The organism is Paenibacillus sp. GCM10027626, from assembly GCF_042676285.1.
Lineage (GTDB): Bacteria > Bacillota > Bacilli > Paenibacillales > Paenibacillaceae > Paenibacillus_Z.
This window is the reverse complement of record NZ_JBHTHC010000010.1, coordinates 115,344-173,014: the sequence shown is the minus strand read 5'-3', so window position 1 is coordinate 173,014 and position 57,671 is coordinate 115,344. Positions and strand designations below refer to the sequence as shown.

Annotated in this window: 43 protein-coding genes (2 of these 43 cut by a window edge); 34 read left to right on the top strand and 9 right to left on the bottom strand. The window is 50.0% G+C overall.

The annotated features are described in order from the left end of the window. The 5 genes from ACFQ0N_RS20475 to ACFQ0N_RS20455 form a co-directional block, all read left to right on the top strand. On the top strand, positions 1-1,599 hold the 3' portion of the coding sequence (locus ACFQ0N_RS20475; RefSeq protein ID WP_379329599.1) for an extracellular solute-binding protein. It extends 114 nt beyond the left edge of the window; 1,599 of the gene's 1,713 nt are visible here — the last part of the coding sequence; its start codon lies off the left edge, out of view; its stop codon occupies positions 1,597-1,599. 74 nt (positions 1,600-1,673) lie between these two features. Beyond that, positions 1,674-2,576, top strand: a complete 903-nt coding sequence (locus ACFQ0N_RS20470; protein ID WP_379329597.1) for an ABC transporter permease — start codon at positions 1,674-1,676, stop codon at positions 2,574-2,576. 13 nt (positions 2,577-2,589) lie between these two features. Continuing rightward, positions 2,590-3,471 carry a carbohydrate ABC transporter permease gene (locus ACFQ0N_RS20465; protein WP_379329595.1) on the top strand — a complete coding sequence of 294 codons (882 nt, stop codon included), beginning with the start codon at positions 2,590-2,592 and terminating at the stop codon, positions 3,469-3,471. A gap of 93 nt (positions 3,472-3,564) precedes the next feature. Beyond that, entirely contained in the window at positions 3,565-6,033 is a 2,469-nt protein-coding gene (locus ACFQ0N_RS20460) for a glycosyl hydrolase family 28-related protein (RefSeq protein WP_379329593.1), read from the top strand. 32 nt (positions 6,034-6,065) lie between these two features. Beyond that, positions 6,066-6,911: a glycoside hydrolase family 43 protein gene (locus tag ACFQ0N_RS20455; RefSeq protein WP_379329591.1), complete on the top strand. Its 846-nt coding sequence runs from the start codon at positions 6,066-6,068 to the stop codon at positions 6,909-6,911. Between the two features lie 106 nt (positions 6,912-7,017). Here ACFQ0N_RS20455 and ACFQ0N_RS20450 read toward each other — a convergent pair whose 3' ends face one another. Then, positions 7,018-7,746, bottom strand: coding sequence for a cupin domain-containing protein (locus tag ACFQ0N_RS20450; protein ID WP_379329589.1), 729 nt, complete (start codon positions 7,744-7,746; stop codon positions 7,018-7,020). A 307-nt stretch (positions 7,747-8,053) separates the two neighbouring features. On the opposite strand from ACFQ0N_RS20450, the gene ACFQ0N_RS20445 reads away from it, so the two are divergent. The 3 genes from ACFQ0N_RS20445 (at position 8,054) to ACFQ0N_RS20435 (ending at position 13,146) form a co-directional block, all read left to right on the top strand. Continuing rightward, positions 8,054-9,133, top strand: coding sequence for an ankyrin repeat domain-containing protein (locus ACFQ0N_RS20445; RefSeq protein WP_379329587.1), 1,080 nt, complete (start codon positions 8,054-8,056; stop codon positions 9,131-9,133). 196 nt (positions 9,134-9,329) lie between these two features. Next, entirely contained in the window at positions 9,330-10,928 is a 1,599-nt protein-coding gene (locus ACFQ0N_RS20440) for a stalk domain-containing protein (protein ID WP_379329585.1), read from the top strand. A gap of 178 nt (positions 10,929-11,106) precedes the next feature. After that, entirely contained in the window at positions 11,107-13,146 is a 2,040-nt protein-coding gene (locus tag ACFQ0N_RS20435) for a hypothetical protein (protein ID WP_379329583.1), read from the top strand. Positions 13,147-13,416: 270 nt separating this feature from the next. On the opposite strand, the gene ACFQ0N_RS20430 is transcribed toward ACFQ0N_RS20435, so the two are convergent. The 5 genes from ACFQ0N_RS20430 to ACFQ0N_RS20410 all read right to left on the bottom strand — a co-directional run bounded on the left by ACFQ0N_RS20430 (position 13,417) and on the right by ACFQ0N_RS20410 (position 18,334). Continuing rightward, on the bottom strand, positions 13,417-14,256 hold the full coding sequence (locus ACFQ0N_RS20430; RefSeq protein ID WP_379329581.1) for a carbohydrate ABC transporter permease: 840 nt from the start codon (positions 14,254-14,256) through the stop codon (positions 13,417-13,419). Then, complete coding sequence (locus ACFQ0N_RS20425) at positions 14,243-15,121, bottom strand: carbohydrate ABC transporter permease (RefSeq protein ID WP_379329579.1); 879 nt, start codon at positions 15,119-15,121, stop codon at positions 14,243-14,245. Before ACFQ0N_RS20425 ends, ACFQ0N_RS20430 begins: the two co-directional genes overlap by 14 nt. A 70-nt stretch (positions 15,122-15,191) precedes the next feature. Continuing rightward, entirely contained in the window at positions 15,192-16,511 is a 1,320-nt protein-coding gene (locus ACFQ0N_RS20420; protein ID WP_379329577.1) for an ABC transporter substrate-binding protein, read from the bottom strand. Positions 16,512-16,548: 37 nt separating this feature from the next. Continuing rightward, positions 16,549-17,397 carry a creatininase family protein gene (locus ACFQ0N_RS20415; RefSeq protein WP_379329575.1) on the bottom strand — a complete coding sequence of 283 codons (849 nt, stop codon included), beginning with the start codon at positions 17,395-17,397 and terminating at the stop codon, positions 16,549-16,551. 295 nt (positions 17,398-17,692) lie between these two features. Next, positions 17,693-18,334, bottom strand: coding sequence for a GntR family transcriptional regulator (locus tag ACFQ0N_RS20410; protein WP_379329573.1), 642 nt, complete (start codon positions 18,332-18,334; stop codon positions 17,693-17,695). Positions 18,335-18,519: 185 nt separating this feature from the next. Between ACFQ0N_RS20410 and ACFQ0N_RS20405 the strand changes: the two genes are divergently transcribed. The 8 genes from ACFQ0N_RS20405 to ACFQ0N_RS20370 all read left to right on the top strand — a co-directional run bounded on the left by ACFQ0N_RS20405 (position 18,520) and on the right by ACFQ0N_RS20370 (position 24,792). Further along, positions 18,520-19,686, top strand: a complete 1,167-nt coding sequence (locus ACFQ0N_RS20405) for a mandelate racemase/muconate lactonizing enzyme family protein (RefSeq protein ID WP_379329571.1) — start codon at positions 18,520-18,522, stop codon at positions 19,684-19,686. A 31-nt stretch (positions 19,687-19,717) separates the two neighbouring features. Next, positions 19,718-20,536 carry a transporter substrate-binding domain-containing protein gene (locus tag ACFQ0N_RS20400; protein ID WP_379329569.1) on the top strand — a complete coding sequence of 273 codons (819 nt, stop codon included), beginning with the start codon at positions 19,718-19,720 and terminating at the stop codon, positions 20,534-20,536. A 65-nt stretch (positions 20,537-20,601) separates the two neighbouring features. After that, positions 20,602-21,267 (top strand): amino acid ABC transporter permease, encoded by a 666-nt coding sequence (locus tag ACFQ0N_RS20395; protein ID WP_379329567.1) that lies wholly within the window; start codon positions 20,602-20,604, stop codon positions 21,265-21,267. Between the two features lie 10 nt (positions 21,268-21,277). Then, on the top strand, positions 21,278-21,925 hold the full coding sequence (locus tag ACFQ0N_RS20390; protein WP_379329566.1) for an amino acid ABC transporter permease: 648 nt from the start codon (positions 21,278-21,280) through the stop codon (positions 21,923-21,925). After that, the gene (locus ACFQ0N_RS20385; protein WP_379329564.1) at positions 21,922-22,653 is read left to right on the top strand and encodes an amino acid ABC transporter ATP-binding protein; all 732 of its coding nucleotides are present in this window, start codon (positions 21,922-21,924) and stop codon (positions 22,651-22,653) included. Before ACFQ0N_RS20390 ends, ACFQ0N_RS20385 begins: the two co-directional genes overlap by 4 nt. A gap of 13 nt (positions 22,654-22,666) precedes the next feature. Further along, positions 22,667-23,416, top strand: coding sequence for an HAD family hydrolase (locus ACFQ0N_RS20380; protein ID WP_379329562.1), 750 nt, complete (start codon positions 22,667-22,669; stop codon positions 23,414-23,416). Positions 23,417-23,743: 327 nt separating this feature from the next. Then, positions 23,744-23,866 (top strand): hypothetical protein, encoded by a 123-nt coding sequence (locus ACFQ0N_RS20375; protein WP_379329560.1) that lies wholly within the window; start codon positions 23,744-23,746, stop codon positions 23,864-23,866. 92 nt (positions 23,867-23,958) lie between these two features. Then, positions 23,959-24,792 carry a D-alanyl-D-alanine carboxypeptidase family protein gene (locus ACFQ0N_RS20370; protein ID WP_379329558.1) on the top strand — a complete coding sequence of 278 codons (834 nt, stop codon included), beginning with the start codon at positions 23,959-23,961 and terminating at the stop codon, positions 24,790-24,792. Here the strand turns inward: ACFQ0N_RS20370 and bioB are convergent. Then, positions 24,779-25,774, bottom strand: coding sequence for a biotin synthase BioB (gene bioB, locus ACFQ0N_RS20365; RefSeq protein ID WP_379329556.1), 996 nt, complete (start codon positions 25,772-25,774; stop codon positions 24,779-24,781). The genes ACFQ0N_RS20370 and bioB overlap by 14 nt on opposite strands. A gap of 698 nt (positions 25,775-26,472) precedes the next feature. Between bioB and ACFQ0N_RS20360 the strand changes: the two genes are divergently transcribed. From ACFQ0N_RS20360 to ACFQ0N_RS20325, 8 genes are all read left to right on the top strand, one after another. Continuing rightward, positions 26,473-27,348, top strand: coding sequence for a MurR/RpiR family transcriptional regulator (locus tag ACFQ0N_RS20360; RefSeq protein ID WP_379329554.1), 876 nt, complete (start codon positions 26,473-26,475; stop codon positions 27,346-27,348). Positions 27,349-27,361: 13 nt separating this feature from the next. Beyond that, entirely contained in the window at positions 27,362-28,039 is a 678-nt protein-coding gene (locus tag ACFQ0N_RS20355; protein WP_379329552.1) for an N-acetylmannosamine-6-phosphate 2-epimerase, read from the top strand. Positions 28,040-28,064: 25 nt separating this feature from the next. Beyond that, entirely contained in the window at positions 28,065-29,039 is a 975-nt protein-coding gene (locus ACFQ0N_RS20350; RefSeq protein ID WP_379329550.1) for an N-acetylglucosamine kinase, read from the top strand. Next, positions 29,036-29,782: a sugar isomerase domain-containing protein gene (locus ACFQ0N_RS20345; RefSeq protein WP_379329548.1), complete on the top strand. Its 747-nt coding sequence runs from the start codon at positions 29,036-29,038 to the stop codon at positions 29,780-29,782. Before ACFQ0N_RS20350 ends, ACFQ0N_RS20345 begins: the two co-directional genes overlap by 4 nt. 33 nt (positions 29,783-29,815) lie before the next feature. Further along, a complete protein-coding gene (locus tag ACFQ0N_RS20340; RefSeq protein WP_379329546.1) occupies positions 29,816-31,186 on the top strand; it encodes an ABC transporter substrate-binding protein in 1,371 nt (456 codons plus the stop codon). Positions 31,187-31,288: 102 nt separating this feature from the next. Beyond that, positions 31,289-32,206, top strand: a complete 918-nt coding sequence (locus ACFQ0N_RS20335) for a carbohydrate ABC transporter permease (protein ID WP_379329544.1) — start codon at positions 31,289-31,291, stop codon at positions 32,204-32,206. A 15-nt stretch (positions 32,207-32,221) separates the two neighbouring features. Continuing rightward, positions 32,222-33,058 carry a carbohydrate ABC transporter permease gene (locus ACFQ0N_RS20330; RefSeq protein ID WP_379329542.1) on the top strand — a complete coding sequence of 279 codons (837 nt, stop codon included), beginning with the start codon at positions 32,222-32,224 and terminating at the stop codon, positions 33,056-33,058. Positions 33,059-33,070: 12 nt separating this feature from the next. Beyond that, positions 33,071-37,150: an S-layer homology domain-containing protein gene (locus tag ACFQ0N_RS20325; protein WP_379329540.1), complete on the top strand. Its 4,080-nt coding sequence runs from the start codon at positions 33,071-33,073 to the stop codon at positions 37,148-37,150. A gap of 910 nt (positions 37,151-38,060) precedes the next feature. Here ACFQ0N_RS20325 and ACFQ0N_RS20320 read toward each other — a convergent pair. Continuing rightward, complete coding sequence (locus ACFQ0N_RS20320) at positions 38,061-40,199, bottom strand: dockerin type I domain-containing protein (protein WP_379329538.1); 2,139 nt, start codon at positions 40,197-40,199, stop codon at positions 38,061-38,063. Between the two features lie 838 nt (positions 40,200-41,037). Here ACFQ0N_RS20320 and ACFQ0N_RS20315 point away from each other — a divergent pair. From ACFQ0N_RS20315 to ACFQ0N_RS20270, 10 genes are all read left to right on the top strand, one after another. Next, positions 41,038-42,381: an N-acyl-D-glucosamine 2-epimerase gene (locus ACFQ0N_RS20315; protein ID WP_379329536.1), complete on the top strand. Its 1,344-nt coding sequence runs from the start codon at positions 41,038-41,040 to the stop codon at positions 42,379-42,381. A gap of 39 nt (positions 42,382-42,420) precedes the next feature. After that, positions 42,421-43,809: an ABC transporter substrate-binding protein gene (locus ACFQ0N_RS20310; protein WP_379329534.1), complete on the top strand. Its 1,389-nt coding sequence runs from the start codon at positions 42,421-42,423 to the stop codon at positions 43,807-43,809. 106 nt (positions 43,810-43,915) lie between these two features. Beyond that, entirely contained in the window at positions 43,916-46,792 is a 2,877-nt protein-coding gene (locus ACFQ0N_RS20305) for an extracellular solute-binding protein (RefSeq protein WP_379329532.1), read from the top strand. Positions 46,793-46,853: 61 nt separating this feature from the next. Then, positions 46,854-47,762: a carbohydrate ABC transporter permease gene (locus ACFQ0N_RS20300; RefSeq protein WP_379329530.1), complete on the top strand. Its 909-nt coding sequence runs from the start codon at positions 46,854-46,856 to the stop codon at positions 47,760-47,762. A 2-nt stretch (positions 47,763-47,764) separates the two neighbouring features. Beyond that, positions 47,765-48,640: a carbohydrate ABC transporter permease gene (locus ACFQ0N_RS20295; protein ID WP_379329528.1), complete on the top strand. Its 876-nt coding sequence runs from the start codon at positions 47,765-47,767 to the stop codon at positions 48,638-48,640. 28 nt (positions 48,641-48,668) lie between these two features. Next, positions 48,669-50,720 (top strand): YIP1 family protein, encoded by a 2,052-nt coding sequence (locus tag ACFQ0N_RS20290; RefSeq protein WP_379329789.1) that lies wholly within the window; start codon positions 48,669-48,671, stop codon positions 50,718-50,720. A gap of 4 nt (positions 50,721-50,724) precedes the next feature. Then, entirely contained in the window at positions 50,725-53,295 is a 2,571-nt protein-coding gene (locus tag ACFQ0N_RS20285; RefSeq protein WP_379329526.1) for a DUF5696 domain-containing protein, read from the top strand. Positions 53,296-53,303: 8 nt separating this feature from the next. Then, entirely contained in the window at positions 53,304-54,206 is a 903-nt protein-coding gene (locus ACFQ0N_RS20280) for a carbohydrate ABC transporter permease (RefSeq protein WP_379329524.1), read from the top strand. A 16-nt stretch (positions 54,207-54,222) separates the two neighbouring features. Continuing rightward, on the top strand, positions 54,223-55,206 hold the full coding sequence (locus tag ACFQ0N_RS20275) for a carbohydrate ABC transporter permease (protein ID WP_379329522.1): 984 nt from the start codon (positions 54,223-54,225) through the stop codon (positions 55,204-55,206). 34 nt (positions 55,207-55,240) lie between these two features. Then, positions 55,241-57,238: a 3-keto-alpha-glucoside-1,2-lyase-like domain-containing protein gene (locus tag ACFQ0N_RS20270; protein WP_379329520.1), complete on the top strand. Its 1,998-nt coding sequence runs from the start codon at positions 55,241-55,243 to the stop codon at positions 57,236-57,238. 195 nt (positions 57,239-57,433) lie between these two features. On the opposite strand, the gene ACFQ0N_RS20265 is transcribed toward ACFQ0N_RS20270, so the two are convergent. Continuing rightward, positions 57,434-57,671 carry the final stretch of a helix-turn-helix domain-containing protein gene (locus ACFQ0N_RS20265; RefSeq protein ID WP_379329518.1) on the bottom strand. 599 nt of this gene lie beyond the right edge of the window, so only the last 238 of its 837 coding nucleotides appear in the window; its start codon lies beyond the right edge, outside the window — the gene reads right to left on this strand; it ends in the stop codon at positions 57,434-57,436.

Genomic DNA, 57,671 nt, shown 5'->3' with positions numbered 1-57,671 from the left:
AAGGATAAGGGAACGAATACTGCACAAGAAGGCGGTTCCGGAACAGAGACGACAGATGGAGCCGCAAAATATGATCCGCCAATTGAAATCGCTTTGGTTGGCGGCACCGACGATTCGACTGAAGGCGTGCTGGCCAAGCTGGAAGGCGAAACCTTCGAAAATAACCGCTGGAGCAAGCTGTATGAAGACAAGCTGGGCATTCGCTTCAAATACGACTGGATTGCCAAAGGTCCGGAACAGTTCAAACAAAAAATGAATGTCTCGCTGGCCTCCGGAGATGTGCCGGACTTTATCCAGGTGGATGCGACTGAGCTGAAGCAGCTGCAGGAAGCGGATCTTATTATGGATGTTAGCGAGCTCTATGAGAAGTATGCTTCTCCGTTAACGAAGGAAGTACTGAAGCAGGATGGCGACGCACCGTTCAGCGCTGCAACAATTGACGGGAAGCTGATGGCGGTTCCGAACATTCGCTCCTCGACGGATATGGCGCAATTTGTATGGGTGCGCACCGACTGGCTGCAAAAGCTGAACCTGCCGGAGCCGAAAACGATGCAGGATGTGCTGGCGATTGCGGAAGCGTTTGCGACGCAGGACCCGGACGGCAACAATAAGGCGGACACGGTCGGCCTGCTGCTGCAGAAGGATCTGTTCGGCGGCTTTGCCGGACTGGAGGGCTTCTTCAACGGCTATCATGCTTATCCGACGATTTGGGTAGAGGATGAAAACGGCAAGCTGGTGCACGGCAGCACGCGTCCTGAGGCGAAGACGGCACTGGCCGAGCTGCAGCAAATGTTCAAAAAAGGCTTGTTCGACAAGGAGTTCGGCGTCAAGGATGCAGGCAAAACGGCCGAGGCCGCTTCGTCTGGGAAGGCGGGACTGTCCTTCGGTCAACAGTGGCTGAGCGCCTGGCCGTTCCAATCCAATCATGACAACGATCCGAATGCGGTGTGGAAGGGTTATCCGCTGATGTCGATCGACGACAAGCCGGCGCGTCCGGAAATCAGCCTGGGGACGTATCAATACTGGGCGATCCGCAAAGACGTGGAGCATCCGGAAGCGTTGCTGAAAATGTTCAATCTGTACATCGAAACGAACTGGGGCGAGACAGCCGCGTTTGACAAATATTATTTGCCGGGCGACGCTGAAGGCACCTGGAAGCTGTCTCCGGTAACGCCTGAGCCGCCAAATAAAAACTTGGCTTCTTATTTGTCCATTGCCGATGCGCTGAAAAATAAAAAAACAGCAGAGCTTACCGGTGAAGCAAAAACGATATATAACAATATTGAGAAATATGAGCAGGGCGATGAGAAGCTTTGGTCGTGGGAAGCAGGCTACGGCCTGGATGGCGTCTATAGTGTGATGAAGGATTACGCTGACACAGACCGCTTCATGATGAATAAGTTTGTCGGTGCGCCGACACCGACGGCAGTCGAGAAAAGTGTGACGCTGTCGAAGCTGACGACGGAGACGTTTACCCGGATTATTTTGGGAGAGCTGCCGGTCGACGCATTCGACAAATTTGTGGAGGACTGGAATAAGCTTGGCGGGGAGAAAATCACGCAAGAAGTCAACGAATGGTATGAAGCAAATAAGAAATAAACGGCTTCAACAATTAAGGGGCGGGATGTCGGGGTCCCTCCCCGCTTTACGTGTAAGAATGGAGGAGTTGCGTGATGTTTACACCCAAGTTTATGCGAAATTTGCCGCTCCATCTCATGATACTGCCGGGATTGCTGCTCATTCTTGTTTTTTCGTACATTCCAATGGCTGGCTTATACATCGCATTTCAAAAATTTATTCCCGCCAAAGGCTTCTTTGGTGACCAGAAGTGGATCGGGCTGGACAATTTTCGCTACCTGCTGGATTTGCCGGGCGTATTCGGCGTGCTGTGGAATACGATTTTTATAGCAGGCATGAAGATGGCGGCTGGCATTATTGTGCCGATTACGGTTGCTCTTCTGCTTAATGAGCTGCGGCATACGTTGATTAAACGAAGTGTACAAACCTTAATTTATTTGCCGCATTTTTTATCCTGGATCATTCTGGGCGGTGTGCTGATCGATATTTTGTCGCCGGCCTCGGGGCTGGTCAATCAGTTTTTGGGACTGTTCGGTGTCAAGCCGATCTTTTTCCTGGGCAGCAATGACTGGTTTCCGTACACGATGGTCATTTCCGATGTATGGAAGGAATTCGGCTTTGCGACGATTGTTTATTTGGCGGCGCTGACCGGCATCGACCAGCAGCAATATGAAGCGGCCATTATTGACGGCGCGGGCCGCTGGAAGCAGACCTGGCATGTAACTCTACCCGGCATGCGGATGATTATTGTATTGATGGCTGTGCTCAGCCTCGGCAATGTGCTGAATGCCGGCTTCGATCAAATTGTAAATTTGTACAGTGCGCAAGTGTACGCAAGCGGTGATATAATCGATACGCTCGTGTACAGACTGGGACTGCAGCAAGCGCAGTATGGCGTTGCTACTGCGGTGGGCCTGTTTAAGTCTATCGTCTCCTTCCTGTTTATCTCGGTTGCTTATTTCGCGGCGTACAAACTGGCGGATTACCGCATTTTTTAGGAGGGATTGACAGATGGTTGGACAGACGGCAGGAGCCAAATGGTTTGCACGGATCAATGCGCTATTTTTGATCGGGTTGGCGCTCTTATGTGTAGCTCCGCTCATTCATATTGCAGCTGTGTCCTTTAGCTCCAGCTCGGCGGTAATGGCGGGGTGGGTTAAATTTTGGCCGGTAGAGTTCACTTTACAATCGTATAAATTCGTCTTGACGCGCGGGGAAATATGGAGCTCCATGGGAGTTACGGTGCAGCGCGTAATACTGGGAAGCGCCCTTAACCTGTTAATTACGTTATTGGTTGCCTATCCCCTTTCCAAGGAATCGACATTGTTCAAGGCGCGAACGAGCTATGCGTGGATCTTCTTTTTCACGATGCTGTTTTCCGGCGGGCTGATTCCATGGTATATGGTCATTCGGCAAGCAGGCTTGCTGGATTCAATCTGGGCGCTTGTGCTGCCCGGAGCGGTGCCGGTGTTCAACATCGTGCTGCTGCTCAATTTCTTTCGGCAGCTGCCCAAAGAGATGGAAGAAGCGGCTTTTATGGATGGAGCGGGTCATTGGACGATACTGTGGCGCATATTCGTGCCCGTCTCCATGCCAGCGATGGCCACGATTACGCTGTTTGCGCTTGTATGGCATTGGAACAGCTGGTTCGACGGCCTGATTCTAATGAACCGCCCCGAGCATTATCCGCTGCAAAGCTATTTGCAGACGGTTATTATGCAGCGCGATATGACATTTATCCAGCATTTGACGCGAGCAGAGCTGATGACCGTATCTGATCGGACGATCAAAGCGGCACAAATTTTAATTGCGACTTTGCCGATTGTGCTGATTTACCCGTTCTTGCAAAAGTTTTTTGTGAAGGGAATCGTCATCGGCAGCGTGAAAGGTTAATTTCATCATTAGCAGTCCCTCTCATTCCATTAACTGCTGCAATGCAGCTGCTTGAGAGGGACAGCTCCATCATTGTAATCAGGAGGAGAAGCAATGCGAAAATTCACAGTTCGTTTCATGGTGCTGGCTTTGGCAGGGATATTAATCGGGGGTTCCGGGGCCAGCTATGGAGCAGAAGCACAATTATCGAAGGTGAAGACGGCATTATCTGCAACTTTAGCATCTAATGCTGCAGCTACGGCAGAGTTGGTTAGTGAAGGGTTTGAGGCTGGTAATCTGCAGCAGTCTATTTTCACGCTGGGGGCGCCCTATGGCAGTCTTACACAATCGGCAGGCGAGGTGTTAACAGGCAATTATTCCGTAAAAGGTTCAAGTGCGCATGCTGCTGACCAGCAGTGGGCGGAATTTTTGAAGATTGATGCAGGCAAGCTGAAGCTGACACCGGGCCAGGAGTATACGATCAGTTTTAAATACCGGATAATTGAGCCGGCTCCGGCGAATGAGTTTTTTTATTTGTATGGCAAGCTGGCAGGCAGCAATGAAGCGGTTGGCTTTAATTTTGGCAATTCGGGTGATTTGCTATGGTGGACGGAGCAGCTGAATTCAGATCGCTTGGAAATTACCGGAGAGCACGATGTTAAGCAGGCGCGCATGAGCTTTAAGGCTTCGGGCAGCGGCGATTATGCATGGATATTTGGCATTCATAACGGCGGCACGATCATTGTAGATGATGTGTTGCTTGAAGAGGGAGCATTTGAGCCGGCAGTGAAGCTGCCGGAATCGTCTGAGACGGAAGGTTTTGAAAGCGGTGGCATAGAGAAGACCGTATGGAAGCTCGGGGCCGGCGGAACAGTGACGAAACAGGCGGCAGAGCGAATTAACGGGCAATATGCGGTGAAAGGAACAGCGAGCGCGAAAGAGGAATGGCGCGAATTTTTGTTCAATGATCCTGACAAGCTGAAGCTTGCCGCCGATACGATATACACCGTAACCTTCAAATACAAGGTCATGCAACCGGCACCAGGAAATCAGTTCTTCTACGTATACGCCAGCTCTGCCGCCGATGGCAAATCGTCGGGCATTAATTTTGGCAGCGGCAATAAGGTGTTGTGGCGCAGTGATAATGTGGCAGCTGACAATGTACAAATTATCGATCGGGACGGCTTCAAAATGGCCCGGATGACGTTTCGGACCGGATCGGCTGCTGATACCAAGCTCGTCTGGGGAATCCGCAAGGGCGGCACTATCGTCATTGATGATGTATCCCTTGTGAAAGGGAATGTGGCAATTACCTCGGCTGAGCAAAACCGGCAAGGTTATATCAATGTTGTCGACTTCGGAGCTGTACCGAATGACAATATGGACGATACTGAGGCATTCAAGCGGGCGATAGCAACAGGAAAGAGCATCTATGTGCCGGCAGGCACCTATCATGTAAATGAAACGCTGCAAATTCAGAATCAAAATCTGATTGGATCGGGCATGTTTGTCAGTACGATCGTGTCCCGTGCAAAAAATGTTAAAGCACCCATTATAAAAGCGGGACGTACAACTTCGATTTCTGACCTCAATTTGCAGTTTGATAGCAGCTTGATTACCGATCAGGAAGGCGAAGGGGAGCGAGTAGCGATTTACACAGGGCAGCAATGGTCCTTGCAGCGCGGCTCGACGATTCGCAATGTTCGAATTGAAAATGTAGGTACGGCAATTTACTGCCCGGACGGTCAAGGGGCAGAGTCCTTCTCTGTAACTTATGATACACTTGAGATTGAGAATTACTCGTACCGCGGCTTTGACTTCCGCTCGAAGCTGCGTACAGGAAATGTCTACCGGAATATTTATATCCTCTCTAATCGTCCGAATGTTGATATCCCGTTTGCGTTAACGGGTGAGGAAAGTGAAGCCGTAATTGACCAGCTCAATGTGGAGCATTCGAAGGTGAATACAGCCATTCACTTGGAAGGTGTATACGGACTGTCAGCCTCAACTATCCATATTGAAGGCGTAACTTTGCGGAAACCTGATACGGGCTATATTACCTTCAATAACAGTGCCGGTTCGATCGGCAGCTTGTCCGTTTACTTCTCACCGATCGAACAACAAGGTGTAAGTATCGTACGTCTGGGCGACAGCCTTTATAAGAGCGGTATCGACAGCTTCCAGCCTGAGAATGCCGGTTACTTGCGAATCGGGACGTTGAATGTCAAAGGCTTGAATGATCCGAATGTCCAGCTTCATGGGGCCAAAAGCGGCGGTTTGAACAGGCCGGATGCAGCAGGCTTTGTCTTCTTCGATCGTCCTGCCAATGCTAGAGGGGACTTTGCTTTACAGCTTGATCACTATATGTGGTACACATTCCAGAACGACAAAGATGTTTATGAGCAGCTTCCTGCAGATCCGCACAACAAAATTGCGCTGCAAAAGCTGGGCGTGCTGCCGTTGTCCGGACCAACCGCCAAACGACCGACAAATCGCATGATCGCTTATGTGACCACATATTATGATACGGATTTGATGAAGCTTTTGATCTGGGATGGAACCTCCTGGAGGACGATACAGTAGGGAAAAGATGACAGGATAGGAGAGAGAAGCGAATGCGTTTAGCAGATATTCATATTCGCGATCCGTTCGTACTGGTAGAGGAGAAATGCAAAACGTATTATATGTACGGTACGATTGGCAAAACCGCGTGGGAAGGACGACCGGAAGGCTTTCATGCTTTTGTAAGCCATGACCTGGAGCAGTGGGACGGACCGTTCAATGTGTTTCAGCCTGCTCCTGATTTTTGGTCGGATCATCATTATTGGGCACCTGAAGTTCATGAGTATAAAGGACGCTATTACATGTTTGCCAGCTTTAAAGCAGACGGTGTCGCTCGCGCTACGCAAATATTGGCGGCGGATCATCCGCTGGGCCCATTCGAGCCGCATGGAGAGGAGCCTATTACACCGACAGGCTGGGAATGCCTGGACGGCACACTGTATGTAGAGTCTAATGAGCAAGGGGATCGCCCTTGGATCGTCTTTTGCCGGGAGTGGCTCGAGGTGAAGGATGGGCAAATATGGGCAATGCCGCTGTCCGCTGATTTGCGGGAGGCGGCTGGCGATCCGCTGCTGCTGTTTTCCGCTTCTGAAGCAGCTTGGGTGCGCCCGGCAAGGGAGAAGGATGAGTTCGTAACCGACGGGCCCTTCCTCTATCGCGACGAAGCGGGGCGTTTGCTGATGCTGTGGTCAAGTGCAGGTGCACAGGGCTATGCGATGGGACGCGCTTGCTCGGCAAGCGGTACGATAGAAGGACCGTGGGTGCAGGAGGAGCAGCCGATGTTCGCCAGCGATGGCGGACATGGCATGATTTTCCGCTCTTTAACTGGCATGAATTATGTTTCCTTGCATGCTCCAAATGTACATCCGAATGAGAGACCGATATTTATCGCCATTTAATCTTGCTAAACAAAACCGTCTCCAGCTTGTGGTTAGCTGAGAGACGGTTTTGATTTAGGCGGACCTGAGCGATTCCGGATGGACCCGACGAGGACGGCCAACGGATTTAAAAGCCTCTGAAAGGCCAATAGTAATTTATATTTCCGATAATGGGAGGTCTCTTCGGATATGAGAAGGAATAATCTCTGTTGCTTCTATAAGGCGACAGGTTCGGATATGCGTAAGGTGAAGCGACATCCGCTTCCGGTGCAGCAGGCTCAACAGCTGCGGCGGGAGCTGTATACTCCCGAGAGGCACTATGCTTGCAGCCGCTAGGCGGGCCGATTACAACAGTGGATGTAATTGGCGCGAGCGTTTCCTTTACCATAGCCTCGTCAAGACAGTACGTGTGAGCCAATATACTAGCCGGTGTCAGGCGCAGCATGTCGGATGCCGCGATAAATTCTGGAACCTGAGCGTCAAAGATGGCGAGTAAATGGGTATCATCAGCGGTAGCGATTTCGTAATGCCACCATCCTTGAGGAACGTTGGCGACCTGTCCGGGCGTGATCGGAAAGTTCAGCAGTTCTTTTGTAAAAGGATTAATAATGGAGACGGTAGCCGCTCCGGAGATGCAGTAAACGAGCTCAGAAGCATTTTGGTGAATATGCGGTTCGATGACGTTGCCGATGCTTAAGTAGATATCCAGCAATGAGTAATTGCCCAGAGTGTTCAGCTGATTGACGGAAAGCGAGTTGATGTAATTGCGGTTGTCCTTTTTGAAAAACGGGTTATGACTCAAATCATATGAAAATTGTACGGATGGCGAGGTAAAGTCCATATAGGAGACTGACAAATGCATTCCTTCCCTTCGATGTTGATTGGGCATATTCCTATCTGCAGCATATGAAATTAGTCCAGTGAAGGTTCGGAAATAATTGATAATGATTCTCATCATCCGTATAATGAGGGCATCACATACTTTTCAGGAGGAGGGGCATGTAAGTGTGCTGCCTGCGGCGAGTAGCAGGCTTATTAAATTAGTGCTCGGAGCCTCCCGATCAATACGAATGTAACGAGGACTAGTCGCAAAGACAGGCTGGAATTGCCGGCCCCTTTATGTCATTCTGTTAAGAAGGACAGTTAGACGCGGAGGGGTTTAAATGATCAAGCTGAAGGACATCGGGAGGTTTGAGGAACTTCCGGAAATTGCAATGCATATCTACACTGGAGATATTCCGGCTTTGCAGGCTGCTATTGCAGGAGGCTGGGATATTGAAGCGGACATTGCGTTAAGCAAAAATATTTCGTTAAGCCCGCTTGATTTGGCGCTTATAGCAGAGCGGCTGGAGGTTGTAAAGCTGCTGGTCGAGCATGGCGTCGATTTGAATGCCCCGAACAATCCGGCCTTTCTCGTAGCAGTGCGCTATTGCAAGGAACCGATCGTTCGCTATGTTGCAGCGCATGGCGCCAGGCTGGACGGATACAATCAGGTCCGTTCAGGCGCTTATTCCCAGGCCTATTACGGCAATAAAAGCAATATCCCGCTCATTCATGAGCTGGGATTGGATATTAAGCTCTATGGCGGAGCTGTACTGCGCCAGGCTGTATCCGACCATAATATGAAGCTGACCGCCTATTTACTCGATCAAGGCGCTGATATTAATTACAACGAAGCAAATATGGTTTATCCGTATCAGGCGACGCCGCTAACCGTAGCAGCCCGTATGGGATTCATGGCCATGGTCAAATATTTGGTTGAGCGCGGCGCAGACGTTACGAAAGCGGAAAAGGGCGGAGAGCGGCCGTATTCGATAGCGGTAAGCGGGAAGCATACCGAGATGGCTGCCTATTTGAAATCGTTGGAGCCGCCGCAATTTCACGATCTGGCCAACAGACAGCTCGAGCTGCAGAAATATAAATTAAGCGAGGAACTGATTAGCTTTCTGAGCGGAGACGAGCTGCGTCTTAAACTGCCGGCTAATGATTATGAGATCAATCATATCGATTTTTTCACTCTGACCGATACGATCGAGATGAAGGCAGGCCGGCAAAAGCTGCTGCGCCTGTCAGCCGTGATCGATAATTACTCCCATTTGCATCTTGTGTGGAATCCGAAGAAAAAAGGGGCGATCGGCTGCTATGACGAGGAGCACAAAGAGTATGCGGATATGTGCAGCTTTTCGGAGTTTCTTGCCCAGCCCGAGCTATACCTCATCCGTTTCATAGAGGGCGAGTTGTAAACTCAAGCCCCCGTTTCCCCTGCAGGCTTTGCTTGTTGTCAGGGATACGGGGGCTTGTTGCGTCTCCCGATAAATCTATTTTCCAGCACTTCCCATTCTATTACTTTTGTACTATAATCATAGATTAAAGGGAGGGCATTATAAGTCTAGCAGCATAATCGCGGTATAGAAAAGAGCATAAAGGAGATTGTTTGGATTGCGCAAATATTTGGTAACGGTATGTTTTTTAGCGGTTTTTCTTGTTTTTTCGACAACGGTATCGGCAGCAGAATCGTTTTACAAAGTTTATGTGGACGGCAACCTGGCTACTTCCAGCGCGCTAACGAAGAATGGTTCAACGATCGTGCCATTCCGCAGCATCCTCTCTAAGCTTAATTTCAATGTCAAGTACAATGCAGCTAAACAGTCCATCGAGGCGTACAACAGCGATGTAACTATTAAATTAAACATCGGCTCGAAACGCGCTATTATGAATGGAGCGGTAGTACAGCTACCTGTAGCTCCGCAGGTAATAGGCGGCAGCACTTATATTCCGTTGCGTTTTATTAGCGAGTCGATGAATTATCGCATTGAGCTGGATAAAGCGGCGCAAACGATTTATATTGACTCCAGGCTTGTATCAAAGCAAGATACGCAGACGCCGCCGGCTACTACGGAGCTTCCAGGAACTTCGGCGCCTCCGGTTTCAGCTTCTCAGGATGAGACGGAGACGCAAACACCGTCGTCGGCCGAATTGACCACTAAAAAAATTACCGAGATGAACGACGGCAAAGTATTCGTGGTCTTGACCGATGAAATGCAAGGCAGCGCAGTCAGTCTTGGACAAGGCTTGTTTCTTACGAACTATCATGTAGTGGAAGAGGCGAAGTCGGCTGAAATCGTAGATATTAAAGGGAAAAAGTATGCACTCGCCGGTTTGGTGGATTACGATAAAAAGAAGGATCTGGCAATCGTAAAAACGAAGACGAAGATGTCTGGACTGGCAGCAGTTGCAATCGGTGACCCCGGCAAACTTGCTAAAGGAGAGCGGGTTGTTGCCATCGGCACTCCGCTTGGCCAGCAAAATACAGTATCTGAAGGCGTGATCAGCAATCTGATCACCAAAGACGGCGTTCGTCTACTGCAAATCAGCGTGCCGATTGATCATGGCAGCTCGGGCGGCGGTTTGTTCAATACACAAGGCGAATTGGTCGGCATTACGACATCCGGCATTGAATCGCAGGCTAATTTGAATTTCGCTGTGTCGGTCAGCGAGGCGGCAGCGATGATCGGCAAGGTGGCCAATCGTGATTTCGCGGATATAAGCACTACGTCCTTCCCGGGAGCCGCACAGACGTCCAAGCCGCAACCTAAGCCGTCAACCCCGCCGGCCAAAAATACAAATGGCCCACAAATGGTGCTTGATGCATTGAACGGCGCGGTCGGATATATTCCGACTGTAGAAGGCGACATTTATTTAAGCGATTGGGAGCTTATTCCCGGAGATGCGCAATACAAGCCGTTAATTTATACTTTGGTGGATAAGAGAAATTACATGACTTATCTGGAGGGCTATCCGTCCAACCGGTCGATTGTGAAGGAATGGGCCGAAATGATTGGCGAAGTGACGAGCAAAAATGTGCCCGGTGAAGCGATTAATATCGCCGTATTTTTTGAAGATGTATTTACTTCCTATCCAAGCTCATTTGAGGCGTCCGAAATCACCAAGGTGAAGGGCGGCTATGAGGTATCGCATATTTTCATTTCGGTCAGAATCGATGCCAAAGGTAAAGTGACGACAATTATTACGGATTAATATCCGCGCTGCACTCAGCAGACATAGGAACCCGCTCATGGAAACGTCCAGGAGAAGGGTTCTTATTTTTTTGAGAAACAATTGATTGTTGACAATAATACAATCCTTGAACTATGATGACTGTACGGTGAGCATACCGAATATAGTTCAATTCATTGTTGAGAGGGATGTTCTGTATATGAAGAATTCAGATGCCTTTGATCCGATCGTGCCGTTTTTGTTTTTCCAGCATAAGTATGCGGAGATGATTGAAGCGATCCGGCTGCTGCATCGCGAAGCGGGTTTGCGGCGGTTTATTTTGATCTTTCCTTACTCGAACGGGGAAGCGAAGGGGGAAAGGGGACTTGACGCATTCGAGCGATTCGGCGATTTGCTCTCCAAGGTGAGAGCGGAGCTCGCTGCTGATGAAATCGAGATCGGCTGGTGGTGTGCGCCGACGATGTCGATTGCGCCGTTGCTTGCATCGGGGGAACAGCCGCAGCGAATGATCGGCATCGATGGCGAAGCCTCATACGCGGCAAATTGTCCGCTCGATGAACGATTTGCCAGCTCGCTGGCTCTGTTTATGCAGACTGTTGTGCGGCGCGGGGCACCGCCATATATTTTTCTGGAGGATGATTACCGGATGAGCCATCAGGGAGCGGTCAAGGTAGGCTGCTTCTGTCCTGCGCATATGGAACTGTTCGCCGAGCGGATTGGCCGGCAAATTACACGAGAAGAGCTGGCCGTTATCTTTCGCACCGAGAGCGCCCAAGCTGTACAGTATCGCAAAGAATGGGCTGCTATGATGAAGGACACACTGATCGGTTTGGCCAGCCGTCTGCGGCGCGTAGTGGATGAGGTGGCGCCATCGACCCGTTTGGCTCTTTGTCAGCCAGGCGCAAGCGATCTTGACGGGGACATTACGGAAGCGGTTGCCAAAGCGCTTGCCGGCGGCAACAGGCCGCTGGTACGGTTATTTGGCAGCGATTACAGCAGCGACCGCGCTGACCGTCTGGCCGATATAACCTTTCATATGCTGCATTCCAAGCAGACGCTGCCAGGCGACTTTGAGCTGATTCATGAAACAGATCCCTTCCCGCATTCGCGTTTCTTCTTCTCGGCAACGAAATTGCGCGCACTCCTGTCATTAGCTCTGTTTTATGGCCTGGAGGGCTCCCTGTCCTATGTTACCCAATATACGGACGGGCCGACAGAGGATGACGGGTATTATCGGATGGTAGGCAGCAGCCGATCATATTTCGCCGAGCTGCGCCGTTCGGTTGCCGGATACACGCTGGCAGGCCCGCGCGTCCTGTACCGTCCGCTGGCACATGTGCATACGCCATTTGTCGGCACCGGCGTTGCGAATTCAGTGGAACCGGCCTGGGCGTCCGTGCTTGGAAAGCTGGGCATCCCGTATACAGCTGCTTCCGGGTCGGATGTCGTACTCGTCAGCGGTACAGAAATGCGCGATTTGGCGGATGAGGAGATGGCCGCATTATTCCGCGGCGGCGTGCTGCTTGATGGAACGGCGGCAGCGATTGCTTGCCAGCGGGGCTTTGGCGAAGCGCTCGGCTTGAAAGCTGTACCGTTCGAGCCCGCTGATAGTGAGCGGATTTTTAGCGAGCATATGACGCCATTGAATGACTGGATGGAGCATACAGAAGGAACAGGGATGTACGTGTTCAATTTGGCGCTTGCTGTGCAGCAAGCAAGCTTGTACCTTTTGGAAGCAGTGGATGATAAAGCTCAAGTATTATCCGAATTCCGGGATGATCTCGGTGAAAGAGTGGCAGCTGCGTCCATTTTATTCGAAAACAGATTTGGAGGCCGGGTTGCTGTACTTGCTTATGATTTGCAGCAAAATCTGTCGGCCTCCATATTTAATTACAAGCGCAGGGCGCAGCTCAGAGGACTGATCGAATGGTTAGGGCGCAACCCTTTGCCGGTCTATGCGGCTAAAGCGCCGAATATTATGCTCACTGCGCAAGTGAATCCTGTATCAGGGGATATGCTGGCAGCTGTCTATAATATGAGCCTTGACCCGCTTGAGGAGGTTCAATTGGTAGTCGACAAACGAAGAGACAAGCCGGTTATCTCTTATTTGCGGCATGATGGGCAATGGGAGCAACTCCCGGATATAGAGAAGCACGAACAGGATGGCAAGGTGGGGCTGCATATCCGCAAAACCTGCCTGACGCTGCAGCCGCTTATTTTGCACTTTACAGATCATTGACGTCATGTCTCTGACGAGGCGGCCGATTTAATTAGGGAGGCGAGCTTTGGTTTCCAAATCGCCTAAGACCTTGAGGCATGCGGACATACGATCCGTTATTTGTACGAAAGCCGGCTCATTCGGAGGCTTCGTGGACACACGATCCGTTATTTGCTGGTTTTGCCAGGTTTTCGCGGTGTTTTGAGGCAAATAAAGGATCTACGGTCCGCGAGTCGGCCGCATTAGCTGTTTTGTTCACAGATAACGGATCCACGGTCCGCGTGCCAAAGATTATTTTACTGCACCGGCCGTCAAGCTGCTAATAAAATATTTTTGCAAAAATAGAAACAGCAAGATGAGCGGCATGCTGGACACAATGGATGCAGCCATCATATCGTTCCATTCGATTTTATAGAAACCGTTCAACTGGGCAATTCCGACAGGGAGCGTTTTCATATTTTCGGACGTTGTCAAGATAAACGCGAACATATACTCATTCCAGCCTACCAAAAAGGCATAGATCGCTGTGGCCGACAATCCCGGCAGAGATAAAGGAAGAATGATTTGCACGAAAGTTCGCAATCTGCTGCAGCCGTCTATCATCGCAGCGCTATCAAGTTCTTTGGGGATGCTCTGGAAATAGCCCATCATCATCCAGGTGCAAAATGGAATTGTAAACGAAATATACACGACGATCAAGCCGAAGTGGGTATCGATCAAACCGAATGTTTTTAAAACTTTGTAAAAAGGGATCAAAAGCATGATGGAAGGGAACATTTGCGTCATTAATAAAAATGTGAGAAAAGAACCTTTGCCGCGAAAGTGAAAACGAGAAGTTCCGTATCCGGCAAGCGCGGAAAAAAACAATGATATAACGGTAGCTACGATGACAATGTACACGCTGTTTACGAAATAATTTCCGAAAGGGTAGTCCTTCCAAATTTTCACAAACGAGTTCAGCGTTATCGTATCCGGTATCCACGTTAAAGGTGGCGATACAACGGACTCCGACGGTTTAAGGGACGTGGAAACCATCCAAAGGGCTGGGATCAGCACGATCAACGACGATACGATCAATATAATGTAACTGCACAGGTTAAGGATCAGCCTTTTACTTCTAGTCGTTATCATTGTTGAGCATCCTCCTGTAAACGTAGCCTATTAGAGAGCAGACAAGCAGGACAATAACCGCCATTGCCGCAGCATGACCGAATTCGAAATATTCGAATGCCGATTTGTAAATATCGATACTGACGATATTTGTTTCGTTGGCCGGTCCTCCCTGCGTCAAGAGCCAAATCATGGTGAAATGCTTGAACCACCAAACCGTATCCAATATTAGAGATACGAGTAAAACAGGAAGCAGGCAGGGGAGTGTGATGTATCGAAAGGTTTGTATTTTGGTACATCCGTCAATGGTAGACGCTTCATAGAGGTCTTCTGGGATCGTTTGCAGACCGGCCAGCACCATAAGCATCAGCATCGGGAACCCCTTCCAAATACAGACGATAACTACAGCCCAGAAAGCGACAGACAAATGACTCAGCCAGGAAACGGGGGCCGAAATCAAATGGAGTTTGAACAAGTAATGATTGATCAGCCCGTACATCGGATTAAAAAGCCATTTCCACAGTAAGCCGACAACGACCTCGGGAAATAACCAGGGCAGAATAAGAATCGCCCGGAATAACGTTTGCCCGGGGAGCTTTCTGTTTAATAAAATGGCCAATCCCAACCCGATAATGAAATGCCCTCCGACCGTCAAAACCGTAAATTTCAACGTAAGGAATATACGATTTAAAAATCCCCAATCGCCAAAAATGTCCAAATAGTGCCTGAACCCGACAAAATCCCATTGATTAATCAAATTCGTGTTAAAAAAACCGATGTATACCCCATAGAGCAGAGGGTAGGTGACCAGTAACATTAAAGTAATGACCGAGGGCAAAATAAACATATAGCCGCTAAATGGCGTTTTCCCGAACAACTGCTTCATTCATTGCACCCCTAGTATGGCTTGGAGGGGACTTTCCGTCTCCCCCAAACGCCGAATTCATTTGTGTTGTTTATTTTTGTTTGGCAATCAGTTCGTTGGCCCGATTCACCGCTTTGCCTACGGCATCATCCGTTGTTGCCGATTTGCTGATCATCAATTGATAAGCCTCGGTAACAATGTCGTTAAATTGGGAATAGGCGTCAAAAGCGGGTGCAGGGAAAGCGTAATCAATCGCTTTGACGAAACCTGCGAAATCCGGGCTTGAAAGCTGCTGATCCTTCCCGACCTCGATTTTGGTTGGCAGGCGGCCGCTTATCGCATTAAATTTCAAAGAGTTTTCCTTGTTCACAAGAAATTTCAAAAAGTCGGCCATTTCGTTTTTATGCTTGCTGCTTTTGGAGATCGAATAGCCGAATAAACCGAAGGTTGCGGAATGATTTTCCTTTTTGGGCAGCGGTGCGCTGTAGAGCTTGCCTTTGAGATCCGGATTCTGTGAGGTAATGGTGCCGATCGCGTTCGGACCGCTTATCATCATTGCAATTTTATTATTGGCCATCATCGTGGCAACTTCAGGGAACCCGGTTTCCAGAACTCCCGGCGGGACAACTCCGTACTTATTATTAAGATCCGCGAAAAATTGAAAAGCTTCTTTTGCTTGAGGCTTATCCAGTTCCGTTAACCATTTTCCGTTCTGGTCTTGTTTAATTTCCTCTACTCCGAAGGTGCGCAGAAACGGGATGAACCTCGCGGCACCTGATGAATTCCGTGTACCGATCATGCCAAAGCCCCATTGGTCGACAGTTCCGTCGCCATTCGTATCTTTCGTAAGCTTTTGGGCGACTTTAAGAAAATCGTCCCATGTTTCCGGGGCTTGCAAGCCTTCTTTTTCAAACCAATCGCCTCTGTATATTAAAGCTTGGGGGGTAGCGAACCACGGGAGGAACTGCAACTGTCCGTCAATACTTGCTTCGTTGATCATATTCGGATAAAACTCCGCCAGATAATCCTTGTTGAGCAGTCCGGTAAGGTCCGTTGTAATGTCCATTTTGTTTGCGTTTCTCATAAATTCGGGAGTGTTGAAGAAGGCATCCGGCATATCTCCCCCTGTTGCAAGCGCTGTCACTTTCTTGTAGAGATCGTTATAGGGAACAGCGATAAATTCGATCTTGATATTGGGATGTTGGGCCACGTACGCATCAGCCAGCGCTTTTTCAGCCGGTCCTTCCGGTTTCTCCGTTTGCTCAACAGATAAAATTTGCAGCTTTATCGGATTGTTGGCCGCTTGTGGTGTATCTTGTGAATTCGTGCTCGTACTGCACCCGCTTGATGCCAACAACAGGAATGCCAGACTTGCAGACATAACGGGAAGCTTCAGGATGTTCACTTTCATATACATTCCCCCTTGAGAGATTGTTACTTTTGGAGTGCTAGAAATGAAGCAAATAATCCAGGTCCAACTCGGGTTTATTGGGATGATTGTCGTGACGGGGACGTATTTCTCGGGCTTTGAACTCTTTTACGAGCCTTGCCAATCGCTCAATAGTAACATCGTACAAAATTTTCCCTTTATCCTTAGTTGAAGCGCTTGCGGTTCCGGATACGCCGGATTTGGAAAAGGTGGTCCACCATTCCATCATCAGGATCGGTGAAGGCGCTTGCAATTCATTCCAATGAAATTCGGAATCTGGCAATCCGTATTCGTCTTCGATTTTGTCCATCCTGACTTCGCCTTCATTTAAATGCATGTACATCGAAGTCTCCCATTCGCAGGCATGCCCCATGCCGCCTTTTTCCGTTGTTCTGATTTTACCTGCCACATCCAACGCTAGGCTGGTATGAATGAGAGCGGTACAAAGCGCTTTCCCTTTGGTTTCGATATTGGTCTGCCTCGCCACGATATCCAGGAAAGGCATGTTAGACCCATGTCCGTCGACGATGATGATTTTTTTAAACCCGTGATACGCCAAGCTTTTGGTCACGCATAAGCAGTATTCGATAAATGTTTTGCCAGTTATCGTGATTTGTCCGGGGAAGTCCATATGATGCGTGTTGAACCCATAAGAGATGTTAGGCATGACCAGAACATCGTCGGGAACCAACTTAGCCGCGCCGACAGCAACTTCCCTGGCTAAATAATTGTCCACTTCCATCGGCAAATGTCTGCCGTGCTGCTCGGTAGAGCCAACGGGAAGAAGGATAACTCGATTCTCGTCAATGGCCTGCTGAATTTCTTCCCAAGTAAGCTTTTCGTAATAAAAAGAAGGTAGTTTGCTCATTTTCATCAACCTCGCATGTAGTTTTAGTAAGAATCAAAAGGACTTTCGAGTTCCGCTTGAATGATAGCGTGGGAAGTGCTTTGTGAGGTCACCTCATTTCATTTTGGTTATCGAAGTTCGGTTGATTCATGAATCTATGTTGAATGGTTTACAAGTGGAATTATAGTAAATGTCATTGTTATTGTCAACAATACATGAATATTTTTTGCCATATACAGCTTTTGATAAAAAAATCCCGGTAGCACTGGTCATTGCCATGCCAAGCCCGGGAAAAAATTGGTACATTTTAGCAGTTTTAGTAAATGTGTTCTCTGAGAATTGGTTCGATAAATCCCCAGTTTTTGGTCTTGATCGCTTCCAGCAGCTCTCTGTGTTCATTGATTAATTTGGAGAAATTATCAGTTTGATGCTTTTCTCTGGTGTTTGTCATGAAATGAAAAACAATTCTCGAAGACACGCTCTTCCAAAGCGTGATCAGATAGGGCTCTCCTGTGAGCGATACTAGATAACCGTGGAACTCCAGGTCTTTTTCAACAATGGTTTCAATATCGTTCTCTTTGCACGCCTGATTCAGTTCGTCGAGAATTTTCTCCAAATCCTGGATGCTGGACTCGTTAAGATTGGGGAGGGTTTTGTGGATCGAGAAGGATTCCAGCAAGACCCGGAGAGGATTCAACAGCATGGTGACTTCATCTTGTTCGACTTTGGCGACCATGGTCTCTTTATGAGTTTGGGTTACGAGCAGTCCTTCGCTTTCCAGAAGCAGTATAGCTTCCCGTATGGGTCCTCTGCTGACACCCATTTCCTTGGAGATGTCATTTTCTCTCAATCTTGTTCCCGGTTGGATCTTTCCTCTGATGATGGCACTCTTTATGTCCTTATAAACCTGATTTCTTAAAGTATCAGTTTTCTTTACGGTAAAACCGTATTCGTTCATTGCATGGCCTCCTGCCTATAACGTTCTTATCCTATTATACATGCTTATTAAAAAATGACAAATAACGTTTATGTTAATGTTATTGTTGACAATCAAAAAAGTGTGATGATACTATGTGTTCATAAAGCGCTTTCCTCAAAAAAAGGCGCCGAAATTTAAAACCTAATCCACCCAGGAGGCAAAAGATGAAAATTATTGACGTAATGACAACACAAGTGCAGATTCCATTTCGAAAACCGGCCAAATGGTCGGGCGGGACCAGAAGAAGCGCCCCTGCTCTTATCGTACAACTGGTTACGGATGAGGGAATCATCGGTATCGGAGAATGCGTAGGACCTACCATACCGACCATTCAAACGATCGTCGAAAAAGAGTTCAAACCGTTTCTTATAGGGTGCGACCCGATGCGCACGGAATGGATTCTTCACCGTTTAGAGGAGTATGTGCTTAATTGGAAACAGTTAGGGCTTTATGCTTTGGCGGGTATCGATATTGCATTATTGGATCTCAAAGCAAAGATTTTGCAAACGCCTTTGTATAATCTGCTTGGAGGCATATACCGCAGAAACGTTGATTTTGCAGGATATCTGTTTATCGACGAACCGCTTGGGAATGCCAAGGACGCCGAAGAAATAGTCAGACAGGGGCATAAAGAAATCAAGATCAAGGTCGGCCGGGATATCGAGTTCGATACAGCCCGTCTGCGGGAGATCCGCGCGGCGGTCGGTCCTGACGTTAAGCTGCGGATTGACGTAAATCAGAACTGGAGCGTATCTACAGCGATCAAGGCCATTAATAAAATGGAAAAATACGATTTGCAGTTGGTGGAACAGCCGACTCCGTATTATGATATCGATGGTCTGGCACAGGTAAGCAAGTCCGTATCGGTTCCGATTACCGCGGATGAATCGTGCACGGATTTTGAAAGCGCGATGAGATTGATCGACAAACGGGCCGTCGCCGCGTTCACGGTATATCCCTCCGAGGCGGGCGGGCTGCTGAAAGCTAAGCAAATTATAAATTTAGCCAATGAGAACGGAATCTGGTGCGTGACAGGCTCCTGGGCCGAGACAGGCATTGCAACGATGGCGAATGTTCATTTGATAGCTTCTTCCCGCAACTTTCCATTTGCCAATGATACGCACTACGATTACTACGCCGGCGATGTTCTATCGAGCCATTTATCTTTCATGAACGGGCAAATCGTCGTCCCGGATCAACCGGGCCTGGGCGTTGAGATCGGCGAGGAACGCTTGAACGCCGTCTCGAAGGAAGAAGTTCGTGAGATGGTATTCTACGATTCCCAGCAGCAAGAAGATGAATTTATTCCGCGCATTGGAAATCTGCTGTAAATACGATTTTGACCGACAAGGGGGTCTTGGTATGAAAAAAAGTAATATGTATGCTCTGCTCTGCTTGTCACTGGCGGTTGTTCTTGCCGCTACAGGATGCTCGAAGCAGGGAAATACCAATGGAGTGGAAAGCTCGATTCTGACGAAGGTCGTTCAATCCAAAAAATTGAAGGTCGGGGTCATTCTCTCCTTTCCGCCTTTCGGGTTTAAAGACGATAAGAATAACCCGCAGGGCTACGATGTAGACATTGCCAAGGAATTGGCGGCTTCCCTGAATGCCGAGCTTGAAATCATTGATGTCGACTCCTCCGCACGAATCCCGGCCATCGAAACAGGGAAAGTGGATGCGGTTATAGGCAGTTTTTCGCGAACCTACGAACGCTTGCAAAAGATCAATGTATCGGATCCTTACTCGGCTGCCAGCGAGAAAATGCTGGTCAGGAAGGACAGTACTATACAGAAAGTTCAAGATCTTAATGATAAAAAGGTCGCTGTCGTAAAGGGTTCTACCAACCAGTCGGTTACCGAGCTTGCCCCGAAGGCGGAGCTTTCCTATTTCTCCAATTCCGCGGAATGCGTGCTCGCCGTCAAGAACGGCCAAGCGGATGCGTTTGTCGAGGACGAAAGTTTCCTGGCTTACCAGGCCAAGCTTTACCCTGAGCTGAAAGTGGCGGGAGACCCGCTTATAGCTCCGCTTTATCAAGGTATAGCAGTACGCAAAGGCGATCAGGAATGGTTAAATTACTTGAACTTCTTCATATTCCAGATTAATAATCAGGGAACGAATAAAAATCTTTACACGAAGTGGTTCGGCATTAATCCTCCTTATCCGCTTAATCCGCAGTATTAAAATAACGATGAAGATGAGGTCTGCTGCAAAACAAGGCGGACCTCTTAGTTTAAGGAGGCAAACGAATGATATTAGACTGGTCTACCCCCTTCCAGAACTTGGACTATTTTGCAGGAGGGGCTCTTATGACCTTGTGGCTGACCGTTCTCGTTTATTTCCTGTCCTTTGTGATTGGGGTTGTGCTGGCGGTTTGCCGATTCAGCAAGCGGATATACCCTTTATATACGGTCTCGACTGCGTATGTGGAACTAATCCGAAATACGCCAGCATTGGTGCAGATCTTTTTGATCTATTTCGGTCTTCCACAGTTCGGCATCCACTTTACAGCGATCCAAGCCGGGATTATTGCCTTGACGATAAACAACTCGGCTTATATGTCGGAGATCATTAGGGCAGGGATTCAATCTATCCAAAAGGGGCAATGGGAAGCAAGCAAAGCAATAGGGCTTACCAACACTCAAATATTCAGATATATCATCTTTCCCCAAGCTTTCAAACACATATTTCCGGTCTCCGCGAATCAATTTATTATGGTTCTCTTCAATACCAGCCTGCTCGCGATCCTTGATATTAAAGAGCTTACCGACCGCGCGTTAATTTTAAACGGTCAAACGTTTCGGACATTGGAGATATTCGTTTTCGTAACCGGACTGTATTATGTGCTGTATTTTATAATTTCCACGATTTTCAATAGGATATACCGCCGAGTGTTTATATCAAACGTGAAGTAAGGTGACAACCATGGATTTGAGTGTAATCTACGAGTATCGGTATCTCTTGTGGAACGGATTCGTAATAACCTGCAAGCTTTCAATTACAGCGATCCTCTTGGGGACGTTGACAGGAATCTTGATTAGTATGGCCAGGGTGAGCCGGATCAACTGGTTAAAGGCGACGCTTACGGTGTATGTCCAATTGTTTCGCGGTTCGCCGCTTCTCATTCAATTATTCATGTTTTATTTCGGGTTATCTTATATCGGTGTGAACATTAACATATTCGAGGCAACTGCGCTAGTGTTTACTTTATATTCGGGCGCCTATATAGCTGAAATCGTCAGGGCCGGTATCGATTCGATTCCCAAGGGACAGTTCGAGGCCGCCAAGGCACTTGGCTTTTCTTATTTTCTGCTGATGATCAGAATCATATTGCCCCAGACCTTGAAAGTTTCCTTGCCGCCGTTGGTCGGATTTTATATTACGCTCATTAAAGATACTTCCGTAGCTTCTGTCGTCGGATACGCGGAGTTATTGCATGAGGGAAAGGCGATTATGAATGTGTCCGGCAAGCCTTTTGAAATATTGCTGTTTATATCACTGGTATATTTTATCATCTGTTATCCGCTCTCCATGTTCGTAACCTGGATGGAAAGGAGAATTTATATCAAATGATCACACTTCGACATCTCAATAAATCGTTTGGTCCGCTTAAAATTCTTCACGACGTATCGCTTCAAGTAGAAAAAGGGGAAGTCGTGGTGGTCATCGGTCCAAGCGGCTCGGGCAAGAGCACCATGCTCCGCTGCATCAACAATTTGGAAACGATTGATTCCGGCGAGATTTCCATGAACGGCCAGCCGGTTTTGATCACTAAAAAAACGGCTGCCCGGAAGATAGGCACCGAGATTGGCATGGTTTTTCAATCGTTTAATTTATTTCCCCATTTAACCGTTTTTCAAAATATTGCCTTAGGACCCCGTCATGTACGCAAGTTGAATCAGCAGCAGGTCAAGGAAATCGTGGAGACGCTGCTTGCCAAAGTGGGGCTCCTTGATAAGCAGGACCGGTATCCGGAGCAGCTATCGGGCGGGCAGCAGCAACGAATCGCGATTGCCCGCGCCTTAGCGATGCAGCCTAAAATCATGCTGTTCGATGAACCTACTTCCGCTCTCGACCCTGAGCTTGTCGGGGAGGTCTTATCCGTTATGAAGGAATTGGCCAAGGAAGGAATGACGATGATTGTCGTTACCCATGAGATGAATTTTGCTCGGGAAGTGGCCGACCGTGTTGTAGTAATGGCAGAAGGCCGTATTATCGAAGAGGGTAAGCCGGAGGATATTTTTACTAAACCGCAAAACGCCAGAACCCAGGAGTTTCTGAAAGCGGTTATTCAGCGATAGGAGGCGGCAGCAGATGGAAGCTACACAATTGCGCATCGGGACGCATGTAATGAAAGCTCAAGCCGTCGGATTCGATAAGGATGGCACGCTTTTTGATGCATTAACGTATTGGAGATCTATAGACAGGATCAGAAAAGAGCTGTTTCTGCAGATCGTCGGCTCCAATCATGCCAACTGTTGGGAAGCGACAATGGGCTTCAAACATTCGGATGACATGAATTACAATGGTGTTTTGGCTGTGGCCACTACCACAGAAGAGATCGTACTGGTTGCGGGTCTCATGTTTCAGCTTTACGGCTGGCCTTGGTTCCAATGCAAGAAATTAGCGGAAAATTTGTTCGCAGAGGCCGATAAGAAATTGGATTACAGCGAAGCCTTTCAACCTGCTGCCAGTGTCCCGGACCTGCTTCTGAAACTGAAGAGCGCCGACATGGCCGTAGGGATTCTTACTTCGGACAGTTCGTTAAGAACGGAAGCTTGCATGAAGCTGCTTGGTTTGCAGGGGGAGCTGGATTTTATAGTCACTCCCGAGAAAGTCGAACGCGGCAAACCGTCTCCGGATATGGTTGTATCTGCTTGTGAGAAACTGGGTATCGCCCCTTCCGGAATGATTGTTGTCGGCGATTCCATCGTGGACATGCGCATGGCTAAAGAAGCGGGAAGTATTGCGGTAGGTCTGATTACACATGCAGGCTCAGAAGAAATTTTAAGCAAAGAAGCGGATTATCTGATCCGTTCGTTGACTGATATAGAGATTGTTTAATTCGAACATTCGTTCGATATTAATGCTTTATCAAACGTTCTTGATTAGAATCTTTCATCTATCAAGAGCGTTTTTATTTTTCGTCTTTTTACTAATTACGGAAAAAGTGAAATAATCTGAAAATAGTGAATAACCAACGAATAACTATAATCTCCATTAAACGAAAACTCTCTTGCGGCTTGACAAATACTAAACCAGTTTATGCAATGCTAGTAATTTGATTTAAGAAAAATTTAAACATTCCCTTCTTCTTTTTTTAAAAGTGTGTCCTATGCTGTTATCATACTCTAGCAAGGCTGCATAGTTGAAATAAGGAGAGGATTATAGATGAAAAAAAATAGACGGCTGTGGCTCATCGTATTGGGCATTTTGCTGATCGGCCCGACTATTTGCCATTATGTAGACGATATGGGACTTGTGCAGGCAGGCAACGCTGGTGAGTGCAAATGATGAAAAAAATTGCTTTTCTATCCCTCTCCGTTTTGCTGGGGATTATCGTTTTTTCAGATTGGAGCGCTTTTGAGAGAAAAGGAGCAAGAGCCGTGTCTCACTTGAAGGAGCTCGTGCAGGAACGGCAAGCCTTGCGAGCGGGTGACCTGCAAAGCGAGGCAGCTGTGCTGATCGATGATCGGACAGGGCAGGTGCTGTTCAAAAAAAATGAGCAAAAGCAGCTTTACCCTGCCAGTACAACGAAGCTGCTGACGGCGCTTATCGCGCTGGAAAAAGGAGATCCGGACGCCCTTATTATCGTCGGCGATGAAGCCCGGATCAAATCGCCGGGTGAAAGCACTGCGGACTTGTATAGCGGGCAGAAGCTGACATTGCGCGATCTTGTTGCCGGGCTGCTGCTTCCTTCAGGCAATGATGCTGCCCGGACAATTGCCCGGTACATAGCGCGGATCGATAGCGGCAAGCGCATGCCGCCCGAGGAAGGGATGGCTGAATTTGTGAATATGATGAATACGCGTGCGCAGCAAATTGGGGCGGATAACTCCCATTTTGTCAATCCGCACGGATTGCCGGATGAGCAGCATTACACGACAGCGGCCGATCTGGCGCAAATTGCTCTTGCAGCCCGGCAAAACAAGCTGCTGCGGGAAATCGTCAGTCTGCGCGAGTACACAATCGATACAGGAGCAGCCGATGAGAAGCAGATATGGATAAACAGCAACAAGCTGCTGCACCCGGATAGCGGCTTTTATTATAAAGGGACAACCGGCATGAAAACCGGATACACGAGTGCAGCAGGCTATTGTTTGGTCGCTTCAGCCGAACGTAACGGACAGGAGCTGATTGCGGTTGTGCTCAATTCCACAGCAAATGATGTATGGCAGGATGCAATAAAGCTGTTTGATTATGGTTTTACAAGGCGTTGAGTTCAATTTCGAAGCCCAGATCTTCGATAATTTGATGGTCGGCTGATATGTCTTGTCCCGCGGTAGTCAAGTAATCGCCGACAAAAAGCGAGTTCGCTGCATACAGAGACAATGGCTGCAAAGAGCGCAGATTAACCTCGCGGCCGCCTGCGACGCGCAGCTCCTTCGTTGGACAAACGAAGCGGAAAAGGGCCAGCACCTTCAGCGCTTTCAACGGTGCTGTTCGTCCCGCCCTTTCCAGCAGCGTGCCGGGGATGGCATTCAGAAAGTTGATCGGAATCGAATCGGCGTCAAGCTCCCGCAGAGCAAGCGCCATCTCAACGATCTCGCTATTCGTCTCGCCCATGCCGATAATGACGCCAGAGCACGGGGATAGCCCGTGCAATTTTGCATTTTCTATCGTTTCCATTCTTTGTTCGTATGTATGTGTGCTAGTGATAGCTGAGTAATGAGCTTTGCTGGTGTTTAGATTATGGTTGTAGCGGTGGACGCCCGCCTCGGCCAAACGCTCGGCTTGACCATCCCGCAAAATGCCAAGGCATGCGCAAATTTTGAGCGGCATGGTGCCGCGGATTTCTTTCACCGCTTCTACAACCTGATCCAGCTCTTTCTCCGTCGGCCCTCTGCCGGATGCGACAATGCAGTAGGTTCCCGCTTTGCGCGCTAATGCTTCGCGTGCGCCTGCGACCAGCGTCTCTTTATCCAGCAATGTATATTTCTCAATCGGGGCTGCCGATACGATCGATTGCGAGCAGTAACCGCAGTCCTCGGGGCAATACCCGCTTTTGGCGTTGACAATCATGTTAAGCTTCACTTTTTTGCCAAAGTAATGCTTTCTAACTTGGAAAGCCGCTTGCATGATGGGCAAAATCTCGTCGTCATCGGCTTCTAGCACCGCAAGACCCTCCTCAGGCGTCAAACACTTCCCGTCTATAGCTTGTTCGCTTAGCCGCTGCCACAGGCTCGATACTACTACTTTCATCTTGAAACCTCCTGTTGAAAAAGAGTTGCTGATATTTGTTAACCTATTAATATTATAATTTGGTTAACAAATAGATGCGGCTATTCTAGCAAATTATCTTTTTTTTGTCAAAGAGGACGCCTGCTGTATGTCCGGCTGCCGGTGCGGACATACGGAGGCTGTCGATTAATTGTGGACGGGACGAAGCGGGCCTGAGCGGATCCTGGTTCCGTTGGCCGCAAATCGCCGCGAAAATCCCACAATTCTATATGATTTTTCGGCTCAATCTTGAAATCAGTGCTTGACTTTCGCTAACGCCATACTAACTGGATTTTATGTAGGTAAATAAGCCGGATTAGATGATTTTTGCAATCTACCTTGAAATTATGCAGCTAGTTCGGACCAAATCTATCCCTTTCATCTCGCTCCCCAATTCTAACGGCAGTTTTTCCATTTAGACTGGCTTTCTAGCCAAACAATGCAAGAACTAACTGCAGAAATTACATTTAGACGGATCCACTGTCCGCGCAGGTCCGCACCCGGGTTAACTTCCGGGTCCGAATCGCTGCCACAGCAGGTCCGCAAGCCCTACATGCTCGCCCGCCGGATAAAATATCGATAAAATATTTATCCAAAAACAAATTAAGAAAAAAATATTCTTGCGAAGCGTTGGGGTGGGTGCTATACTGGTGTCAGCTAGCGAGAAGGAGGAAGCCAAGATGAGCGAACCATCGCTGCCTGTTCAGGAGAGAACAGGAGAAGGGCCGACTTTGTTTGCCATTATTCAGAATGCTTATGAAAGCTTCAGCGTCACGGAGAAAAGGATAGCCGATTTAATTCTCAATTCTCCCGAGACGATTATTTATAATACGGTTACCCAAGTTGCCGAAGGGCTCGAGGTCGCGCAGTCTACTGTAACGAGATTTTGCCGCACGATCGAGCTGCGCGGTTATCAGGAGCTGAAGATTCGGCTGGCGCAGGAGCTGGAGCGCAGACAGCCCGCTCCGGCGGAGCAGGAGGAACAAAGCCTGCCGAAGCAGCTGGCAAGCAATGCGGCCAACAGCATTTTGGATGCCGCCGTACATATTGAAGAGGCGGTATATGAAGCAGCCGTATCGGCGATTATTGGCGCCCGCAAAATTCACATTTTTGGCCTTGGCGAATCGGGACCGATGGCAGCGCTGCTGAAGATCAAGCTGCTGGGACTTGGGCTCACGGTCGATGCGCAAGTAGATATCCACCTGCAGTTAATTGCAGCAGCACATCTCGATGCAAGCGATGTTGCGATCGGCATCTCTCAGCAGGGCAGCACGAAGGATATTGTGGCGGCGATGCAAGCGGCCCGCAAGTCCGGGGCGAAGACCATCTGCATTACGGGACATGGCAAGTCGCCCATTACCGAGGTATCGGATATTAGCTTAGTGTGCCTGAATCGCGGTCTGAGCAATATAGTGGAGAGCTTCAAGAGCAAAGCCTCGATCCTTTACGTTATTGAGCTGTTAAGCGTAAGTTTGACACTGAAGATGTCAGACCAGTCGCTTGATATAAAAAAATTGTGGAAGACGACGGATTCTATCCTCGACAAATTGTATTAGGGAGTGCACTAAAATGATCGCATCGTTGAAAAACAAAATTATTGTATCGTGTCAAGCATGGCCTGGAACGCCGTTCTACGGCGATCCCAGATTTATGCGCGCTATGGCGGAAAGCGCTTTATTAGGCGGGGCCCGCGGCATTCGAGCCAACGGCGCGGACGATGTCCGCGAGATCAAGACAACCGTAAATCTGCCGCTCATCGGTATCAACAAGCTGCCGGACAGGCGCGGCGTTCGCATCATTACGCCGGATTTTGAAAGCGCGCGCGTGCTGGCGGAAGCGGGAGCCGATATGATCGCGGTGGATGCCACTGTAGAGAACCGCGCGGATGAAGCGGAGCTGCGGCAATTGATAGCGGAAATTCACAACCGTTTGGCTCTGCCTGTAATGGCAGACATTTCGAATGTCGAGGAGGCGGTGCGCGCTGAACGTCTCGGTGCAGATGTAGTCGCGACCACGATGGCGGGCTACACCCCCTATACAGAGAAAGAAAAGACAAAGGGCCCGGATTTTGAGCTGATTTCCCGAATTGTAAGCCGGGTGAAGGTGCCGGTAATCGGCGAAGGGCGCTTCGCGCTTCCGTCTGATGCCCATGAGGCAATTGCGGTGTGCGGCGCGCACAGTGTGGTGGTTGGCACCTCGATTACAGCGCCTTGGGAAGTGACTGCGCGATTTGTCAGAGCGATTTAAAGGGTTTGATTAGGAGGGAACATCCATGCTTTTGCTTGGCATCGACGGAGGGCAGACGTCCACGAAAGCTTGCCTTTACGATCACGAGAATAATACTTGTCTATTTGCCTGCGGGCCGTCGATTGATCATATGCTAACGTTCAATGGGCAGGTCAAAACCAAGCAGGCGATCCAGCAGTCGCTGCAATCGCTCCTTGTGCAAGCCAGGCTAATCCGAAAGGTCGATATGGCTTTTGTCAGCATAAGCGGCGTGCATAAAGAGCATGAGGAACTGATCAAGAGCTGGATTGCTGAATGCATTCAAGTGGATGCATTTATGATTGAAGGCGATGTGAAGGCCAATCTGGCCGGCGCCTCCAATGGAAACAACGACGGTGTGTTAATTATTGCGGGAGGTGGTAGCATAGGGTATTACTTCGACGAAAGACAGGAGTTTGTGGCGGGCGGCTACGGTCATATTTTGGGCGATGAGGGCAGCGCGTATTGGATCGGTCTTCAGGCGATCAAAGCCGGAATTCGCGACAGCGAGGCTCGCGGCCCGCTGACGGTGCTCCGCAAACAAACGCTTGATTATTTCGGCGAGGAGTCCTTTTGGGGGATCAAGAAACGTATTCACGCAGACAAAATTCAACGGAGCGATATTGCGCAGCTGTCCTTATTGGTGGAACAGACAGCGGCCAAAGGGGATGAAGCGGCCCAGTCGATCCTGCAGCAAGCCGGAGAAGAGCTTGGCGGACTTGCAATATCGGTATTGCAGCAAGCCAGAGCCTGCGATCCTGCGCTGAAGCTGGATAACGTCTACATGACAGGCGGCGTCTTTCATTCCGAACGGGTTGTGAACAGCATGCAGGCAGCCATTCACCGCTATGATGCAGCTGTCCGCATATCCAGGCCGCAGTTTCCGCCGGTAGTAGGCGCGGTTATTTTGGCGGCGCAAGCGCTTCAAGTCAGCATGGACATGGCTGTCGTAAAAAAAGCATTACAAGGAGAACAAATATGAGTATTGGAGCAGTTGAAGTTTTTAAAGCGATTACAGCTATTATTCAGGAAGTGGAACGTACGCAAATAAGCAGCATAAGAACCGCTGCTGAAAAAATGTTTGAAAGCTTGTCCAAAGGCGGAATCGTACATATCTTTGGCGCGGGACATTCGCGCGCATTCGGTATGGAGATGTGCGGCAGAGCCGGAGGATTGGCGCCGATGAAGCTTGTGGGGCTGGAGGATATCGCTGCACTGGAGGGGACGACAGGCATTAATCTGGTCGAGCTGGAAAGAGATCCGCAGACCGCCCATAGATTGATGGATATGCACGAGGTTCAGCCGGAGGATGCGTTCGTCATCGTCTCCAATTCCGGCCGCAACGGCGCTCCCAATGAACTGGCGCTTGAATGTAAAAGGCGGGGCATTCCGGTTATCGCCGTCACTTCGCTTGCACATTCGCAGCAGGCTGACAGCCGCCATCCTAGCGGCAAAAAGCTGTATGAGATCGCAGATGTTATCATTGATAACTGTTGTCCGTACGGCGATGTGATCTTAGAAATTCCGGGCCTTACAGAAAAAACAGGCTCGGCCTCCAGTGTTGCCGGCGCGATTATCGCACAATCGCTGACGGCAGAAATCATTGCGCGCTTTGTTCAAGCGGATCGCACCCCGCCTGTTTTCATTAGCGCCAATGTCGATGGAGGCGACGAGCACAACAGAGCAATCGTCCAAAAATATGGACATAGAAAAATAACATATTAGCCCCATAGTATCATAAATGAGGAGGTCTATACAATGATACAGCATAAAAATGTAAAATGGTGGATGCTCGCTCTATCGATCGTCACGGCGATCGGCTTGACAGGCTGCGGGTCGGATTCGAATAAAGGGGGCACGCCGTCCGCCGGAACAGGGGATACAGAAAACAAGGCAGAGGGCGGAAGTGACACGGGCGACAAAAAAGACACGAAGCTGGTGTTCTGGCATTATTTGAATGACCGCCATGATTTGTTGAAGGAAATGGCGGCCGATTTTGAGACGAAAACAGGGATAAAGGTTGACGTCCAACTGTTCGGCGGCGACGGCTTCAAGCAAAAGGTGATGGCTTCCGTCCAAAATAATTCGCTGCCCGATGTCATGACCTTCTCAGGCGGCGCAGGCGATCTGGGGCAGCTTGTAGAGTCGGGAAACATTATGGAGCTTGGTGAGATGAGCGACATGTTCGACAAGTTTCCCGGTTCCGTTTTGAAAACGTATTCTTACGATGAAAACAATATTTTTGGCGTCAAACATTACGGCACATATGCGATCCCGATGGACACGAACAATATGCAGTTTATTTATAATACGAAGTTGTTTGAGCAAGCGGGCATTGCGTCCGCACCGGCGACATGGGAGGAATTGCTCGCTGCCGTCGACAAGCTGAAGGCCGCTGATATCGTGCCGTTCGCGACCGGGATCGGCTCATGGGTAGCCGGAACGCTGGTTGCTCCTTACGAATTCGCTTATTTGGGCGAGGAGAAGGTATTGAGCGTAAAGCAGGGCAAGGAGCCGCTTATGGACTCGGGCTATCTGCAGGTGCTGCAGCGCTTTGAAGACTTGTATAAGCACGGTGCTTATGCGGAAGGAATTGCGACGATGGATCTGCCGATGGCAGAGCAGATGTTTGTCAACGAAGAGGTCGCGATGATTTTTGACGGCTCCTGGGCAATTGGCGTGTTCAACGAGATGAATCCGGAGTTTACGCAGTATGACGCCTTCTTGCCGCCCAAACCGGCAGATGCGGCGTATGAGGTGAAAATATCCGGCGGCATCGGCGTTCCGCTCGTCATCGACAACCATACGAAAAATAAAGATGCGGCCATGCAATTTGTCCGCTTCCTCGTGGAGAAGGAGCAGCAGCAAAAATATGCGGAGAAAAGCTTTAATTTGCCTGCCAATATCGAGGCGGCCAAATCCGAGGACGGCATGTCGCCGGCATTGCGCCACTTCTCCCTGGGCATGACTCATGTTTTTGAAAATGGCGGATCTTATCCGGCTCCTAGCGTAGAAACGGTTCTGCAAAAAGGCATTCAGCTGATCGCAATCGGCCAGTCAACGCCTGAACAGGTGCTGAAGGAAATGGATGCAGAGCTGCAAAAGGCGCTGAAGGAAAAGAAAGAATAGTTGTTGGCGGATGAGCGGCCGACCAGGCTGCTCGTCTATTATAGCGATTGTTCAACCAAACGCGTTTCCTTTTGAACGCGTACTAGTTTAGAGGTGATGATGATGGAGGCAAGCAGCTTGCCGGGCGCGAATGGGAAGTACAGCAGCAAGCGAAGGCAAGTGATCAAGCGCTATTTGAATTTGGCCTATGTGTTGCCAGCGCTGGCGCTCTTTGTTATGTTTTCTTTGCTTCCGATTATTCGCACGATTCAATACAGCTTTACGAACTCCAATGGCGTCAACAAAAACTTCGATTATGTCGGTTTCAAAAATTACGCTGCCGCCATAACGGATGCACGCTGGTGGGAGGCGATCGGCAATGGCGTTATTTTCGCGCTGCTGTCGCTTGTTTTTATGAACACGATCGCCTTGCTGCTCTCTGTTGCTACAAATTCGAATATTCGCGGGAGCAAGTTTTATCGCGTCATCTTTTATATCCCCCCGATTTTGTCCGGCATTGTCGTGGGCTACATCTGGAAATGGATTTATGAGCCGAAGGGGCTGCTGAACAGTCTGCTCAAAGATATCGGCCTTGGCGATTATACGCATGTCTGGCTCGGCTCAATGGATACGGCGCTCTATGCGGTAGCGGTCAGCTCGATGTGGCAAGGTGTCGGCGGCTCGTTCATTTTGTTTTTGGCAGGACTGCAGGGCATTCCCAAAGATTTGTATGAAGCGGCCAGTATTGACGGTGCAAACCGGTTCCAGCAAATGCGCTATATTACGATTCCGTCGCTGCGCAAAGTCTATACGCTGGTCAATATTTTGACGATACTGGGCGCGCTCGGCATTTTCAATCACGTCTATGCGATGACGATGGGAGGCCCGGGCTATGCGACCGAGGTGCCGGCGCTGCGAATTTACCGCGAAGCGTTTACCAATTCCGATTTCGGCATGGCGAGCGCCTTCTCCATTTTGTTCGGGATCATGCTGTTTATTCTATCGTTAATTCAATTAAAACTGTCCCAAAAGAAAGACTAGAGAGGGGATAAAGATATGCGCAATAAAGGTACGCTCATTTTTAAAGGCTTTATTCATCTATCCCTGATCATTTGGGCCATTATATCTGTCTTTCCGTTAGTGTGGATGATTTCGACCTCGCTCAAGCAGCGAAATGAAATTTTTACAAACCGCGGTCTGATTCCGAAAAATGCGCTGAATTTTGCCAATTACAAGGATGCCTGGTTTCAGGGCGATTTTAATGTCTACACGTTTAATAGTGCTTTATATTCCGTTATTGTCGTGGGCTGCGTTGTGCTATTTGCATCGCTGGCCTCTTACGGCATTGCCAGGCTGGATATGGCAGGGAAAAAGGCGATTTTTCTGGGCTTTATGGCTACGCTGATGATTCCGATTCCCGGCGCCTTTATTTCCATTTACATCGTAGTAAGCAATCTGGGGCTTGCCAATACGCGAATCGGCTATATTTTGCCCTTGATCGCTTCAGCGCTGCCTGTATCGATTTTTATCCTTAAAACCTTTTTCGATGAGATGTCGCGCGAGCTTGAGGAAGCGGCTGTCATCGACGGCGCTACCAGCTTCCAAATCTACTACAAAGTTATGCTGCCGATTGCCCGGCCGGCGCTGGCTACGATTGTCATTTTGAACACGTTATCGGTGTGGAATGAGTTTATGCTGGCTTTGGTGCTGTTCTCGGAAAACAAGCTGATGCCGATTCAGATGGGGCTATCGGTGTTTGTCGGGCAGTATACGACGCAGTACGAGTTGTTGATGGCGGCGTCGACGATTATGGTGCTGCCGGTCATTCTCGTTTATATTGCGATGCAAAAACAATTTATTCAAGGAATTACATCAGGTGCGATAAAAGGCTGAGGAGGAACTTAAATGGTTCATTTAAGAAAAATGGTTGCCTTTGTTGTTGCTGCAATTATGATCGTCACGATCGCGGTCCCGGGCTATGCAGGGGCCAGTAGCGGCGGAGGGCAGAATGATCCCGATGCGAAGGATGCAAGCGCGTTGTATCAAAAAATTATTGATGCCGAGGCGGCATGGATGGCCAGCCTGCCGCTCGATAATGGCGCCATCCCTACGTACAGCAAGCCGATTGCCAGCTATAGCGGCAAGTATAAAGTGATTCCTTATTTCTCTCATATCGCTTTACTGGGCTTGCTGGAAAAACCGGAGTATTCCTATGTGGTAAAAGATTATATGGACTGGTATTTTGCTCATTTGAATGAAGGGAAGGGGCCGGATGCTCCGGATGGCTCGGTATACGATTATGTCGTAGAAACGGACCGGGCTACAGAAACGGCAACCAATGATTTTGACTCGACCGATTCCTATGCGTCCACCTTCCTGAACGTATTGCGCAAGTATGCGGAGGTCACGGGTGATACGGCGTATGTTGCGGATCATAAAAAAGAAATTTTGCTGATCGCGTCCGCGATGATGTCCACGCAGGAGGCAGACGGTCTCACTTGGGCAAAGCCGACTCATAAAGTGAAGTATTTGATGGACAACACAGAGGTGTACAAAGGCCTCAAGGATATGGAATGGATTGCGGAGCATATTTTTGCCGACGCGGCCGAAGCCTCCAGGTTCAAGGCGCTCAAGGAGCAGGTCCATACTGCGATTCAGTCCGGACTTTGGCTTGAAAATAAAAAGATGTATTCGCCTGGCAAAACGGATACGGGCTCGCTGCTCAATCCGGATTGGCAGACGTTCTATGCCGATGCTACCGCGCAAATTTTCCCGATCTGGACAGGAATTATCGCGCCGGACAGCGAGCGGGCGCTGCAGTTGTACAATACGTTCAACGAACATCATCCAGGCTGGCCGACACTCGATAAGAGCGACGCCTTCCCTTGGGCGATGATCGCTTACACGGCTGCACTTATGGGCGACAAGGTGCGCGTCGATCAATTTTTGCAATCGATTGAAGCCGCTTATGTCGATCAGGATCATCCATGGCCATGGTATGTGATGGAAAGCGGCCTCACGATGCTAACCGCTGCCGAAATGCAGAAGCTGGCGGAGGAGCCTGCGCAATTCGCGCTGTCTTCCTTGCAGGAAGGCGATGTCATCGCGGCAATGCCTTATGAGGTGACTGGCACAGCTAGCGGCTTGGACGATATCGAGATCATTTTCACGCATCAGCTCACAGGGGAGAAGAAGACTTTCCATGGGGCTCCTGCAGCGGGTGCATGGAAGATCGGGCTGCAAGGGCTGGTCAACGGCGATTATCAGGTGCAGGTAAATGCCACGGACCGCTTCAACAATATTCATTTCACGCACGATTTGGCAGTTGCCGTTCAACTTGGGGCTGCCGGGGAAAGTATGGCTAAAGTGACGATTAAAGCCGAGCGCGAGCTGCTGCGGCGCAATGATAGCACTTCGATTGTCATCGAAGCTTTCAATAAGGACGGCAAGCGGCTGGATCTGTCCGATGCGCAGATTGTGTATCATATGGATCGGCAAAATCTGCTTGTGCCTGATGGGGCGAACCGGTTTACGCTGCGCGGCCTGCCGCTTGATCAGGCTGTGAATCAAATCAGGCTGTGGGCATTCGTTACGAAAGGCAATGATGTGCTGAAGACTGATGAGCTGGCGATCGGGATTTCACGCGAGGCCGCTACGAAGCAGGATGAAATGCTGGATTCGCTGGCAGGCTGGCTGGCGGGGCAACAGCTTAAGGACGGCGCATTGACGCTTAATGACATGCAAAATGTAATTGACCCGGCGGCCGCCAATATTGCCGCGCTCGGTTTGCTGCTGCGGCCGGAGACGATTGAACTGGCTGAACGGTATATGACGGATTACGTAGGCAGCTGGAACTGGGGAGACCGTTTTGGCGTCTATGGCACAAAGTATGAGATGAAGCTGGATGAGCAAAGCGGATCCTGGGTTTCTACAGAAGATTACCGGAGTGCCGCTGCCACTATTGCTTCCTTCATTACGCTGCAGCGCGCCTATTATGAGCGTACAGGCAAGCTGGCGATCAACCAATATCAGCTTGATGTGCTGACCGGCGGATTGGGTCTGATGGCTTTGCAGGGCGCTGACGGTCTAATGGCGGCGAAAAAGGGCGGGCAGGTCAAAGCTTTGCAGGATAATTTGCTGGCTCTGCAAGGAATGAAGGATAGCGTCTGGCTGTTCCAGAATCATTTCGAGTCTGCCGATCCGGCGGCTTACTTCAGCAATTATGCCGAAATGCTGCGCAAAGGGATCGAGGAGAAGCTGTGGAATGAAGAGACGAAGCAATACGCCATGTCTCTCGATGCTGCAGGCCAAAGTGCTGCGGCAGACTGGAGCAAGTGGGAGGATGCGGCCGCTCAGCTTACGGCTATCGCCGCAGGAGTTGTAGCCCCAGACAGCGGCGAGGCAGAGGCGCTCTATGCGGCAGTAAACAAAAGCTTCCCGGAATGGGCTTCCGCGGATTCGCTGAGCGGACGGCACGGCATCGCCGCATATGTGGCGACGTTAATGGGGGATGCTGACCGCGCTATGGCCAGCTTGACACGGCTGAGTGAGGCGCTTAAGGCCGGCAAGCTGCCGGCGGACTGGAATGTGGCAAGCGCAGGCTATTCCATGCTTGCTGCCCAGGCAGTGAAGGAGTTGGTGAAGGCGGTTGATAAGTCGCAGCTGGAAGCGCTGATCGCGCAAGCGAATCAACTGCACGACCAAGCGCAGGAAGGTTCTTCCGCAGGTAACTATCCAGCCGGCTCGAAGTCTCAGTTGAAGGCGGCCATCGCAGCAGCCGAGGCGGTCCTGAATGATGAGACGGCGCAGCAAGCTGCTGTCGACGCGGCCGTCACAGCGCTTGAGCAGGCAGTAGAGTCCTTCAAAAAGTTGGTGAAGGCGGTTGATAAGTCGCAGCTGGAAGTGGTGATCGCGCAAGCGAATCAACTGCACGACCAAGCGCAGGAAGGTTCTTCCGCAGGTAACTATCCAGCCGGCTCGAAGTCTCAGTTGAAGGCGGCCATCGCAGCAGCCGAGGCGGTCCTGGATGATGAGACGGCGCGGCAAGCTGCTGTCGACGCGGCCGTCACAGCGCTTGAACAGGCAGTAGAGTCCTTCAAAAAGTCGGTTCACGTGAGCGTTGATCCGCCATATTACCCGGCATGGCCGGCAGCAGCTGACAAAACGTCACTTAATCAAGCAATTGCTGATGCCAAGGCGAAGCTTGACGCGGCCGTAGAAGGCAGCGAGCCGGGCCAGTATAAGGACGGCGCCAAGAAGGCTTTGCAGGCGGCGATTGAGGCCGCAGTCGCTGTACAGCAGCAGCTGTATGCATCAGAGCAGCAAGTAAGCGAGGCGGAGGCTGCGCTTAAGCGCGCGGTAGCGGAGTTTATGAAGCAGATTGTAGCTGCAGAGGGTGCCGGGGCTGGCGAAGGTTTAGGCGGTAAAGAGACATCCGGCTTCAAGGATATGCAGGGCCATTGGGCGGATGAGGCTGTCGCCGGAGCGGTGAAGCTTGGCATCGTCAAAGGTTTTACCGATGGCACCTTCCGTCCGAATCTGCAAGTAACAAGAGAGCAGTTTGTGACGATGCTTGCGCGAGCGCTGCAGCTTCCATCCGCTTCTGATTCTGCTGACGGGAAGGCGGACCGCTTTAAAGATGCCGATCGCATTGCGGCATGGGCAAAGTCCAGTGTAGCGGCCGCTTTTGAGGCTAAGCTGGTTTACGGGGCGGCGGACGGCACCTTCGGCCCGGATCAAGCCGTCACACGCGTACAGCTGGCGGTGCTGGCCGCCCGTGCCGCGGGGCTGGATGCTGCAGCGGCTGATGCGCTGACTTTTGCAGATGCCGGTCAAATTCCGGCATGGGCAAAGGCGGAGGTTGCATCTGCAGCAGCTGCCGGCCTGATGCAAGGGAAGGGCGCAGGCCGCTTTGACCCGCTTGCGACGGCAACCAGGGCGGAAGCTGTAAAGGTGATTATCGCTGTGCTGGAAAAGGTTGGCTGAAAGAAGTGACAGGGCGGCTTGAGCCCTGGTGAAATGAGCGCAATAAAGCCTCCAATCCACTATTATCGTGGAGCGGAGGCTTCATTTTTTGCGATGGCTTTGAGCGGCCATACCGGGAGCCGTGCGGCATGCGGTCCTACGGAGGCTGTCTATTTTCTGTGGACTATTTGCCGCAGAACCGGGTAACTGTGAGCCATGCGGACTTACGATCCGATATTGACTCGAAAAACAACCATTCTGACGATTCTATATGAAAAATCATACAGAATTGACCTTAGCGCAGGCGAAATCGATGATTCTGTATGAAAAATCATATAGAATTGATCATTTTGCGCTAATTCTGATGATTGTATATGAAAAATCATACAGAATTGACCTTAGAGCAGGCGAGATCAATGAATCTGTATGAAAAATCGGCTCAAAACCATAATCAGTCCTTGACTTTGAGAGGCTTCCATGACAGATCGTTCTCGGCCTTGATAACTAAATGTAATTTCTGCAGTTAGTTCTTGCATTGTTTGGCTAGAAAGCCAGTCTAAATGGAAAAACTGCCGTTAGAATTGGGGAGCGAGATGAAAGGGATAGATTTGGTCCGAACTAGCTGCATCATTTCCAGTTAGATTGCAAAAATCATCTAATCCGGCTTATTTACCTACATAAAATCCAGTTAGTATGGCGTTAGAGAAAGTCAAGCACTGATTTCAAGGTTGAGCCGAAAAATCATATAGAATTGTGGGATTTTCGCGGCGATTTGCGGCCATCGGAACCAATCCGCTCAGGGCCGCTTCGCCCCGTCCACAATTAATCGACAGCCTCCTACGGTCCGCGAGCAAGCCGCTTTTGCTGTTTTGTTCACAGATAACGGATCGACTGTCCGCTCAGGTCCGCCCGGGTCCGCTTCACTCACACGCTAAACGATCCGCTGTTGGTAAAGCATCATAAAAACCGCAGCATCTCTGCTATCGATGACACCGTTTTTGTCATAGTCGACTCTGATGTCGTAGTGCATCGAAGCCGAACGCTTTGTTCCGAATGCTCTCATAAACTCAATAAGATCCAGCAGATTGACGACGCCGTCTCCGTTAAGATCGGCGGTTGGGGCCGGCTCCGGAGCAGAGACGTTTACGGCTATGCTCGCCGTCAACTCACCGCAAGTAATCGCGATCGTTGTCCCGCCTTCGCCGATAGCCTTCAGTTCTCCCGATGCCGAAACTGCTGCGACGGATTCATCCGCCGACCGGTAAGCGCATTGCAGCGTAATGTCTTCGCGCTTGCCGTCCGAGTATATGCCTTCCACTTTTAGCGCTTGCTTCTCGCCAGTTTTCAGCTCAAGCGGCGAGGTAACGTTAAGGGCAAGCTCCGTCAGAACCGGGTCCACTGGTTGCTCGGGCTCTTTAGGCTCCTCGGCTAGCTTATACCAGGCCGCGCCCAGAAACAGCTGCCAGCCGCCGCGGTAAAAGCTGTGGGCGTCTTCCGGCGCCAGCCTCTCGGGGGCTGTACGTCCTTCCGCCGAGATCCGGCTTATAAACAGGGATCCATTGTCGGCGAACGTGACGCTGCCGTCCGGCGCCAGTCCGTCCAGCCGGCTCGAGGCTGTTTTGGCTGTGTACAACAGCTGCTCTTCCCCTTGCGGAGTGCGGACCCAGAACTGGCGCTTGCCTGTCCCGTTCAAGCGGACGAAAGCGATCCAGCCGCCGGCAGCGCGATAGGCTGAACGGTCCGCACCTGTAAGGACCGATTCTTGCCCATCCTTCCAGACGATGACGTCGCGGTTGTTCTTCAAATATAGCACTGTATCTCCGTCTGTATAAGGCTCCGAGTATAGGGCTCCGGTGCCGGTGCTGATCAATTTGGTATCACCGTCAGCAAAGGAGTAGCGGTATATTTTGCCCGCTTTCGCATAAACCAGTACGCCGTTCTCCGTCAATTGATAGTCGCTGGTAGTCTTTGTATCCACTTGCCGCTCCTCATTCGTCGGCAGATGGCTAATCATAAGCGCGTTCTCCGCTCCATCGTTCCGTTTATAGGCAGCATATTCACCGCTTACGGTATATCCGGTCAGATCAGGGGCGGTTATCTGCCCATCGCTCCATTGAAACTCCTGGAATTTGCCCATTGGATCGCGGCCGTTGGTGATGTAGCCGTCCCGAATAGGATACGGGGAGTCGGTCGCATCCCAAGCCGTTCCGATCACCCCGGCCGGAGTCAGTTTGACCGACAGATTCCATTCCTGGGCGACGAGCAGCGGCAATTGCTCCTCGGCTCCCGTCTCCCGATCTCGAATGACGATATGATGATAGTAGGCGTCCCAATAGACGATTCGCGTATCGTCGGCATCGAGCAGCAGCCCGTTCCCATGATCGACAGGGATTAGCTTGGGATTACTCTCCACATATAGCGGATAGAGTTCCGAGGAAACCTGTCCGGATGCGTCCGTCGCTTCCAGCTGGAACGCGATTTTTTTGCCGTCGTATGCGGAAAGATCGAGCGTCTTGTTCAGACTATCGACGCCTTCGGCCAGAAGGGCGCCATTTTTCACACTCGCCTTCATTGTCCGGCAGCCCGTCTCCTCGTCATCGGTGCATAACGCGGATAATGCGATATTGGGCGTAGCGACAGTGAAGGGAAGGGGCGTTGCCGGCTTAAGAGTGGGCGGGTTGTTAAGTGTATAGGAGACGCTCAAATCCCCATCGATCCCATCGCTGTTAACGGCGTGAAAGACCACATTCAACGTCCCTCTGGGAAAGCCGGACAAATCGATAACGCTTCCATATGGGCAGTTCGTTGAACATACGGAAGCCTGCTTTGCAAGCTCGAAGCGCTGATCTCCGATCATGACATAAACGTTTGTGACGGGATCCAGCGAATCGACGCTGATTCTCGGGGAGAAGTAGTCCGATATCGTCGATCCTGCACTTGGACTATCGACCGTAATCCGCGGGACTGACAACGCGCTTGCCTGTGAAGGGGGGAATAGTGCCAATACCATTGCTGCCAATAAAATAAATGAAACCGCTTTAATCATTTTGTTTATCCGAAAAAACTCCATAATAAATCCTCCTTTTCGTAAGGGGTATTGCTGCTCTATATATGCTTGGCACCCTTCCTTTCTTTTAGCTCTAGCTGAGCCTGGTAGAGGATATTTTCAAGACTAGTATGATTAATGCTCCAGTTAATGTAAATAGGGATATTACCCTACTCCAAAAGGCCTTTTCAGATGGACAAGCAGTTTGGCGTACATAAAATGAGCCTCCAATGAATCCGAAGGCCCTCATCAACTGTTTCTTGATTCGGCATATGCAAGGAGAGGTAATACGACCTAGTGAGCATTAATTAGTACATTGTATACATAAAAACGAGCATTTATTATAATAGTGAAGATATGGTAAACGCATACATAGTGAATGGGATTTCATGCGAAGCATTGAATCATTCAATAAAAAGTGGGAATCTTCATGGCTAATAACCGTTGATCTATATTAAAGTTAAATTACGCTCTATAACGCTTCTAGGCGGAGGTTTTTCATTCATAGGGTTTGGTGATAATGGGGAATTGCAGAAGTGACGGAGGTGACATGGTCGAAGGACGAAAGTGTAACGTAATCATGATTGACGGGCGTTAGAGCTTATGAAACTTGCAGAAAAAAGAAGAACGGCATGAAGTAAACATTCGATGCCATTTGAAGGTGGTGAAGCGATTGTTATCACCTGTGGCGGGAGAACGGACCAGAAGACGGCTGCTATCCTGTTTCATTCTGCTCTTATTATTTGTGATTTTAAGTGCGTGCGTATCTATCGACGGAGATATGCAGGGCGGAGATAAAAACGAACTATCATATGACTCAAACAAGAATGATGAAAAGAGAGAGGGGAATCATTCATCGGATATGCGAACGATTGCAATGACTGGAGCGTCAATCAAGGTCGACCCCAATTGGCCGTATTATAGAGGCAGATCCTATGATAGCATTGCGGAAGAAATCGAACTGGCCGGATATAAAATGGTTCATTATGTCGTTGTAAATGAGAACGATATTAAGCGCGAATTGATTGAAGCTTACCATAAACGGGGAATCGCCGTCTGGATGGTCGTTTTCGGCAACGGGACCTATTCGACCGCCTTTTTTCCTTCCGGTTGGGAGAATTGGAAGATGGGGCTGATCAAGCCTTCGGAAGTTGCTGGCTATACGTTCTTCTCCGTATTCAATAAAGATTATGTAGAATGGAAAAAATCATCGCTGGCGAGAGTCGTCGCCAAGTATCCGTTTGACGGCGTGGAAGTGATGGAGTCGTTCTTTCCGGAATGGAACGGATTTGAAACCGGCGTATATGGCGATGTCGGTCCGAATGCCCAGCAAGCGTTCAAGGAAAAGTACAATTCGGAAATTCCCGATTTCGAGAACGAAAATTCGGACCGCTACTATAAAAACAATCCGGAGCTCTACCAAAAATGGATCGAATTCCGGGTAAACGGGGTCAACGATTTTTTGAACGAAATTTTCAACGGTGCGGGAGGCGTTCGGGAAGCACGGCCGGATATTCTGGTTGCCACCTGGAGTCTCGGCATTGACGGCGGACCGGACTCGGTAGCGAAGCTGAGAGAGATGCAAGGCTACGATGCCGCGGCGATGGTAGCGAAGGTGAAGCCGGATATTCATTACATCCAGACCCATTGGCCGGACTGGTACAAGCCGGAGAAGGAACTGCCTCCCGATTATATGAAGGCTTACCAGCCGTTCTTCGATCAAGTACGGGAGCAAAGTCCCGATCTGCCGATCGGGTTTCAAGCAGATAACGGTTCGGTCAGAGAGATGATCAAATCGACCGAATGGCAACAGCAGCTGAATATAGAAGCGAAACGTTACGGCTATGCCACATGGACGACGTATGAGTATCATATCGGGGGTTACATGTACACAGAAAAGCCGGAACCGCGAAGTGCGGTGCGGCAGGATGACGGTTCAGTGATGATCTCGTTTAGCAAAAGAATAGATGAAACGGCGGCGCAGGACGCGACAAATTATGAATTTTGGAAAGACGGAGAACAGTTGAAAGTAGACATTCTGCGTATTGTTGTCGACGGCAACCGGGTTGTGCTGGAAACGGACCGTTTGCCGGAAGGAGACTTTGAAATTGTCATAAGCGGCATCAAGGACACACCGGAGTTGTGGCTTTACAAAGATTTTCCTGCTAATGAGGTTCGAGCCGGAAGTAAAGTAAGCGTGCGATAAAAATGATTATGGAAAATATTTAACAGGGGGTAAGTAATTATGCGAAATTTAAAAGCGCTTACAGTAATGCTGTTGCTATGCTCGTTCATGTTTGTCGCCGCATGCAGCCAATCTGGAGAGACGAAAGAACCCGATCCTCCCAAGACGTCAGAGCAGTCCGAAACGAATCCGGAAACCGAACCCCAAGAGCCCGTCGCGGAAGAGCCGCCAGTCATCAATATGAATGGCCAGCCAATCAAAATTTTGACGTGGGGCAAGGGACCTACGGATGAAACGCAGGAAGGCGCGCTGCAGCTTGAACGGCAGAATGAAGTGGAGAAAAAGTACAATACGAAAATCGAATGGGTTACTGTACCATGGGGCAAAAGCATTGAGATGGTGACGGCAGCCGGCCTGTCCGGGGAGCCGGTAGCTGACATTGTGCTGCTGGATTTGTATCATGCGATGCCCTTGATCAAAGAAGGCCTGCTGCGCCCGATCGATGAATATTTTGATTTTGACGATCCGAAATGGCCGAAAATAATGAAAAGAGTCGGCAATATCAACGGAAAAATGTATGGATTTAAAAACTCGATCAGCGAGGGTGCGGGCATCTATTATAATAAAGCGTTGTTTAAACGCGAAGGCTTGCCCGATCCCCACCAACTGGAGAAGGAAGGCAAGTGGAACTGGGATACGTTCCTGGACATCATGAAGAGGGCGACCAAGGATACGGATGGCGATGGCGCGGCGGATCAATGGGGCTTCACGAACCATGCTCCCTTCCTGGCCAGACATTTGATCTATGCCAACGGCGGAAGCATTATTGAACAGAGGGACGGAAAGTGGGTCTTTACTTCCGGCGAGCCTAAAGCGATGACGGCGCTTCGCTTCCTCGGCGATATGTTTAATACGCATAAGGTAATCGCACCAAACAAAAATGCGAGCATGGATGATTGGAATGACTCGGTGTCGCTGTTTGAATCGGGGAAAGCAGCGATGATTACCGGAGAAACATGGGAGGGGAGCAACCGGCAAGCAATGAGTGACGAGTTCGGCTTTGTAGCGTTTCCGAAAGGGCCGGACGCAACGGATTCAGATTACAAGACCGCCATCGAAAATTTCACTATGTACTATATGCCATCCAATAGCAAGCAGCCCAAAGAGGCGGCTATCATTTGGCAGGATCTCATTTTATGGGACCGGGTGGAATTAGCCCGAAGGTCATATGGGGAAGAGCAGCTGCTGGCGGATCCGGAGGATGTGGATGCCATATTGGAGGTTTCCGATCATGTTCAGCCGCTATTCTTCCCGGGCGTGCCGAAAGTGCAGTGGGAAGAAGCGATCTGGTCCACAGCCAATAAAGGCGAGGAGCCTGAATCCGCTATGGAACGAATACTGGAGTCTGCACAGGCATCGCTTGACGAGGCGCTCAACGTGACGAATTAATCCGGCTGGCAATCGGGGGAAGGACCTAACGCGGACATTGATCCGGTGCAGGTCCCCCCTGTTATCGCAGTATGGTTGGGTGAAGAAAGGAGCTCTCGAGCAGAACATGGTCAGGTATGCAAAATTAGTTGCTGTCGCTTTATCGGTCGTCCTTCTGTCTTTCGCCTTTCTCAACGCTGCAGCGGAGCATTCTTCCGGCAGTGAAATCCCGGCAGATTCATATGAAGGCCCGGTAGTCCGCGATCGCGAACCTGTGGGGGATCAGGCTTCTGGGCTGCGATACGAACAGTATATTGCCCGATATTCAGAGGCACCTCGTCCAGCGGGAAAGCGGATTATTGAAGCGGAATCGTTCGCCGGTACAGACGAAATGGACGCGGTTATATGGGACGATTATGAAAATGCGGGGAGTTCTGTCGTACGTACGGAAGATTCCGGTTCCATTCATTGGGAGGTGAATGTGGAAGAGGATGGGCTCTATCAGATCGGAATCCGCTACTTCCCTGTTGAAGGGCATACATCCCCGATCGAAAGAGAACTGCAAATTGATGGAGCGGCTCCGTTTGAAGAAGCGAAGCGTCTTGTTTTTTCACGGGTATGGGGCAATCTGCTCTCACATGTGGAGCGCGATAGCCGGGGGAATGATCTGAGGCCGCGGCAGATCGAGCAGCCAGAGTGGCAAGAGACCCTTTTCCGGGATGCGGAAGGCTATTATAGCGAGGGTTTCTCGTTTTATTTCTCCCGAGGCAAGCATCGGATTACGCTCGTTTCCCTTCGCGAGCCGATGGTGATTGACCGCTTGCAGCTGATGCAGGCGGAGAAGCCTGTAGCATATGCGGAACTGCTGCAGATGTACGCCGCACACGATTATCCAAAAACGAGCGGCAGGTTCGTCAAAGTGCAGGGCGAAGATGCGATTCGCAAATCGAGTCCGTCCCTGTTTCCGCTCAACGACAGGTCCAGTCCGGAGACAGAGCCTTACCACGTCTCGAAAATCAGGATGAATACGATTGGCGGGGACAATTGGAAATTGCCGGGGCAGTGGATCATGTGGGAAGTAGACATTCCCGAAAACGGTTTATACGAGTTAGGTCTCCGCTATAAACAAAATAAGGCCGCGGGAATTAATGTTGTCCGCAAACTCTACATTGACGACAAAGTCCCTTTTCTTGAGGCGGATACCCTCCCTTTTTCATATAACGGAGCATGGCAAACAGAGTTGCTTGGGAATGCGGAGCAGCCTTATCTGTTTTATTTGACGAAGGGTAGGCATGAGTTGAAGCTGGAGGTCTCGATGGGTGAGCTGGCGGACATCATTCAGATGGTACGATCGGGCATTCGGCAGCTAAACGCCCTTTATTTAAAGGTTATTATGCTGACAGGAGCCGTGCCTGATGAATTCCGCGATTACCGGCTGGGCAAACAAATTCCTGAAATCGGGGACGTATTCCGCGAAGAAAGCAAACGGCTGAGTGAAGCGGCTGACCGTATGGACCGGATGGTCGGCAAACGCAGCGGAAGTTCGACTCTGTTACGGACCACAGCCTACCAATTGGCAGACCTTAGCAAGGACCCGGAGACCTTGCCGCGCAGAATGAAGGCGTTCAAGGATAATGTCAGTTCGCTCGGCACATGGCTCCTTACGGTTAATGAGCAACCGCTCTTAATTGATTATTTGTTTCTTAAATCGCCCAACGTGGAGATGCCAAAAGCCGATAAAGGTTTTTTCGGCAGGCTAAAGCATGAATTGCTATCCTTCTCTTATTCATTCACTGAAGATTACAACGGCATCGGCAGTAATGGCGGAAGCGATCCGCTAACGGTCTGGATCGCGGCAGGCAGGGATCAGGCGCAGCTGCTGCGCACGATGATTGATTCGATGTTCACGCCGAAAACCGGTATTGAAGTCGACCTGCAGCTCATCAATCCTGCGGTGCTGCTGCCGGCGACATTGGCCGGTAAAAATCCCGATGTAGCCATATCTGCGGTAGATGTCATTAATTTCGCAATGCGCAATGCGCTTCAGGATTTAACGCAATTTCCGGATTTCCCTGAAGTGAAGAAGCGATTTATGAATAGCGCATTTCCGGGTTTTACGTTCAAGGATGGCATTTATGCGTTACCGGAGACACAGACGTTTCCGATGCTGTTCTTTCGAAAAGATATTTTCGGCCAGATTGGCCTCGATATTCCGGATACATGGGAACAATTTTACCGGATTATCCCCGAATTGCAGAAGCGCAATATGGAAATCGGCCTGGCACCAACGCCCGTCCTAGAGATGATGCTGTACCAAAACGGCGGCCGGTATTACCAGGGCGATGGGGTTGCCACCGATCTGGATTCGGCTGCAGGCGTAGAATCATTCCGTAAATGGACTGAGCTATACACGAATTATAAGCTGCCGGTCCAGTTCGACTTCATCAACCGGTTTCGCACAGGTGAAATGCCTATCGGTATTGCCGATTATACGACATTTAACTTTCTAACGATATTCGCGCCGGAAATACGGGGACAATGGGACTTTGCTCCGGTACCGGGAACGGTCTCACCGGATGGAACGATCCATCGGGAAGTGTTGTCAACGGCCAGCGGGACCGTCATGTTTAAGAGCGCAAAAAATAAGCAGGCTGCATGGGATTTCATGAAATGGTGGACGGACACGGAAGCGCAAGTCATGTTCGGCCGGGAAATGGAAGCAATTCTTGGTGAATCGGCCCGTTACGCTGCAGCCAATACGGAGGCGCTGAAGCAGCTCCCATGGTCAGCCAAAGATTACAAGCGGCTGGTCGAGCAATTAGAATGGGTCGTCGGCACGCCGGAAGTGCCGGGCAGTTATTCACTGCAGCGGCATTTGACCAATGCATTTTTTGAAGTCGTGGAAGGAGGCAGCGAGCCGCGCGAGACGCTGGAAAACTTCGTACGCATCATTAATGAGGAACTGACAATTAAGCGTCAAGAGTTCCATTTGCCGACAAAATAGAAAGGAGTGCTCTCGTATTATTCAACTTAGCAGAAAACGAGCTGCAGCCGATCCGGCTGGAATGATGCGTCTTAGGCTCGGTATCAAGCTAAAGGAAGCGAAACGGCGTAAGGTGTTATACGTGATGCTGCTGCCGTATTTCCTGATCTTTTTCACCTTTACGATACTGCCTGTTTGTTTGTCGATCGTCATCGGTTTTACGAACTTCAATATGCTGGAGTTCCCTGAGTGGGTCGGCCTGCAAAACTATGCGCGTCTGTTCGTCCGTGACGACGTCTTTCTGATCGCTCTTAAAAACACGCTGTTTTTTACTGTTATTACTGGACCGGTCAGCTATATCGCCTGTTTCGTCATTGCATGGATTATTAACGACTTTTCTCCCAAAATCAGAGCCTTCGTGACGCTTGTCTTCTATGCTCCCTCGCTGTCCGGGAGTGCATTTATCGTTTGGACGCTGCTGTTCAGCGGCGATTCCTACGGATATATCAACTCACTGCTGCTCAAGCTGCGGATTGTGATGGAGCCTGTATTATGGCTGCAAACGCCGGAATATGTCATGCCGATCATTATCATCGTACAGCTGTGGCTAAGTTTGGGTACGAGCTTCCTCGCTTTTATCGCCGGATTGCAGGGGATGGACAAAACGCTGTTCGAGGCCGGAGCGATCGATGGCATACGCAACCGATGGCAGGAGCTGTGGTTTATTACGCTGCCGTCGATGAAGCCGATGCTGCTGTTCGGCGCTGTCATGCAAATTACGGCCTCGTTCGGGGTTGCGGAAGTGGCGGTCGCTCTTGCCGGGTTTCCAAGCGTGCAGTATGCGGGGCATACGATTGTGACGCATTTGATGGACTACGGCTCGATTCGATATGAGATGGGCTATGCTTCGACGATTGCGACTGTTTTGTTCGGGATCATGCTCGGTACGAATCTGCTCGTTCGCCATCTGCTGAAGAAGGTCGGTGAATAACGATGAGAATCGTGCTTCGTTTCGGCAAGAAGAAAGTGAATCGCTCCTGGTACGGCGATATGGCGTTGTTTCTCGTCCTGGCTGCAATCGGCTATTTTATGGTATTGCCGCTCGTATTCGTCATTAATAACGCGTTTAAGCCGATTAATGAAATTTTAATGTTTCCGCCGAGGTTTTTCGTGCGAAACCCGACGCTTGGCAATTTTGTCGAGCTGTTTCATCTGTTGACCGGAACCTGGGTCCCGATGACAAGGTATCTGTTCAATACGCTGTTCATTGCCGTCATCGGTACGGCAGGGCATGTCCTCATTGCCTCGCTTGCAGCGTATCCGCTGGCCAAACGGAAATTCCCGGGAAGAAACGTGCTGTTTACAATCGTCATGCTGTCGCTGATGTTTTCCGCAACGGTGACGCAGGTGACCAATTACATGACGATGTCGTGGCTCGGCTTGCTCGATACGCTTTGGGCAGTCATTATACCGGCAATCGGTTCTTCGCTGGGGCTGTACCTGATGAAGCAGTTTATGGAGGGAGTTCCCGATGCATTGCTGGAGGCGGCGGAAATTGATGGATGCAGCGAGTTTCGCATTTTTTGGAGCATTGTGATGCCGAATGTCAAACCTGCCTGGCTCACGCTGATCATTTTCTCGTTCCAAAGCTTATGGGGGGCTGGCGGGGCTTCTGGTTCGATGTATATCTATAGCGAGCAGCTGAAGACGATTGATTATGCGCTAGGACAAATTTTGGCAGGCGGAATTGTGCGGACAGGTCCTTCGATGGCATCGACGCTGATTATGATTTCTGTTCCCATAACCATTTTTATTTTCTCTCAAAGCAAAATCATCCAGACCATGTCCGCCTCAGGCATGAAGGATTGATCGGAAGGGGGAGCCTATAGTGAAACGAATGCAAAAGTTTGCGCTGATCTTCCCGTTCCTGTTTCTGTTCCTCACAGCCGGACCTGCAGGTGCGGCATGGGGGGCGCCGTATGAAGGCTATAATTATTCTAACTTTGGCCAGACTCAGCCGGCCCCCGTTCCATATGCGCCAATACGGCAGATTAACGGCGAACAGCTGGGGATAGGACCGTTAAATTCGCCGGAAGATGTGTTCATATCGGATGACGGTTATGTTTATATCGCAGATACAGGCAACGACCGCATTGTTTGTCTGGACCCGGACTTTAATGCGGTACGCATTATCGACAAGTTTGCCAACGCGGGTCTGACGGATACGTTCCGGAAGCCGCAAGGCATCTTTGTCGACCGTCATCATCATCTGTTTATCGCCGACACCGCCAATCAGCGAATTGTCGAGTTGACGCCTGAAGGACAGCTGGCAAGAGTGATCGAAGCGCCCAAATCGGAGTTGTTCCGTGAAAATTTCGTTTATACGCCGATCAAGCTTGTCGTGGATACAGCCGGACGTCTGTATGTCGTCAGCAAAGGAACGTTTGACGGCATACTCGAGTTGGATGCTAACGGGTCGTTCTCCCGGTTCATCGGAACGAACAAAGTACAATTCAATGCGGTTGATCTGTTTTGGAAGCGGATTTCAACGGAAAGACAGCGGAAGCAGATGCAGCTCAATATACCGGTCGAATTCAATAACGTCGCCATCGACAAGGATAGTTTTATCTACGCGACAACGAGTGAGGAAATGTCCAATGAACCGGTAAAGCGGCTTAATCCGTCGGGAGTCGATGTGCTGCGGCGCGAAGGATATTTTTCGCCTAAAGGCGATATTCAATGGAGTTTAAACGGGACACGCAAGGGAGCATCGGCCCTTGCAAGCGTGACGATAGACAGAAACGGGATGTACAGCATTCTCGATCAGCGGAAAGGACGAATTTTCACCTATGATCGGGACGGCAAACTGCTCTATCTCTTTGGTCATATCGGTGAACAGTTTGGCAATTTTAAAATGCCGGTCGCAATCGGCATGAAGGGCGATCATGTGATCGTGTTGGACAAAGGGCTGAACCAGCTCACCGTTTTCAAGCCTACGCGTTATGGCAAGACGATTCGCGATGCTGTGATTTTTAGCGATCTCGGAGAGAAGGATAAGGCGAGCGCGGCATGGCTGGAAGCGCAAAAACTAAACACAAACTTGGAAATCGCTTATTTGGGTGTCGGAAAAGCAGAGCTGCGGAAGGGCAGCAATCTGGAAGCGATGGCCAATTTCAAGCTTGGTATGCATAAAGGTTACTACTCGCGCGCATTTGAGCGATTCCGTAAAGAATTTCTGTGGGATCATTTTAATGCAGTTGCGTTGACGGTTGTGGCTGCGGCTGTACTGTCAATTGCAGCGGCCAGGCGCGTCAGGCCGGGGGAACCGGGCGTACTGCGCATGGCGTGGTATACGATGTTCCACCCGTTTAACGGATTTTGGGAGCTGAAGTATGAGAAGAAGGGGAAACTGTGGTTTGCACTGCTTATCTTACTGTCGCTTTCCGTGTTGTACATTGTAAAAAGGCAATATTCGGGCTTTATTTTCAATATGCGGATAACGGACGAAGTGAACAGTCTGGATGAAATCAAATTTATTTTGCTGCCTTTTCTTCTTTGGTGCATCGCCAACTGGTCGCTGACGACTTTGATGGATGGGGAAGGAAAGTTTAAAGAGATTGTGATTTCCACCGGATATGCGCTTCTTCCGCTTATGCTGGCGCAAGTTCCGCTAATTACGCTATCCAATGTATTGACCGCCAATGAAGCGTCTTTCTACTATTTGGTCGAATCGATCGCTTACTGCTGGGTTGCCTGGCTGTTATTCGCTGCTATGCAAACGGTGCATCAATATCAGGTGTCAAAGACGATCTTAACGATGCTGCTCACGCTGGTCGTCATCGGAATTTTTATCTTTTTGGCGCTGCTCTTTTTCGCTTTGCTGCAGCAGATGCTTGTATTCGGCACGACTGTCTATAGAGAGATTATGTTCAGAATCGGGGAGGGGTGATGGGGTGGCGACGTATGGCAAACGTTATTTTGCACGGATCATCTTCCTGATGATTGTCGTATGCATCCTCTGCGGGGGATTGTGGCTGCTTCTTGCAGCCGACAATCGGGGGCTCGACGTCTCCGGCGCGCCGGAGACGTCTGAGACGGCGGTTTGCGTCGGCGGTGAAGGCGCAGCCTCGACGAGAATGGCCGCGGGGACGGCAAATCCCCTGCTGCCCGGGATGGAAGCCGTGCTGGAGAACGATACGCTCCAGCTATATATAAATCGGACGAACGCGGAAATCGCTGTGATGACGAAGAGCGATGGCTATATCTGGTATTCGAATCCGCCGAACCGCACTGTAGACCCTCTGGCTTCGCCGCATTTGAAGGGAAGGCTGTCTGCACAGCTCGCGCTGGCTTATTTGACCCGAACGGGGGCGATCAGGGAATATGACAGCTACAATGATAGCGTGCAATATAACCAGTTCGACATTGCGCGAACCGGCGATTGCGTAACGGTGACGTATCGCTTCGGCAATCCGGAGAAGGGTGTAGAGTCGCTGCCGCAGCGAATAAGCAAGCAGCGCTTCGAAGAGAAGCTGTTAAATCGGCTCGATGCTGAGGATCGCGAACAGCTTAAAGTGCGCTATAAATGGATCGAAGAGGAAAAGGTGTACGAGCGCCGGGAAATCCCGCGATCATCAGTGAAGAAGCTGGTGGCGATTTTGGAGAAGGCGGGCTATACGGACGAGGACCTGATCGTCGACAGGGAAGAGAACCGGGCAGGAGAAGCCGAAGCGGAAGGCAATGCGAAGTTTGCGGCAACCGTACAATACCGGCTTGACGGCGCCCATCTGATCGCGTCGCTCGATACAGCCAGTCTGGAGGAAAGTGAAACGTATAAAATTCAAAGCATCGCCCTGCTGGAAAGTTTCGGAGCGGCTGATACGAAAGACGAAGGCTACATGTTCGTGCCCGACGGTTCAGGCGCACTGGTTAACCTGAACAACGGGAAGCAGCTCGCTCAGCCGTTGTTGCTGCCTGTGTATGGCGAAGACGGCGCCATCGCCAAAGAGGAGCAGATCAATGACTATGAAAAGGCGAGAATGCCCGTATTCGGCATGAAGAAGAATGATCGCGCCTTTCTCGCTGTCATTGAGGAGGGCGATGCACTCGCCAAAATATTGGCGGATGTGAGCGGCAGAAAGCATAGCTTTAATGTCGTTGGCAGTCAATTTACGATTCTGCCCAGCGATAAGGTTGAATTGAACAGCCAGGATGAAATGATCAAGACGCCAGAGCGCAAATACGAGGGCAATTTACAGATCCGCTATATGTTCCTTGGTAGCGGCGAGGCCAATTATTCAGCCATGGCTGCCTGTTACCGCGATTATTTGGTTCAAAAGCACGGGATGAAAAAGCTTGCGGCAACCGGCAGCGACACGCCGTTTTATTTGGAGCTGGCCGGCGCCATCCCGAAAAAGGAAAATTTCGCCGGCATTCCCTATGAAGCGATGGTGCCGCTAAGCAGCTTCACCCAAGCCGACCGGCTTCTCGACCGGCTCGACGGCGGCGGGATTCAAAACGTTCATTTGAATTTTAAAGGATGGTTCAACGGGGGCATCCGACACGGGTTTCCAACGAAGGTCAAGCTTGACAAATCGCTCGGTTCCAAGCAAGAGTGGACCGCGCTAGGGGAAAGGCTGCTTCGCAGCGGGGGCGGATTGTATCCGGATGCCGCCTTTATTGAAGTATACGGCGGCGGTTTCAGCCCTTCTCGCGATGCGATCCAGCATATTTCGCGGAAATTTGCCAAGATGTATCCGTTTAACCCGGCAACATACGAGAGACAGAGCGGATCTTATTCCTATTACCTGTTGTCCGTGAACAGGCTTGAGACGGCGGTCAGCAAGTTCTTGAAGGGATACGAGGCGTTTAATCCGGGGGCTATCTCATTGCGCGATCTGGGCGATGGTCTTCATTCCGATTTTCGACCGAAGAGGGAGCTGACGAGACAGGAGGCGGAGCGGATCGTAGTCGAAACGGTGCGGCGCATCGGAGAGCAAGCTCCGAACCTGATGGTGAGCGGCGGCAATGCCTATGTGCTTCCTTACGCGTCGCATGTGCTGAACGTCCCGCTTGAAAGCAACCGGTTCCAGCTCGCGGACGAATCGATTCCATTTTACCAGATGGTGATTCACGGCTATGTAGAATATGCCAGCAAGCCGTATAATCTGGCGTTCGATCAAAACGTTCGACACAACATTCTCCAATCGCTCGAAACCGGCTCCAACGTGTATTACAGCTGGATATTGGAGCATCCGTCAATCCTTAAAAATACGCCGTTCAACGATTTATATGCAGACTACTACGAGCAATGGTTTGGTGAAGCGGCAGAGGCATACCGGGAGGTAAACGCCGCTCTGAAGCGGGTGCGGGGTCAAGCGATCATTTCCCATGAAAAGCTGGAGGAGGGCGTCTATAAGACGATATATGAGAATGGGATTGCGATTTTGGTGAACTACAGCGAACAGCAGGTATCCGTCGGCGGTGTGAAGATCGATGCCGAGCAATATGTTGTGGAGGGGTGAGAGGTATAGTGAAAATACGAACGCTCAGCTTGGAACGCAAAAAAGCCTGGCTCGGTGTGTTGTTTCTCACCCCCTGGCTGTTCGGATTTATTTTTCTGTTAGTCATTCCGCTCTATCAGTCGATTCGCTTCAGTCTAAACAAAGTGACGATTGAGCCTGCAGGGTATAAGCTCCAATTTGTCGGCTGGGATAATTTTAATCATGTCTTTTTTGTCGATCCATGGTTTATTCGGACGTTAACGAATTCCGTACTGGACATGGTCCTTAATGTTCCGTTAATTATCTTCTTCAGCTTGTTCACGGCCAGTTTGCTGACGCAGAAGTTCAAGGGAAGGATGTTGGCCAGAGCAGTCATCTTTCTGCCTGTCGTTCTTGCTTCCGGTGCAATTGCCACGCTCGACAGCGGCAATTATTTAGCTTCTATGATCGGCGCGGCCAGCTCGGAGATTGGCGGCAATTATGCTGGGGGCGTACAGAATATCGACATTCGCCCGCTCTTGATTCAATCCGGCATGAATATGCAAATCGTCGGTTATTTGACAAGCGCCGTCGACCGGATTTATCAAATTGTGAGCGCGTCGGGTGTGCAAATCCTTATTTTTTTGGCTGCACTTCAATCCATTTCGCCAGCGTTATATGAGGCGGCGAGAATTGAAGGGGCTACCGGATATGAAGTGTTTTGGAAAATAACGTTTCCGATGATGACGCCGTTTCTGCTGACCAACACGATCTATTCCATCATCGATTCGTTTTACCATAACCAAGTGACGGAGCAGATCCGTTCGGTCGCCTTTAACCAATTGAATTTCGGTGTAAGCTCGGCGATGGCCTGGGTGTACTTTTTCGTCATATCGGTCATTCTGCTTATTTCAGCCTATATTATCTCGAAACGGGTGTCTTACTATGATTAACACGGAGGAGGATAAGATGAAGGAACGACTGGAGCATAAGGGCCGCCCCGCAGCAGTTGCGCTTACCGGATGGTATATACGTTATAATCCGGTCGAGAAGCTAAAGCATGGGCTGTGGGGCGTTGTCCGGACGGTCCTCATATTCGGTATAAGCTTTATTATCTTGTATCCGATTCTTATGAAGCTGTCTCTCGCCTTCAGAGACAAAGCCGATCTGTTTGATTCGTCCATTGTGTGGATCCCGCGTCATTTTACATTAGCTAATATCAAGCTGGTCGCCGGCTACCTGGATTATTTTACAGCGATAAGCAACACATTCGTCCTCAGCGCGGGAACGGCGTTCCTTCAGCTCATTGCCTGCGCCTTGGCCGGATACAGCTTTGCCAAGCTCCGCTTCAAAGGGAGCGGCATCCTGTTTGCAGTCGTTATTTTTACAATCGTTATTCCGCCCCAGACCATTATGGCGCCGACTTATCTGCATTTCCGATTCTTCGACATTTTCGGATTATATGGCTTGCTGACCGGCAATAACGGCGTCAATCTGCTGGAAAGCTATTGGCCGTTTTATATTTCATCCGCATTGGCGATGGGGATGAAAAACGGTCTTTATATTTTCATCTTTCGCCAGTTTTTCCGGGGACTTCCGAAGGAACTGGAAGAAGCAGCCTATGTCGATGGAGCGGGGGTGCTTAGGACGTTTACGAGCGTTATGCTGCCAAATGCGGTGCCGGCCGTCGTTACTGTGCTATTGTTCTCCTTTGTCTGGCAGTGGAATGATAATTACTTTGTCAATTTGTACATGGCCAACTCGACGACGCTCTCCGGCAAGCTGCTTGTTTTGCCTTCCCATGTAAGACCGGAATATGTAGGCGGGATCGCATATTCGTCGCTGCTAATCAATACGGGGACGCTGCTCGCCATCGCGCCGATTTTTATCCTTTATTTATTTGTGCAACGGTATTTTGTCGAGAGTGTGGAGCGGACGGGGCTTGTCGGCTAAAGCTTCCGACACCATGACGGGAGGAAAGATAAGGATGAAGATGAGAACGTTTGCGGTCAAAAGGGCATGCATAGTTGCGATCATCATACTGTTGATCACTTTGGGGCAACAGCTGGCATTTGCCGATCCGCATGTTTTGTTTCAAGACAGCTTCGGCAACAATGCTGCAAGCTGGACGGCTGTCGGCGGCAATTGGACGGCAGCCTCCGGCGTTTATGAGCAAAGCGATGCCGGCGCCGGCATTGCAGCTGAAAGCTACGCCGGCGAAGCAAGCTGGACAGATTATATCTATGAAGCCGATGTTAAAATAACCGGCGGCCATCGCGATGCGGCTATGGCCTTCCGCGTGCAGTCAGGATTAAACAATTATTACGTGTTGTCGATTCGCAGCAATTCGTGGCTTAACGGGGCAAGCGACAAACGTTTGGAGCTGATGAAGTTTCATCGCGGCGTATGGAAAGTATCGGCGAATGCCGAGAAATCGATTCTGGATCAGACGTTTTATCATATCAAGATCGAAGTGAAACGAAATCAAATCAAAGTCTTTTTCAATCATGAGGCATCTCCCAGTATCGATTACACCGATACGGATCCGATCCGAAGCGGCAAGATCGGTTTTCGGACATGGCAAACGTCGGCCATGTTTGACAATGTTGTCGTGACCGAAATACCGAAGGATCCTAGCGATAGGCAGACGATTGCCATGACCGGCGCATCCATCAAGGTCGATCCGAGCTGGCCGTATTATGCCGGCAGATCATACGACAGCATTGCTGAAGAGATCGAGCTGGCCGGGTATCGGACAGTCCATTATATCGTCGTGAATGAATACGATGTGAAGGGTGGTTTGATCGATGCTCTTCACAATCGGGGGATCGCCGTTTGGCTTGTCGTATTTGGTAACGGAACGTATTCGGCCTGGGGGTTTCCTCCCGGGTGGGAGAACTGGAAGATGGGGCTAATTAACCCGTCAGGGGTTGCAGGATTTACGTTCTTCTCCATGTTCAATCAGGATTATGTCCAATGGAAGAAAACATCGCTTGCCAGAATCGTCACCGATTATCCGTTTGATGGCATAGAAATTATGGAAGCGTTTTTTCCGGAATGGAACGGTTTGCAAACTGGGGTTTACGGCGATGTGGGTCCCGATGCGCAAGCCGCGTTTGCGGCCAAATACAATTCAGCCATTCCCGATTTCGTCAACTCCGGTTCCCCGAACTATTATTTGAACAACAGTGCATTGTATCAAAAATGGATCGAGTTTAGGGTAAATGGCGTAAACGACTTCCTAAACGAAATCTATAACGGGCAAGGCGGCGTCCGGCAAGCGCGTCCGGACATATTGGTCGCCACATGGAGCCTGGCCATCGACGGCGGGCCGGATTCGGTCGCCAAGCTGCGTGAGCTGCAGGGGAACGACGCCGGAGCGATGGCGGCGAAGGTGAATCCGGATATTCATTTTTTCCAGACGCATTGGCCGGACTGGAGCAAGCCGGAGTCACAGCTGCCCCCGGGTTATATGCAAGCGTATCAGCCATTCGTCGATCGGCTGCGGAGCTCGCAGCCGCATCTCCCGGTCGGCTTGCAAGCTGACAACGGGTCGTTGCGGACGATGATCAAATCGGCCTCGTGGCAGCAGCAGTACAATATCGAAGCGGCGCAACACGGTTATGCAACCTGGACGACGTACGAATATCATATCGGCGGATATATGTACGCCGACAAACCGCAACCGAAACGAGCGGTCCGGCTTGACAATGGCTCGGTAATGATCAGCTTCAACAAGCGGATTGATGAGACGACCGCAAAGACGGCGGGCAATTATACGTTCTGGCAAGGCAACGTACAGCAGAGCGTAGCCCTATCCAACATCACCGTCGATGGCAACCGGGTAGTGCTCGAATCGGGCCAATTCCCGGCAGGAAGCTTCGAAGTGGCCGTCAGCAACATCAAGGATACACCTAGTCTGTGGCTCTTTACGGAATTTCCGGCCAACACCGTTGTTGCTGGCAGCAGGGTGAATGTGCAATAACAGCGGCACTGTCTAACCGCGGCTGACAGACAACTGGGCAGGATTAAGACAACATACCGGAATTGACGGCTTAAGCGGGGATATGATTATAGGGTATGCTGTATAGCAGCCGCGGTAATTGGTTAAAGATCTTTTCGATTACCGCGGCATTTAAACTAGCTGCTGCCCGTCCTATTGAATCAAGCGCTTGTTTGGCTATCGTTGCACGGCAGCCGTGTTTTCAGTTTTCACTGCATTTTGGACATACGAAGGGGTGACGCCGGTAAATTTTTTGAAGATGCGGTGAAAATAAGAGAGCTCGCAATAGCCTAAATGATCGGAAATATCGGCTACGGACATGCTGTTCATTTGCAGCAGTTCAAAAGCTTTGGCAATTTTTACTTGATGAATGTATTCGATCGGGGATTGATCCAGTACATCCTTGAATATTTTC

Coding starts and splice junctions, on each gene's coding strand:
- bioB (WP_379329556.1), bottom strand. CDS start 25,774: ATGAAAGTAGTAGTATCGAGCCTGTGGCAGCGGCTAAGCGAACAAGCT.
- ACFQ0N_RS20295 (WP_379329528.1), top strand. CDS start 47,765: ATGAGAATCGTGCTTCGTTTCGGCAAGAAGAAAGTGAATCGCTCCTGG.
- ACFQ0N_RS20455 (WP_379329591.1), top strand. CDS start 6,066: ATGCGTTTAGCAGATATTCATATTCGCGATCCGTTCGTACTGGTAGAG.
- ACFQ0N_RS20275 (WP_379329522.1), top strand. CDS start 54,223: ATGAAGGAACGACTGGAGCATAAGGGCCGCCCCGCAGCAGTTGCGCTT.
- ACFQ0N_RS20320 (WP_379329538.1), bottom strand. CDS start 40,199: ATGGAGTTTTTTCGGATAAACAAAATGATTAAAGCGGTTTCATTTATT.
- ACFQ0N_RS20315 (WP_379329536.1), top strand. CDS start 41,038: ATGCGAACGATTGCAATGACTGGAGCGTCAATCAAGGTCGACCCCAAT.
- ACFQ0N_RS20350 (WP_379329550.1), top strand. CDS start 28,065: ATGCTTTTGCTTGGCATCGACGGAGGGCAGACGTCCACGAAAGCTTGC.
- ACFQ0N_RS20340 (WP_379329546.1), top strand. CDS start 29,816: ATGATACAGCATAAAAATGTAAAATGGTGGATGCTCGCTCTATCGATC.
- ACFQ0N_RS20305 (WP_379329532.1), top strand. CDS start 43,916: ATGGTCAGGTATGCAAAATTAGTTGCTGTCGCTTTATCGGTCGTCCTT.
- ACFQ0N_RS20380 (WP_379329562.1), top strand. CDS start 22,667: ATGGAAGCTACACAATTGCGCATCGGGACGCATGTAATGAAAGCTCAA.
- ACFQ0N_RS20330 (WP_379329542.1), top strand. CDS start 32,222: ATGCGCAATAAAGGTACGCTCATTTTTAAAGGCTTTATTCATCTATCC.
- ACFQ0N_RS20415 (WP_379329575.1), bottom strand. CDS start 17,397: ATGAGCAAACTACCTTCTTTTTATTACGAAAAGCTTACTTGGGAAGAA.
- ACFQ0N_RS20360 (WP_379329554.1), top strand. CDS start 26,473: ATGAGCGAACCATCGCTGCCTGTTCAGGAGAGAACAGGAGAAGGGCCG.
- ACFQ0N_RS20335 (WP_379329544.1), top strand. CDS start 31,289: ATGGAGGCAAGCAGCTTGCCGGGCGCGAATGGGAAGTACAGCAGCAAG.
- ACFQ0N_RS20390 (WP_379329566.1), top strand. CDS start 21,278: ATGGATTTGAGTGTAATCTACGAGTATCGGTATCTCTTGTGGAACGGA.
- ACFQ0N_RS20385 (WP_379329564.1), top strand. CDS start 21,922: ATGATCACACTTCGACATCTCAATAAATCGTTTGGTCCGCTTAAAATT.
- ACFQ0N_RS20300 (WP_379329530.1), top strand. CDS start 46,854: ATGATGCGTCTTAGGCTCGGTATCAAGCTAAAGGAAGCGAAACGGCGT.
- ACFQ0N_RS20395 (WP_379329567.1), top strand. CDS start 20,602: ATGATATTAGACTGGTCTACCCCCTTCCAGAACTTGGACTATTTTGCA.
- ACFQ0N_RS20410 (WP_379329573.1), bottom strand. CDS start 18,334: ATGAACGAATACGGTTTTACCGTAAAGAAAACTGATACTTTAAGAAAT.
- ACFQ0N_RS20325 (WP_379329540.1), top strand. CDS start 33,071: ATGGTTCATTTAAGAAAAATGGTTGCCTTTGTTGTTGCTGCAATTATG.
- ACFQ0N_RS20355 (WP_379329552.1), top strand. CDS start 27,362: ATGATCGCATCGTTGAAAAACAAAATTATTGTATCGTGTCAAGCATGG.
- ACFQ0N_RS20310 (WP_379329534.1), top strand. CDS start 42,421: ATGCGAAATTTAAAAGCGCTTACAGTAATGCTGTTGCTATGCTCGTTC.
- ACFQ0N_RS20430 (WP_379329581.1), bottom strand. CDS start 14,256: ATGATAACGACTAGAAGTAAAAGGCTGATCCTTAACCTGTGCAGTTAC.
- ACFQ0N_RS20445 (WP_379329587.1), top strand. CDS start 8,054: ATGATCAAGCTGAAGGACATCGGGAGGTTTGAGGAACTTCCGGAAATT.
- ACFQ0N_RS20375 (WP_379329560.1), top strand. CDS start 23,744: ATGAAAAAAAATAGACGGCTGTGGCTCATCGTATTGGGCATTTTGCTG.
- ACFQ0N_RS20405 (WP_379329571.1), top strand. CDS start 18,520: ATGAAAATTATTGACGTAATGACAACACAAGTGCAGATTCCATTTCGA.
- ACFQ0N_RS20465 (WP_379329595.1), top strand. CDS start 2,590: ATGGTTGGACAGACGGCAGGAGCCAAATGGTTTGCACGGATCAATGCG.
- ACFQ0N_RS20460 (WP_379329593.1), top strand. CDS start 3,565: ATGCGAAAATTCACAGTTCGTTTCATGGTGCTGGCTTTGGCAGGGATA.
- ACFQ0N_RS20420 (WP_379329577.1), bottom strand. CDS start 16,511: ATGAAAGTGAACATCCTGAAGCTTCCCGTTATGTCTGCAAGTCTGGCA.
- ACFQ0N_RS20345 (WP_379329548.1), top strand. CDS start 29,036: ATGAGTATTGGAGCAGTTGAAGTTTTTAAAGCGATTACAGCTATTATT.
- ACFQ0N_RS20270 (WP_379329520.1), top strand. CDS start 55,241: ATGAAGATGAGAACGTTTGCGGTCAAAAGGGCATGCATAGTTGCGATC.
- ACFQ0N_RS20470 (WP_379329597.1), top strand. CDS start 1,674: ATGTTTACACCCAAGTTTATGCGAAATTTGCCGCTCCATCTCATGATA.
- ACFQ0N_RS20435 (WP_379329583.1), top strand. CDS start 11,107: ATGAAGAATTCAGATGCCTTTGATCCGATCGTGCCGTTTTTGTTTTTC.
- ACFQ0N_RS20400 (WP_379329569.1), top strand. CDS start 19,718: ATGAAAAAAAGTAATATGTATGCTCTGCTCTGCTTGTCACTGGCGGTT.
- ACFQ0N_RS20425 (WP_379329579.1), bottom strand. CDS start 15,121: ATGAAGCAGTTGTTCGGGAAAACGCCATTTAGCGGCTATATGTTTATT.
- ACFQ0N_RS20290 (WP_379329789.1), top strand. CDS start 48,669: ATGCAAAAGTTTGCGCTGATCTTCCCGTTCCTGTTTCTGTTCCTCACA.